This window comes from Streptomyces sp. ActVer, from assembly GCF_027270795.1.
GTDB classification, from domain to species: Bacteria; Actinomycetota; Actinomycetes; order Streptomycetales; family Streptomycetaceae; genus Streptomyces; species Streptomyces umbrinus_A.
Window position 1 is genome coordinate 1 of record NZ_JAPWHT010000006.1, and the last position, 56896, is coordinate 56896.

General features: G+C 69.9%; 51 protein-coding genes, 1 tRNA gene, 2 pseudogenes and 1 riboswitch (1 of these 55 cut by a window edge). Of the genes and pseudogenes, 29 read left to right on the forward strand and 25 right to left on the reverse strand.

Annotated elements, in window-relative coordinates; translation table 11 throughout:
- The 3 genes from O3Q52_RS01975 to O3Q52_RS01985 all read right to left on the reverse strand — a co-directional run.
- Positions 1-345, reverse strand: a 345-nt coding sequence (locus O3Q52_RS01975; protein WP_269647028.1) for a triphosphoribosyl-dephospho-CoA synthase, incomplete at its 3' end; no start/stop codon positions are given.
- A 33-nt stretch (positions 346-378) separates the two neighbouring features.
- On the reverse strand, positions 379-1335 hold the full coding sequence (locus tag O3Q52_RS01980) for an intradiol ring-cleavage dioxygenase (RefSeq protein WP_269647029.1): 957 nt from the start codon (positions 1333-1335) through the stop codon (positions 379-381).
- Positions 1336-1449: 114 nt separating this feature from the next.
- Positions 1450-1905 carry an ATP-binding protein gene (locus O3Q52_RS01985; protein ID WP_269647030.1) on the reverse strand — a complete coding sequence of 152 codons (456 nt, stop codon included), beginning with the start codon at positions 1903-1905 and terminating at the stop codon, positions 1450-1452.
- Between the two features lie 224 nt (positions 1906-2129).
- Between O3Q52_RS01985 and O3Q52_RS01990 the strand changes: the two genes are divergently transcribed.
- The 9 genes from O3Q52_RS01990 to O3Q52_RS02030 all read left to right on the forward strand — a co-directional run bounded on the left by O3Q52_RS01990 (position 2130) and on the right by O3Q52_RS02030 (position 11960).
- Positions 2130-2960, forward strand: coding sequence for a hypothetical protein (locus tag O3Q52_RS01990; protein ID WP_269647031.1), 831 nt, complete (start codon positions 2130-2132; stop codon positions 2958-2960).
- A 35-nt stretch (positions 2961-2995) separates the two neighbouring features.
- Complete coding sequence (locus tag O3Q52_RS01995; protein ID WP_269647077.1) at positions 2996-3244, forward strand: hypothetical protein; 249 nt, start codon at positions 2996-2998, stop codon at positions 3242-3244.
- Between the two features lie 127 nt (positions 3245-3371).
- A complete protein-coding gene (locus O3Q52_RS02000; protein ID WP_269647032.1) occupies positions 3372-4043 on the forward strand; it encodes an SCO family protein in 672 nt (223 codons plus the stop codon).
- Positions 4044-4066: 23 nt separating this feature from the next.
- Positions 4067-4558 carry a copper chaperone PCu(A)C gene (locus O3Q52_RS02005; RefSeq protein ID WP_269647074.1) on the forward strand — a complete coding sequence of 164 codons (492 nt, stop codon included), beginning with the start codon at positions 4067-4069 and terminating at the stop codon, positions 4556-4558.
- Positions 4559-4571: 13 nt separating this feature from the next.
- Entirely contained in the window at positions 4572-6590 is a 2019-nt protein-coding gene (locus O3Q52_RS02010; RefSeq protein WP_269647033.1) for a copper resistance CopC/CopD family protein, read from the forward strand.
- A gap of 8 nt (positions 6591-6598) precedes the next feature.
- Complete coding sequence (gene efeB / locus O3Q52_RS02015; RefSeq protein WP_269647034.1) at positions 6599-7987, forward strand: iron uptake transporter deferrochelatase/peroxidase subunit; 1389 nt, start codon at positions 6599-6601, stop codon at positions 7985-7987.
- 106 nt (positions 7988-8093) lie between these two features.
- A complete protein-coding gene (gene pheA / locus O3Q52_RS02020) occupies positions 8094-9026 on the forward strand; it encodes a prephenate dehydratase (protein ID WP_269647035.1) in 933 nt (310 codons plus the stop codon).
- An 802-nt stretch (positions 9027-9828) separates the two neighbouring features.
- Positions 9829-11106 carry a serine--tRNA ligase gene (gene serS / locus O3Q52_RS02025; protein ID WP_269647036.1) on the forward strand — a complete coding sequence of 426 codons (1278 nt, stop codon included), beginning with the start codon at positions 9829-9831 and terminating at the stop codon, positions 11104-11106.
- Positions 11103-11960: an HAD family hydrolase gene (locus tag O3Q52_RS02030; protein ID WP_269647037.1), complete on the forward strand. Its 858-nt coding sequence runs from the start codon at positions 11103-11105 to the stop codon at positions 11958-11960. The genes serS and O3Q52_RS02030 overlap by 4 nt, the downstream gene beginning before the upstream one ends.
- A 144-nt stretch (positions 11961-12104) precedes the next feature.
- On the opposite strand, the gene O3Q52_RS02035 is transcribed toward O3Q52_RS02030, so the two are convergent.
- The 6 genes from O3Q52_RS02035 to O3Q52_RS02060 all read right to left on the reverse strand — a co-directional run bounded on the left by O3Q52_RS02035 (position 12105) and on the right by O3Q52_RS02060 (position 16456).
- A tRNA-Ser gene (locus tag O3Q52_RS02035) sits at positions 12105-12191 on the reverse strand.
- Between the two features lie 305 nt (positions 12192-12496).
- Positions 12497-12760 carry a hypothetical protein gene (locus tag O3Q52_RS02040; protein ID WP_200397004.1) on the reverse strand — a complete coding sequence of 88 codons (264 nt, stop codon included), beginning with the start codon at positions 12758-12760 and terminating at the stop codon, positions 12497-12499.
- A 147-nt stretch (positions 12761-12907) separates the two neighbouring features.
- Entirely contained in the window at positions 12908-13627 is a 720-nt protein-coding gene (locus O3Q52_RS02045) for an ABC transporter permease subunit (RefSeq protein ID WP_269647039.1), read from the reverse strand.
- Between the two features lie 9 nt (positions 13628-13636).
- A complete protein-coding gene (locus O3Q52_RS02050; RefSeq protein WP_269647040.1) occupies positions 13637-14548 on the reverse strand; it encodes an ABC transporter ATP-binding protein in 912 nt (303 codons plus the stop codon).
- The gene (locus tag O3Q52_RS02055; protein ID WP_266761383.1) at positions 14545-15480 is read right to left on the reverse strand and encodes an ABC transporter permease; all 936 of its coding nucleotides are present in this window, start codon (positions 15478-15480) and stop codon (positions 14545-14547) included. Before O3Q52_RS02055 ends, O3Q52_RS02050 begins: the two co-directional genes overlap by 4 nt.
- Positions 15470-16456, reverse strand: a complete 987-nt coding sequence (locus tag O3Q52_RS02060) for an ABC transporter ATP-binding protein (protein ID WP_269647075.1) — start codon at positions 16454-16456, stop codon at positions 15470-15472. The genes O3Q52_RS02055 and O3Q52_RS02060 overlap by 11 nt, the downstream gene beginning before the upstream one ends.
- A gap of 329 nt (positions 16457-16785) precedes the next feature.
- Between O3Q52_RS02060 and O3Q52_RS02065 the strand changes: the two genes are divergently transcribed.
- From O3Q52_RS02065 to O3Q52_RS02095, 7 genes are all read left to right on the forward strand, one after another.
- The gene (locus O3Q52_RS02065; RefSeq protein WP_269647041.1) at positions 16786-17667 is read left to right on the forward strand and encodes a M24 family metallopeptidase; all 882 of its coding nucleotides are present in this window, start codon (positions 16786-16788) and stop codon (positions 17665-17667) included.
- A complete protein-coding gene (locus O3Q52_RS02070; protein WP_269647042.1) occupies positions 17664-19418 on the forward strand; it encodes an SDR family oxidoreductase in 1755 nt (584 codons plus the stop codon). The genes O3Q52_RS02065 and O3Q52_RS02070 overlap by 4 nt, the downstream gene beginning before the upstream one ends.
- Positions 19415-20317: a metal-dependent hydrolase gene (locus O3Q52_RS02075; RefSeq protein ID WP_269647043.1), complete on the forward strand. Its 903-nt coding sequence runs from the start codon at positions 19415-19417 to the stop codon at positions 20315-20317. Before O3Q52_RS02070 ends, O3Q52_RS02075 begins: the two co-directional genes overlap by 4 nt.
- A 53-nt stretch (positions 20318-20370) precedes the next feature.
- The gene (locus O3Q52_RS02080) at positions 20371-21315 is read left to right on the forward strand and encodes a MerR family transcriptional regulator (RefSeq protein WP_269647044.1); all 945 of its coding nucleotides are present in this window, start codon (positions 20371-20373) and stop codon (positions 21313-21315) included.
- 122 nt (positions 21316-21437) lie between these two features.
- Positions 21438-21986, forward strand: a complete 549-nt coding sequence (locus tag O3Q52_RS02085; protein WP_269647045.1) for an RNA 2'-phosphotransferase — start codon at positions 21438-21440, stop codon at positions 21984-21986.
- Between the two features lie 119 nt (positions 21987-22105).
- Positions 22106-23020, forward strand: coding sequence for an LLM class flavin-dependent oxidoreductase (locus O3Q52_RS02090; RefSeq protein WP_269647046.1), 915 nt, complete (start codon positions 22106-22108; stop codon positions 23018-23020).
- Between the two features lie 330 nt (positions 23021-23350).
- Complete coding sequence (locus tag O3Q52_RS02095; protein ID WP_269647047.1) at positions 23351-24238, forward strand: Cof-type HAD-IIB family hydrolase; 888 nt, start codon at positions 23351-23353, stop codon at positions 24236-24238.
- 93 nt (positions 24239-24331) lie between these two features.
- On the opposite strand, the gene O3Q52_RS02100 is transcribed toward O3Q52_RS02095, so the two are convergent.
- The 6 genes from O3Q52_RS02100 to hisC all read right to left on the reverse strand — a co-directional run bounded on the left by O3Q52_RS02100 (position 24332) and on the right by hisC (position 34876).
- Positions 24332-25378 (reverse strand): M23 family metallopeptidase, encoded by a 1047-nt coding sequence (locus O3Q52_RS02100; RefSeq protein ID WP_269647048.1) that lies wholly within the window; start codon positions 25376-25378, stop codon positions 24332-24334.
- A gap of 173 nt (positions 25379-25551) precedes the next feature.
- Positions 25552-27213, reverse strand: a complete 1662-nt coding sequence (locus O3Q52_RS02105; protein WP_269647049.1) for a GAF domain-containing sensor histidine kinase — start codon at positions 27211-27213, stop codon at positions 25552-25554.
- Between the two features lie 187 nt (positions 27214-27400).
- Positions 27401-30901, reverse strand: coding sequence for a thiol reductant ABC exporter subunit CydD (gene cydD, locus O3Q52_RS02110; RefSeq protein WP_269647050.1), 3501 nt, complete (start codon positions 30899-30901; stop codon positions 27401-27403).
- Positions 30902-31002: 101 nt separating this feature from the next.
- Positions 31003-32007, reverse strand: coding sequence for a cytochrome d ubiquinol oxidase subunit II (cydB, locus tag O3Q52_RS02115; protein WP_266761404.1), 1005 nt, complete (start codon positions 32005-32007; stop codon positions 31003-31005).
- Between the two features lie 20 nt (positions 32008-32027).
- The gene (locus O3Q52_RS02120; RefSeq protein WP_269647051.1) at positions 32028-33536 is read right to left on the reverse strand and encodes a cytochrome ubiquinol oxidase subunit I; all 1509 of its coding nucleotides are present in this window, start codon (positions 33534-33536) and stop codon (positions 32028-32030) included.
- A 257-nt stretch (positions 33537-33793) separates the two neighbouring features.
- Positions 33794-34876: a histidinol-phosphate transaminase gene (gene hisC, locus O3Q52_RS02125; protein ID WP_269647052.1), complete on the reverse strand. Its 1083-nt coding sequence runs from the start codon at positions 34874-34876 to the stop codon at positions 33794-33796.
- A 432-nt stretch (positions 34877-35308) separates the two neighbouring features.
- On the opposite strand from hisC, the gene O3Q52_RS02130 reads away from it, so the two are divergent.
- From O3Q52_RS02130 to O3Q52_RS02140, 3 genes are all read left to right on the forward strand, one after another.
- On the forward strand, positions 35309-36421 hold the full coding sequence (locus tag O3Q52_RS02130) for a LacI family DNA-binding transcriptional regulator (protein ID WP_079052719.1): 1113 nt from the start codon (positions 35309-35311) through the stop codon (positions 36419-36421).
- A 212-nt stretch (positions 36422-36633) separates the two neighbouring features.
- Complete coding sequence (locus tag O3Q52_RS02135; protein ID WP_269647053.1) at positions 36634-37821, forward strand: metallophosphoesterase; 1188 nt, start codon at positions 36634-36636, stop codon at positions 37819-37821.
- Positions 37822-38004: 183 nt separating this feature from the next.
- Positions 38005-38877 carry a hypothetical protein gene (locus O3Q52_RS02140; RefSeq protein ID WP_269647054.1) on the forward strand — a complete coding sequence of 291 codons (873 nt, stop codon included), beginning with the start codon at positions 38005-38007 and terminating at the stop codon, positions 38875-38877.
- Positions 38878-39029: 152 nt separating this feature from the next.
- Here the strand turns inward: O3Q52_RS02140 and O3Q52_RS02145 are convergent, their stop codons facing one another.
- Both O3Q52_RS02145 and thiC read right to left on the reverse strand, forming a co-directional pair.
- On the reverse strand, positions 39030-40133 hold the full coding sequence (locus O3Q52_RS02145) for a hypothetical protein (RefSeq protein ID WP_269647055.1): 1104 nt from the start codon (positions 40131-40133) through the stop codon (positions 39030-39032).
- A gap of 142 nt (positions 40134-40275) precedes the next feature.
- The gene (thiC, locus tag O3Q52_RS02150; protein ID WP_269647056.1) at positions 40276-42123 is read right to left on the reverse strand and encodes a phosphomethylpyrimidine synthase ThiC; all 1848 of its coding nucleotides are present in this window, start codon (positions 42121-42123) and stop codon (positions 40276-40278) included.
- A riboswitch (TPP riboswitch) is annotated at positions 42116-42273 on the reverse strand. It overlaps the preceding gene by 8 nt.
- A gap of 71 nt (positions 42274-42344) precedes the next feature.
- Between thiC and O3Q52_RS02155 the strand changes: the two genes are divergently transcribed.
- On the forward strand, positions 42345-43838 hold the full coding sequence (locus tag O3Q52_RS02155) for a YibE/F family protein (RefSeq protein WP_269647057.1): 1494 nt from the start codon (positions 42345-42347) through the stop codon (positions 43836-43838).
- Positions 43839-44014: 176 nt separating this feature from the next.
- Here the strand turns inward: O3Q52_RS02155 and O3Q52_RS02160 are convergent, their stop codons facing one another.
- From O3Q52_RS02160 to O3Q52_RS02175, 4 genes are all read right to left on the reverse strand, one after another.
- Entirely contained in the window at positions 44015-44455 is a 441-nt protein-coding gene (locus tag O3Q52_RS02160) for an SsgA family sporulation/cell division regulator (RefSeq protein ID WP_055610301.1), read from the reverse strand.
- 99 nt (positions 44456-44554) lie between these two features.
- Complete coding sequence (locus tag O3Q52_RS02165) at positions 44555-45358, reverse strand: IclR family transcriptional regulator (RefSeq protein WP_269647058.1); 804 nt, start codon at positions 45356-45358, stop codon at positions 44555-44557.
- Positions 45359-45570: 212 nt separating this feature from the next.
- Positions 45571-45783 carry a DUF5326 family protein gene (locus O3Q52_RS02170; protein ID WP_055610300.1) on the reverse strand — a complete coding sequence of 71 codons (213 nt, stop codon included), beginning with the start codon at positions 45781-45783 and terminating at the stop codon, positions 45571-45573.
- A 174-nt stretch (positions 45784-45957) separates the two neighbouring features.
- The gene (locus O3Q52_RS02175) at positions 45958-46275 is read right to left on the reverse strand and encodes a cupin domain-containing protein (RefSeq protein WP_269647059.1); all 318 of its coding nucleotides are present in this window, start codon (positions 46273-46275) and stop codon (positions 45958-45960) included.
- Positions 46276-46335: 60 nt separating this feature from the next.
- Here O3Q52_RS02175 and O3Q52_RS02180 point away from each other — a divergent pair, with 60 nt between their 5' ends.
- From O3Q52_RS02180 to O3Q52_RS02200, 5 genes are all read left to right on the forward strand, one after another.
- Entirely contained in the window at positions 46336-46713 is a 378-nt protein-coding gene (locus O3Q52_RS02180) for a phage holin family protein (RefSeq protein WP_200397025.1), read from the forward strand.
- An 8-nt stretch (positions 46714-46721) separates the two neighbouring features.
- Entirely contained in the window at positions 46722-47225 is a 504-nt protein-coding gene (locus O3Q52_RS02185) for a low molecular weight protein-tyrosine-phosphatase (RefSeq protein WP_269647060.1), read from the forward strand.
- Entirely contained in the window at positions 47222-48376 is a 1155-nt protein-coding gene (locus tag O3Q52_RS02190; RefSeq protein WP_269647061.1) for a cystathionine gamma-lyase, read from the forward strand. The genes O3Q52_RS02185 and O3Q52_RS02190 overlap by 4 nt, the downstream gene beginning before the upstream one ends.
- A 197-nt stretch (positions 48377-48573) precedes the next feature.
- On the forward strand, positions 48574-49479 hold the full coding sequence (locus O3Q52_RS02195) for a LysR family transcriptional regulator (protein WP_269647062.1): 906 nt from the start codon (positions 48574-48576) through the stop codon (positions 49477-49479).
- 66 nt (positions 49480-49545) lie between these two features.
- Positions 49546-50028 carry an NUDIX domain-containing protein gene (locus O3Q52_RS02200; RefSeq protein WP_189841553.1) on the forward strand — a complete coding sequence of 161 codons (483 nt, stop codon included), beginning with the start codon at positions 49546-49548 and terminating at the stop codon, positions 50026-50028.
- Positions 50029-50130: 102 nt separating this feature from the next.
- On the opposite strand, the gene O3Q52_RS02205 is transcribed toward O3Q52_RS02200, so the two are convergent.
- Positions 50131-51855 (reverse strand): globin domain-containing protein, encoded by a 1725-nt coding sequence (locus O3Q52_RS02205; protein WP_269647063.1) that lies wholly within the window; start codon positions 51853-51855, stop codon positions 50131-50133.
- A gap of 422 nt (positions 51856-52277) precedes the next feature.
- A complete protein-coding gene (locus O3Q52_RS02210; RefSeq protein ID WP_269647064.1) occupies positions 52278-52910 on the reverse strand; it encodes an HAD family phosphatase in 633 nt (210 codons plus the stop codon).
- A 76-nt stretch (positions 52911-52986) separates the two neighbouring features.
- Between O3Q52_RS02210 and O3Q52_RS02215 the strand changes: the two are divergent.
- Both O3Q52_RS02215 and O3Q52_RS02220 read left to right on the forward strand, forming a co-directional pair.
- A pseudogene (locus O3Q52_RS02215) lies at positions 52987-53085 on the forward strand (DUF2269 domain-containing protein); the annotation flags it as partial.
- Positions 53086-53228: 143 nt separating this feature from the next.
- Positions 53229-54095: a GNAT family N-acetyltransferase gene (locus O3Q52_RS02220; RefSeq protein WP_269647065.1), complete on the forward strand. Its 867-nt coding sequence runs from the start codon at positions 53229-53231 to the stop codon at positions 54093-54095.
- A gap of 172 nt (positions 54096-54267) precedes the next feature.
- Here the strand turns inward: O3Q52_RS02220 and O3Q52_RS02225 are convergent.
- Positions 54268-54686, reverse strand: a pseudogene (locus tag O3Q52_RS02225) (heme-binding protein).
- Positions 54687-54869: 183 nt separating this feature from the next.
- Positions 54870-56099 carry an MFS transporter gene (locus O3Q52_RS02230; RefSeq protein ID WP_269647066.1) on the reverse strand — a complete coding sequence of 410 codons (1230 nt, stop codon included), beginning with the start codon at positions 56097-56099 and terminating at the stop codon, positions 54870-54872.
- A 140-nt stretch (positions 56100-56239) separates the two neighbouring features.
- Here O3Q52_RS02230 and O3Q52_RS02235 point away from each other — a divergent pair, with 140 nt between their 5' ends.
- Complete coding sequence (locus tag O3Q52_RS02235; protein ID WP_269647067.1) at positions 56240-56704, forward strand: MarR family winged helix-turn-helix transcriptional regulator; 465 nt, start codon at positions 56240-56242, stop codon at positions 56702-56704.
- A gap of 99 nt (positions 56705-56803) precedes the next feature.
- Positions 56804-56896: the 5' end (the start) of a GNAT family N-acetyltransferase gene (locus O3Q52_RS02240; RefSeq protein ID WP_269647068.1), read on the forward strand. Its footprint extends 360 nt past the window's final position; 93 of the gene's 453 nt are visible here — the first part of the coding sequence; its start codon is at positions 56804-56806; its stop codon lies beyond the right edge, outside the window.

Here is a 56896-nt window from a genome sequence, read left to right on the forward strand (position 1 = left end):
GGGTTCCAGGGCCGCCGCGGCGACCAGCAGGCCGAGCACCCACAGGGCTCCGCGGTGGCCGCCGCCCGCCAGGGCCACCGAGTGCTCGGTGGAGCGCCCTATCGCGCCGAGCTCCGCCCTCAGTTCCGGTGTCGCCGAGCCGGTGCGGCGGGCGGCCGCCGCCATGGCCGCGAGGCCCGGGGCCAGAGCCTTGGCCGACCAGCGAAGGGAGCAGTGGTCCTCGCCGGTCGCGCGGGCGGCGAGGTCACGCGGGTCGGGCAGTCCGGGCTTGGGGGCCAGCGCCAGGTGCCCGGTCAGGGCGGTCACGGCGGCGTGGGCCAGCGTCTCGTCCTCACGGCAGCTCATCGAAACTTCACGGCCTCTCATCGACGTAAACGCTTACGAGGAGGATTCGGTGGAGGAGGCCGACGCGCTTGGGGCGTCGCTCGGCGCATCGCCGGGCGCGCCGCTCGGGGGCGTTCCGCCACCACCGCCGCTGCCCGCGCCGCTGCCCGCGCCGGTGTTCTCGGTGTCCGGGTCGATGCCGAGGGTGATGGATCCCTTGTAGCCCTTGGAGGGGTCCTTCTTGTGGACGGGCTTCAGGGTGAGCAGGCCGCTGGAGGCGCCTCCGCCGTCGTAGACCATGTCGTCGTCGAGCTTGGTCCAGGTGCCGGTGTGCTGCGAGTACGGCTCCAGCTCGAAGATCTGCTCGGCGACGGCGTCGTCGAAGAAGAGCTGGCCGGTGAAGTTGACCTTGCCGCCCTCGTAGGTGCCGTCCTCCTTCTCGCCGCCGGTGTGCACCTTCACGTGGATGTGGCAGGTCCGCGGCGTGTACCAGCCGGGGACGATCGTCTCGAACTTGACGACCCCGTTGGCGTTGGCGACCTGGTAGCCGCGCAGGTACGTCTTGTCGTCGGCGGTCGAGCCGTCCTCGCTCTCGGCGGGCGCCGAGCCACCGGGGTTGGCGGTCGTGTAGCCGGAGTAGTAGCCCCAGGCGTCGCAGTGCCAGATCTCCACGGCCGCGCCGGCCACCGGGGCGCACGACTCGGTGGTGTCCTGCACGGTGATGCGCAGCGTCAGCGGGACACCGCTCTTGCCCTCGGTGATGTCCTTCCGCACGAGAGCGCCGTCCAGGTAGTACGGGCCCTCCGTGACACTGGACATGAGGACACAGGTGCCGCTGCTCGAACCGGCGGACGCGCTCGCGGCGGCGGTCTCCGTGGCAGTGGCGGTCGTCTCGTCGGCGAAGGCGGACTGGTATCCCGCGATCGCGAGCCCACCGGCCGCGACCGTGCCACCGGTGACCGCGATCGCGCGGCGCCGGGTGATCGTCGTGTCTTTGTGCTTTCCCGTCATGCCGGGAAAGCTAGGGACGCCGTCCGTCAGGAACATGGGGAGCGGCTGTGAGGACCCTGAGAATGCCGGGAAGGCCGAAGTCGGCGGGAAAACACCCCTCCCAGAGGGCCCCCCTTACGTGGCCATCAGCGGCGTGTCCTCGCGCCACTTGAGCATCTTGTCGAAGCTGACCACCGCGCCGCCCCGGCCGGGCTTGTTGCCGATGTGGACGTGGTCGGCGAGCTCCTGGATCAGACAGAGGCCCCGGCCGTTCTCGGCGTCGCTGTGGGCGGGGCGGACCGGGGCGCGTCCCCGTCCCGACGGGAACCCGGGCCCGGAGTCGGCCACTTCGATGCGGCACGTCTCGCCGTCCAGATAGGCCGTGACCCGGTAGGCCTCGCCGGACTCCCCGTGGACGGACTCGCCCCCGTGCTCGACGGCGTTGGCGCAGGCCTCGCTCAGCGCGACGGAGAGGTCGTAGGAGATGTCGGGATCCACCCCTGCCGACTCCATCGTGCCGAGCAGCAGGCGCCGGGCGAGCGGCACGCTCGCCGCTTCACGCCGGAGATGGAGGGACCACCAGATGCTCATGCTCCAGCCTCCTGGCCGCGGCTCGACATACCGATACGTATTGCCGCACAGGGCCGGGTGTAAGCGTGCCGTTGACGTGATGCCGCCCATTCGGGGGATGTGCCGGCGCCATCCGCCGGTGTATGTGCGTACTACCGATGTCAGAACGTGACCTTCCGGAACGTACGTCACCTTGTGGACCTGCCGTGTGGCGCGGGTGAGCCCAGTGCGATGATGAGCCCGCCATGACTGCCCCCCACCAGCGCGCGCGCACCGGAGGTGATCTCCGGGTCCTGAGGGCCGCGGTGTTCACCGCGGTCTGTGTCGCGCTGGCCGCGGCCGGTCATGCGATCGTCTCCTGCGCCGCGGTTCCCCTGTGGTCGCTGGGCGCCGGATTCCTCGCCGTCTTCGCCGTCGCGGCACCGCTCGCCGGGCGTGAGCGCTCCCTGCCGGGCATCGCCGTGCTGCTGGCGGTCGGCCAGGCCGTACTGCACACGCTCTTCGGGCTCGGGCAGCACGGCACGGCGGCGACGGCGTCAGCGGGTGTGGACGCCACGCTCGTGGCCCGGGCCGCACGGCTGGTGTGCGGGGCGTCCGTCGCGACGCTCAGCCCCGCCCAGGCGCAGCGGATCCTCGCCGACGCCCGGCTGGACACAATCGGTACGGGCCGGGCGGGCGGCACGGGCACGGCCCACGCGGCCCACGAACAGGCGGGCACCATGGCGTCGGCCGCCGCCGGGACCCCGACGTCGGCGCTGCCGTCGCTGCCCATGTTCCTCGGCCACGTTCTCGCGGCCTCCGCCACCGGATGGCTGCTGCGCCGCGGGGACATCGCGCTGCGGCGCCTCCTGCGCCTCTCGGCGCACGGAGTGGCCGAAGGGGCGCTCGTCTCCCTGCACGGGGCCCTGGCGCTCGTACGGGCCCTGCTGGCGGGTCTCCCGGGCACGTCCCTCGAGGCGCCGCGCGTACCGCGGGCCACGGAGTACGTGCCACCGGCCGTGCCCGCGACCGCTCTTCAGCACTCGGTCGTCCGGCGCGGTCCGCCGGCCCACGGGGTTCTCACCCTCGCCGCCTGACGCGACGCACCACTTCTGGACGTATCACTCCCGGGGTGCCGTCGTGCGGCACGCGCGCGTGCCCGCTCTCTCGCACGCGCAACCCCGTTCTGCCACCGAACCAGTGCGACGACTCCGCGGAGGCCGACGACGCGAAGGCCGCCGCCAACACCTCGACCACCGAGGCCGCCTCCTCCGACAGCAGCGACACCACGGCCCGTGTACTGGGCGTCGTGGGCATCGTCGTCGGCGTGGCGGGCGTGGCGTTCGGCGTGCTCGCCGGTCGTCGGCGTACCACCGCGTAAGCCAAGTCCCACCCATCGAAACCACGGAACGCCCCACCGGGATCCCCGGCCGAATCCGTTTTCCGGCCGGGGGTCCGGCCCGCCGCACAGCGGCAATCGGCGGTGGCGTCCCCCTGGAGAATGCACTATGCGCAAGAAGACGTACGCCGCGGCCGCACTGTTCGCCGCGGCCGCCCTGACCCTTTCCGCCTGCGGCAGCGGTGACGACACCGACAACGCGGTCGCCGAGGTCTCCGAGGAGGCCGGCTCCGACAAGGCCGCGACGGTCCTCGACAAACCGTTCGAGAAGCCGGACCTCGTCCTCACCGACACAAACGGCAAGCAGTACGACCTCCGCAAGGAGACCAAGGGCAAGCCGACGCTGATCTACTTCGGCTACACCAACTGCCCCGACGTCTGCCCGCTGACGATGAACAACATCGCCGTCGCCGAGAAGCAGCTCGCCCAGAACAAGCAGGTGACGCAGGCCGAGAAGGACTCGCTGCGCATCGTGTTCGTCACCACCGACCCGGAGCGGGACACCTCCGCCGCGCTCGGCAAGTGGCTCAAGGGCATCGACCCCGACGTCGTCGGCCTGACCGGCTCCTTCGCCACGATCCAGGGCGGTGCCCGGACGCTCGGTATCTCCATCGAGGCGCCGAAGAAGGACAAGAACGGCAAGGTCGTCTCCATGCACGGCACCCAGGTCATCGCCTTCTCCCCGAAGACCGACGGCGGTTACGTGCTGTACGGCGAGGACGCCACCGTCGACGACTACGCCAAGGACCTCCCCAAGCTGATCAAGGGCGAGAAGCCGTGACGCGTCGTACGGCGTCCACGAAGATGTCGACGGGAGCCTCGGCGGGCGCCCTCGTCCTGACGGCGGCCCTGACCCTGGTGGGCTGCGGCGACTCGGGCTCGTCGGGACCCGAACTGTCCGTCGGCTCGGCCTACATGCCGCAGCCGGTTTCGGACTCCATGGCGGCCGGTTTCCTGGTCATCACCAACGAAAGCGGAGCAGCCGACAGACTGTCCTCCGTCACCAGCGACATCGCCGACGAGATCACCCTCCACACGTCCTCCGCGCAGTCGATGACCGAGGTCAAGGATCTCGGCATCCCCGCCAACGGCAAGCTCGTCCTGGAGAGCGGCGGCAACCACCTCATGTTCGAGAAGTTGAAGCGCAAACCGAAGGAGGGCGACAAGGTGTCCCTGGAGTTGCACTTCACCAAGTCCGGGCCGATGAAGGTCGAGATGCCGGTGAAGTCCCCCACCTACCGGCCGACGGCGGTCACCACGTCGTCCATGCAGTCGTCCTCGACGTCGCACCGCTGAGGGAGGGACCACCATGAGTCAGACCATCGCTCCCCGCGTCCGGACGCTGCTGTTGCTGCTCCTCGCCGTCACCGGCGCGCTCCTCGCCGGGTCCGCGCCCGTCTCCGCGCACGCCGCCCTGACCGCGAGCGACCCCCAGCAGGGAGCGGTGGTCGACAAGGCGCCCGCCCAGGTGTCGCTCACCTTCTCCGAGGGGGTCGCGATGTCCGACGGCTCGCTGCGCGTGCTCGACCCCAAGGGCAAGCGCGTCGACACCGGCAAGACCACCGAGCAGGGCACGAACACGTACGCCGTCAAGCTGCACGCGGGACTGCCGGACGGTACGTTCACCGTCACCTACCAAGCCGTGTCGGACGACAGCCACCCCATTTCGGGCGCCATCGCGTTCTCCGTGGGCGCACCCTCGAACACCTCCGTCGCGCTGTCCGACCAGGCGGCGGGCGGCGGAGTGGTGGGCGGGCTCTACGGCTTCGCGCGCTATCTCTCGTACGCGGGATTCATCCTCCTCGTCGGCGGCTCGGCCTTCGTGCTGGCCTGCTGGCAGCGGGGCGCCGGGGTGCGGTCGGTGCAGCGGCTCGTGGTCTCGGGGTGGCTCACGCTGACCGTAGCCACACTGGCCATGCTGCTGCTGCGCGGCTCGTACACCGGCTCGGGGAAGGTCGGTGACATCTTCGATCTGACCCTGCTCAGCCAGGTGCTGCAGACCAAGACGGGCGCGGCACTGGTCTCGCGGCTGCTGCTGCTCTCGGCGGGCGCGCTGTTCATCGCCGTGCTCTTCGGAGCCTACGAAAAGCGCGAGGACGACGAGGAGAAGGGCGATCTGGCCTTCGGGCTCGCCATCGGCGGGTTCGTGGTGGCGGCGGGTCTGGCCGCGACCTGGGCCATGGCCGAGCACGCCTCGACCGGTATCCAGACCGGAATCTCGATGCCCGTCGACGTGCTGCACCTGCTCGCCGTCGCCGTCTGGCTGGGCGGCCTGTCCACACTGCTCGTGGCGCTCTACCGCGCGCCGTCCATCGAGCCTTCCGCCGTACACCGCTTCTCCCGCATCGCGTTCAGCAGCGTGGCCGTGCTGGCCGCGACGGGCATCTACCAGTCGTGGCGACAGCTCGGCTCCTGGTCCGCGCTCACCGGGACGTCGTACGGGCAGTTGCTGCTCGTCAAGATCGGCCTGGTGGTCGTCCTCGTCGGCATCGCGTGGATCTCGCGGCGCTGGACGGCGCAACTGTCGCAGGCGCCGGCCGCGAAGGCCGTGAAGACCTCTGTGGCCGCGTCTGTGAAGGCCACCGCGAAGACCCCTGCCAAGGCCTCGGCCAAGACCTCGGCGAAGGCTTCAGCGAAGGCATCGGCGAAGGCATCGGCGAAGACCTCCGCGGCGACCTCGGAGAAGTCGGAGGACGAGGACCGCGAGACCGAGGACGAGAAGGAGCCGGCCGCCGCGCCCGCGGGCAGCGGTGACGGCAAGCGGGCCACCCAACTGGCCCGGCAGCGGGCGGCGGTGGCCACCGCGCGAGAGAAGCGCCGGCGTGACTCCGATCCGCTCCGCTCGGGCCTGCGCCGCTCGGTGCTCGCCGAGGCGGGCGTCGCGGTGGTCGTGCTGGCCGTCACCACGATGCTGACGTCCACCGAACCCGGGCGCACCGTGGAGGCGGCCGAGGCCGCCACCGCCGCCACCTCGAAGGGGGCCACCGGGGCACTGGCCGTGGACATCCCGTTCGACACCGGCGGCAAGGACGGCAAGGGCCTCGTGCGCGTAGAGATCGATCCGGCCCGCGTCGGCGGCAACGACATGCACGTCTACGTACAGCGGCCGAACGGCAAGGCCTTCGACATCCCCGAGGTCAAGATCGCCTTCACCCTGAAGGCGAAGGACATCGGACCGCTGCCCGTGGTCCCCGACCGGATCGCCACCGGACACTGGACGGCGAGCGGGGTGCAGATCCCGATGGCGGGCAACTGGGCGATCGCGGTGACGGTGCGGACCTCCGACATCGACCAGGTGACCGTGGACAAGAACGCGCAGATCGGCTGAACGACACCATGGCTGAACAGTCCACTCCGGAGACGTCTCCCCCGGATGCCCCCGCCGAAGGAGCACCTCCTCAGGGAGGCGTCTCCCAGAAAGCCACCGCCGCGGAGGCCGCTCCCAAGGGGGCCCCTTCCGAAAATGCCCCTCCTAGGGAGGCCGTTTCCCAAAAGCCCCCCTCCAAGGGCGTCATTTCGCGGCGCCGCCTGCTCGGTACCGCCGGTGCCACCGGGCTCGCGCTCGGCGCCGCGGGCGGGGCCGCCGGGTACGCCGCGGCGCCCTCCGCCGACCAGACCGCGCTCCTCAGCTCGCTCGGCGCGGACGAGGTGATGTTTCACGGGAAACATCAGCCCGGCATCACGACCGCCCTGCAGGCCCGCGGCCACCTCGTCGCGTTCGATCTCGCGTCGGGCGCGGGCCGCAAGGAGGCGGCCGCCCTGCTGCGGCGCTGGTCGACGCCGGCCCAGCGGCTGATGGCGGGCGAGGCGTCCGCGAGCGCCGACACGGACGTGGCGCGCGACGCCGGACCCTCGTCCCTCACGGTCACCTTCGGCTTCGGCCACAGCTTCTTCGCCCGTACGGGACTGGAGAAGCAGCGGCCGATCGCCCTCGACCCGCTGCCCGACTTCTCCTCGGACCACCTGGACAAGGCGCGCAGCAACGGCGACCTGTGGGTGCAGATCGGCGCGAACGACGCCCTCGTCGCCTTCCATGCCCTGCGCGCGATCCAGAAGGACGCGGGGCAGGCGGCGAAGGTGCGCTGGCAGATGAACGGCTTCAACCGCTCGCCGGGAGCCACCTCCCAGCCCATGACGGCCCGCAACCTGATGGGGCAGATCGACGGCACGCGCAATCCCAAGCCGTCGGAGTCCGACTTCGACCGGCGGATCTTCGTGCCCGACGCGGGCGACCCGTCGTGGATGGCAGGCGGCTCGTACGCCGTCGTACGCCGTATCCGCATGCTCCTCGACGACTGGGAGCAGCTCTCGGTCAAGGCGCAGGAGGACGTGATCGGGCGGCGGAAGACCAGTGGGGCGCCGCTCTCCGGCGGCACCGAGACGACCGAGATGGACCTGGAGAAGACCGACGCCGACGGCGGGCTCGTCGTCCCCATCAACGCCCATTCCCGCATCACCCGGCCCGACGAGAACGGCGGTGCCGCGATGCTCCGCAGGCCGTTCTCCTTCCACGACGGCATCGGCGCGGACGGCGTCCCGGACGCGGGCCTGCTCTTCGTCTGCTGGCAGGCCGACCCGCTGCGCGGCTTCGTACCGGTGCAGCGCAAGCTCGACCGCGGTGACGCGCTGTCCACGTACATCCGGCACGAGTCGAGCGGCCTGTTCGCGGTACCGGGCGGGGCGGCGGAGGGGGAGTACGTGGGGCAGAAGCTGCTGGAGGGGTGAGATCCGCTCGCTGAGGCGGCTGGGACGGCTGGGATGACTGAGGCGGCTTGGGCGGCAGGGGCCGGAAGCGGGGGCCCGGCCGCGCAAGGCCCATTAGGGTGAGGCCATGCCAGCCAGCTACGCGTATCTCGGCCCCGAGGGCACCTTCACCGAAGTCGCTCTGCGGACTCTTCCGGAGTCGGCCACCCGGCAGCTCATCCCGATGGTGTCCGTGCCCGCCGCGCTCGACGCGGTCCGGGCCGGCGAGGCCGAGGCCGCGTTCGTACCGATCGAGAACTCCGTCGAGGGCGGCATCACCACCACGGTCGACGAACTGGCCGTCGGCGAACCGCTGATGATCTACCGCGAGGTCCTGCTCTCGATCACCTTCGCGCTGTTGGTCCGCCCGGGCACGAAGCTCTCGGAGATCAAGACGGTCAGCGCGCACCCGGCCGCGCAGCCGCAGGTCCGCAACTGGATGAAGAACAACCTCCCGGACGTCATCTGGGAGTCGGCGGCCTCCAACGCGGATGGCGCCCGTCTGGTGCAGGAGGGGCGCTACGACGCGGCCTTCGCGGGCGAGTTCGCGGCGGAACGGTACGGCCTGGAGGCCCTGGAGACCGGGATCCACGACGCCGAGAACGCGCAGACCCGGTTCGTCCTGGTGGGCAAGCCCGCCCGGCCCGCGGCGCCGACCGGCGCGGACAAGACCTCCGTGGTCATCTGGCAGCGCGACGACCACCCGGGTGCCCTGCTCGAACTCCTCCAGGAGTTCGCCGTCCGCGGGGTCAACCTGATGCTCCTGCAGTCCCGGCCGACCGGCGAGGGCATCGGCAACTACTGCTTCGCCATCGACGCCGAGGGCCACATCGCGGACCGCCGCGTCGGCGAGGCGCTGATGGGCCTCAAGCGGATCTGTCCCCAGGTGCGGTTCCTCGGTTCCTATCCGCAGGCCGACGTCGACCCCAAGGACGTACGCCCGCCGCGGGCCGGTACGTCGGAGAGCGAGTTCGCGGCGGCTTCGGACTGGCTGGCGCGCTGCCAGGACGGCCGGTTCTGAGCGGGCTTTGCAGGGCGGGTTACTGAACGGGGTTCGCGGGGCGCGGCTTGTCGAGCGGGGATTTGCTGAGCGGGTTACTGAGCGGGCGTCGCCGAGCTCGGCTTGCTGAGTGTTCGCCGACCTCGGCCAGCGGAGCGGGGTTCGCCGATCCTGTCTTGCCGGGCGGGCCTTTCTCACTGCTGCCGAGCGGCCACCCGCCCGCAACCCCGCAGTCACCGGGTGTCCTCCGGGCGGTTTCCCGGGCGGAGCCGACGGCTCCGCCGGGCCGTTTCGGCCAGTCCTACCTGCAGATTGTCTCTGTCCACAGAAGTTATCCACAGGCGCGCTTCTCGACCTGGGGACAAGTCGACAACGAAGCGCGACTCAGTCGACAAATCGGCCTACAGCCCACAAGTCCGTCCACAGCCCCATCGGTCACCCTTCGTCCACCCGTTTCTGTTGACCAATCCCATAGAGCGAACCATTTCCACTCGAAAGTGCGTATAGGGAGGGTTTGGTCCGGGAATTCCTGGCCCTGCACGCAGCTTTGGGAACGATCGCTTCCGATGTCCACAGATCTTTCGCACAGCCTGTGGATAACTTTTCCGGGGTGTGGATTTCTGTGGACAACCCAGCTCTCAAGTCCCTTTCCCCACAAGGGAATCGAGTCAACCGACCGAATCCCACCTGCCCCGTTCCAGGGAGCGGCGCCCTTTCATTGACGTCCATTGAAGCGCCTCACCAATTCCCGCAAAACGTGACAGAAGCGACAGAACGGAATACCGGGTCGTGAGTCGGAACCCCGCACCGGTAGCCTTGTGGGGTGATTGACCTTCGCCTGCTTCGTGAGGACCCCGACCGTGTTCGCGCCTCCCAGCGCGCCCGTGGAGAGGACGTCGCCCTTGTCGACGCCCTCCTCTCCGCCGACGAGCGGCGCAGGTCGTCCGGCGTCCGCTTCGACGAGCTGCGTTCCGAGCAGAAGAGCATCGGCAAGCTCATCTCCAAGGCCTCCGCCGACGAGAAGGCCGAGCTGCTCAAGAAGACGGGCCTGCTCGCCGCCGACGTCAAGGCGGCCGACGCCGAGCAGCACGAGGCCGACGAGGAGACCAAGCGCCTCCTCCTCCAGCTCGGCAACCTCGTGCACCCCGACGTCCCGGTCGGCGGCGAGGAGGACTTCGTCGTCCTGGAGACGCACGGGACCATCCGCGACTTCGGCGCCGAGGGCTTCGAGCCCAAGGACCACCTGGAACTCGGCGAGGCGCTGGGGGCCATCGACGTCGAGCGCGGCGCCAAGGTGTCCGGCTCGCGCTTCTACTACCTGACGGGTGTCGGCGCGCTCCTCGAGCTCGCCCTCGTCAACGCGGCGATCGCGCAGGCCACCGAGGCCGGCTTCATCCCCATGCTGACCCCGGCGCTGGTCCGCCCGCGCGCCATGGAGGGCACCGGCTTCCTCGGCCAGGCCGCGGAGAACGTGTACCACCTGGAGAAGGACGACTACTACCTGGTCGGCACCTCCGAGGTCCCGCTCGCGGCGTACCACATGGACGAGATCCTCGACGCCGACAAGCTGCCCCTGCGCTACGCCGGCTTCTCGCCGTGCTTCCGCCGCGAGGCCGGCACGTACGGCAAGGACACGCGCGGCATCTTCCGAGTGCACCAGTTCGACAAGGTCGAGATGTTCTCGTACGTCAACCCCGAGGATGCCGAGAACGAGCACCAGCGGCTCCTGGAGTGGGAGAAGCAGTGGCTGACCGGGCTTGAGCTGCCCTTCCAGGTCATCGACGTGGCGTCGGCCGACCTGGGCTCGTCCGCCTCGCGCAAGTTCGACTGCGAGGCGTGGATCCCGACCCAGGGCAAGTACCGCGAGCTGACGTCGGCCTCGAACTGCGACGGTTTCCAGGCCCGCCGGCTGTCGGTGCGCATGCGTGACGGCAAGAAGGTGCAGCCGCTCGCGACGCTGAACGGCACGCTCTGCGCCGTCCCGCGCACGATCGTGGCGATCCTGGAGAACCACCAGCTGGCCGACGGTTCCGTACGGGTGCCCGAGGTGCTGCGTCCGTATCTGGGCGGCCGTGAGGTGCTGGAGCCGATCTCCAAGTGACCGGCACCACTGGGTCTACGGCCTCGACCCGCTCGACCGCGTCGACCGGGGAGACCGGGGCGTTCCCCTACAAGCTCGTCGCGACCGATCTCGACGGAACGTTGCTGCGCTCCGACGACACGGTCTCGGAGCGCACGCGTGAGGCGCTCGCCGCGGCCACCGTGGCGGGCGCCGCGCACCTCGTCGTCACCGGCCGCGCGGTGCCCTGGACACGCCACATCCTCGACGAACTCGGATACGAGGGACTCGCGGTGTGCGGTCAGGGCGCGCAGCTGTACGACGCGGGAGCGCACCGCCTGCTCACGTCGGTCACCCTCGACCGGCAGGTGGCCGGTCTCGCGCTGGCCAAGATCGAGGCGGAGGTCGGCCCGCTGGCCCTCGCCGCGAGCCGCGACGGCGTCGACGGGGACGTCCTGATCGGCCCCGGCTACCGGGTGCTTGGCCAGCTGAAGGCCGTCCCGTTCACCGATGTCGCGGAGCTCTGGGCCGCGCCCCTCACCAAGATGTACATCCAGCACCCCGGACTCACCGACGACGAGCTGGCGGCCGCGGCACGAGCGGCGGCCGGCGGTCTGGTGAGCGTCGTGATGGCGGGCGAGGGCATCGTCGAGATCCTCCCCCTGGGCCTGTCCAAGGCCACGGGCCTCTCCCTGGCTGCCCGCCGCCTGGGCGTGAAGGCCGCGGAGACGATCGCCTTCGGCGACATGCCGAACGACATCCCGATGTTCGCGTGGTCGGCCCACGGCGTGGCAATGGACAACGCCCACGAGGAACTCAAGGCCGCGGCAGACGAGCTGACCCTGTCCAACGAGGAGGACGGGATCGCTGTGGTGCTGGAGAGGTTGCTGGGCTAGCGCCACCGCCCCCGGCGCTGCCGGAGAAACCGCCTGCAGCAGCGATCAGCCCCCCAACAAAGTAAAAAAAAGGGGGCGGGCGGCGGGGAATCTCGCCGCGAAGCGGCGTCTCGAACGCCGCCGAGTCACAGCGACAGCGTCTCGCGGAGGATGCGTGGATCGAACACGCGCGGGGGGTCAACCCCGACCACGGCTTAGCAAGCCGGTGCCTTACCGCTCGGCCAATCCTCCGGGTGGGCGGCCCGCGCCAATGTGCGCGCTCGAAGCGGCCGCCCCGGGCAGCTCCCCGTGTGGGACGGACTCGACGGAGGGGTAACTACTCCGGAGCCCGTCGGCTGCCCTGCTGGGAGCTCGACGAACTGCTACTGACGGGCATCGTCGTGCTCCTCTCCCAGATCGTGGCGCCGGAGGAACCCGGCGACTTGGACATAACCACTGTGCCCGTACGCCGAGTTGGACGCCACCGAATAAATCACCGGCCGAGCACTGCGCCCGGCGAAAGGGCGGCCGGGGCGGGGCTACTCGGAGGAGGCGCGCTACCGGCGACGCCACCTGCGGCGCCGTGCCTTGCTGAAGAACCAGCCCGCGGGCGGCTCGTCGGAGCGCCAGGGCTGCGGGTCGGGTCCGCCGTCGCGCCAGCGGGCCGCGAGCATCCGGGCGCGCGCGGACGGCTCCGCCGTGTCGGCGGACCGTATGAAGTCGTCGTCCAGGACCAGTTCGTCCCAGACGTCCTCGGACGCCCCCTGGCCCTGACCGTCGCCCGGGCCCTGTCCTTCGCTCCGCGGTGCCTGCGCTGCCATCCCCGTTCCTCCTCGCTGTGCATCCCCTTGAGCAAGTGTGCCGTTCTGCGTGTAAAGCCGATCTCAAGATCAAAAGAGGCTCCACGCGCGCGTGCCCCCGGAAAGCCGGTCACGCGCGCGTGGAGCCGCCCCGACTCCCCGGAGCGGTTACTCCTCGCCGGCCAGCGTCAGCGTGCGCAGCTTCTGTCCGGCGAACCAGGTGGCGGCGACGGTCACCACGACCAGCAGCACCGTCCCCGTGGTCAGCCCGACGTCCGACGTGACGAGGTCTCCGCCGGACACCTTCTGGGCGACGGCGAGGGACCACTGCTGGACGCTGAGCGTGCGTGCCCCGGAGACCAGCGACCCGAAGAGGGTCTCCCACACGAGGGCGTAGACGAGTCCGAAGACGACCGCGTGCCGCGTGATGGTGCCCAGGAGCAGGAACATCGCGGCGTACGCGATGGAGGCGACCAGCGCGGCCACCGTGTAGGCGACGGCGATCTGCTGGCCGTTGCCGTTGAGGATCATTCCCGCGAGGAACGTCGGGATCGCCGAGAACGCCATGGTGACCGCGATGGCGACGATCAGTTTGGTGAAGATGATCGTGGGGCGTTTGACCGGCTTGGCGAGCAGGTAGACGACCGAGCCGTCGTCGATCTCGGGGCCGATCGCCCCGGTGCCCGCGATGACGCCGATGATGGGCACCATCGTGGCGAGCGCGAACCCGCCGAGGACGTCTGAGGCCACCTGGTCGTCCGCGCCCGTGAAGCCGCGTACGGCCACGGAGATGACGATCAGCAGGAGGGGCAGGGCGCCCAGGATGAGGGCCCGGCGGCGGCCGAGCAGGCCGCGGTAGGTGAGCCGGGCGACTGTGGGGTCGTACATCTTGGCCTCCTACGCCGCGACGAGATACGAGAAGACGGACTCGAGGGACTCGTCGGAAGGCGAGACCGTGAGCAGCCGGATGCCGTGGTCACGGGCCACCCGCGGCAGCAGTGCCGTGAAGCGTGGGAAGTCGACCGCCTGGATGCGCAACGCGCCCTCCTGGAGGTCCACTTCGATGCCGGACGTCGACGGGTCGGCGATGAGCGCGGCCGCGAGGGCTCGGTCGTCGCTGGAACGCACCAGGTAGCGGTGCGGGCGGTCCGTCATCAGGCGGCGGATCCGGCGGAAGTCGCCGCTAGCCGCGTGCCGTCCGGCGACGATCACCTCGATGTGCGAGGCGAGTTGCTCGACCTCTTCGAGGATGTGGGACGAGAAGAGGACTGTACGGCCCTCGTCGCCCATGTGCCGCAGCAGGTCCATGAGCTGCATGCGCTGGCGCGGGTCCATGCCGTTGAAGGGCTCGTCGAGGAGCAGCAGGGACGGGTTGTGGACGAGCGCCGAGGCCATCTTCACGCGCTGGCGCATGCCCTTGGAGTACGTGGAGATCTTGCGGTCCTGCGCGTACTCCATCTGGACCGTGGCGAGGGCCCGCTGGGCGGCCTTGTCGCCGAGGCCGTGCAACTCGGCGTTGGCGACGACGAATTCGCGGCCCGTGAGGAAGTCGTACATCGCCTCGCGCTCGGGGACGATGCCGATCTGCTTGTAGATCTGTTCGTTGCGCCAGGTCGCCTGGCCGTCGAGCGTGACGCTGCCCGTGGAGGGGGCCAGGAAGCCGCCCATCATGTTGATGAGGGTGGACTTTCCCGCGCCGTTCGGACCGAGCAGGCCGGTGACGCCGGGGCCGATCGTCATGGTGACGTCGTTGACGGCCACCACGTTGCCGAACCAGCGCGACACGTGGTCGATGGTGAGCGTGGTCACAGTCCGACCTTTCGGTAGCGGCGCATCAGCAGGCCGTAGCAACCGGCGATGAGTCCCAGGGTGACGAGGAGGAAGACGACGCCCTGTCCGGACGAGGGCCCCACCTCGCCGGGGTACGAGGACGACGCGCCGAGGAAGGCGGTCTGCACGCCGTCGATGAGCGTGATGGGTGAGAACAGGCCGAGCCACGGGATCGCCGAGGTGCTGTCCTGCGAGTGGGCGATGGCCTGGACGGTGGAGACGGCTCCGTAGGAGATGGTCAGTACGGCGATGACGGCGGCGATGCCGAAGCCGCGCCGGGGCGTGACCGCCGAGATGACCAGGCCGATGCCGGCGAAGAGGAGAGAGAGCAGTGCCACGGAGACGAGCCCTTGTGCGAGACCCTTGGTCTGGTCGGAGAAGTCGAGCTTGGCCAGCAGCGCACCCACGTACAGCACGAGCAGCGGTGCGGCCGTGAGCATGAACAGCGCCGAGGCCAGCGCCGCGTACTTGGCGCGGACGTAGTCGGCGGTCTCGATGGGGCGGGAGAAGTACAGCGGAACGGTCTTGAAGCGCAGGTCCCGGGAGACGGACTGCGGTCCCTGGGAGGCGACGTACAGGCCGATGACCGCCTGCATGATGACCGCGTAACTCGTGTAGTCGACGGGCAGGTCCTTCGCCTTCGTGGCGACGGCGACCGCGACCATGATCAGCGCGGGGACGCACATCACCACGAAGAGCAGCATCGGCAGCACCTTGGACTTCACCGAGCGGCCGAGGCCGTAGGCGCCGCGCAGGGACTGCGAGTAAAGCGACCGGCGGGCATACGCGCGGCCCAGGCGCGGGCCGTCGTAGTTGCGGTAGCCGATGTTGTGGATCCGGGTCTGCTCGCCCGGGCGGGCCGGGGCCGTGGCCTGGGCCGAGGTCTGTGCCGGGGGCTGCTCAACCGCCATGGCCGACCGCCTCCTTCCGCTGTTCGTCGCCGCCTTGGAGAGCCTGCTCGTCGCTGTCCTTGAAGACCTCCGAGATGTGGTGCCTGCGCTGCTCCATGCGCACCAGACCGAGGCCCAGGTCGGCGACGACGTCCCGTACGACGTCGTACGTCTCCTCGCCCTCCGCCGTGAGCAGGAGGATGTGGCCCGCGCCGGGCAGTCCGCTGCCGTCGTGGGTGTCGATCCCGCGCCCGTGGAGCACGTCGCGCACCGCGCGGGTGCCGTCCGGGTGCTCGTCGGTGTCGGTGACCTCGATCGCGAGGATCGCCGTGCTCTGCGTGAAGTCCGTGGTGGAGCTGGACCGCAGGAGCTTGCCGCCGTCGACGACCACGACGTGGTCGCAGGTGCGCTCCAGCTCGCCCAGCAGGTGCGAGGTGACCAGGACGGAGATGCCGAAGTCGGTGTGGATACGCCGGATCAGGCCGAGCATCTCGTCACGGCCGACCGGGTCCAGGCCGTTCGTCGGCTCGTCCAGGAAGACCAGCTGCGGGTCGTGGACCAGCGCCTGGGCGAGCTTCACGCGCTGCTTCATGCCCGTCGAGTAACCGCCGATGGGGCGGTAGCGCTCCTCGTAGAGGCCGACGTGGCGCAGCGTGTCCGCGGTGCGCTCGCGGGCCGCCGTCGGGGGGAGGCCGGACATGCGCGCCATGTGGACGACGAACTCGGTGGCCGAGACGTCGGGCGGCAGACAGTCGTGCTCCGGCATGTAGCCGACGCGCTCACGGATGTCACCGCCCTTGGTGGCGACATCGAGTCCGAGCACTTCGGCACGGCCCTCGGTGGCGGGGGACAGACCCAGCAGGATCTTGATCAGTGTGGACTTGCCGGCTCCGTTGGCTCCGACGAGTCCGGTCACACCGGGTCCGACGTCCACGGAGAGCCGGTCAAGAGCGGTCACCCTCGGGAACCGCTTGCTCAGGCTTTCGGTCGCGATCACAGTCACATTTCGAAGGTAGTGGCGCAGACCACAGTGGTCGTCAACCCTGGGAGCTGTATCGGCGTCCCTCTCGGGTATTACGGGCCCGTAGGGGTCCCCCTGAGGTCGAACAACCGGCGGCGGACGGACGGCATCGCGCGGGGCCCGTCTCGGCCCGATTGTCCGCATAGGGCCCGGTCATCAGGTTGGCCTTCCGGGCCGGTTGTCCACATCGGCCCGGTTGTCCACAGGTCGCGTGCACGCCTATTGACGCAGCCTCCAACAATTGTCACATTCATCAGTGTCAAGTTGCGGGCGTGTACGGCAGTCGGCTTGGGACGGACGGTGGCATGACCTCGGCAGTGGCAGCGGCAGCGGCTTCACCAGGTACTTCTTCGGGAAAGGGCGGCGGACTCACCGCGGAACTGCGGGGGTTCAGAGAGGTGCAGCGGCTCGCGTACGAGTGCGCGGAGGCGGTCGCGGCGCAGCTGAAGCCGGGCGTGACCGAGCGCGAGGCGGCACGGATGCAGCGCGAGTGGCTGCGCGAGCGCGGCGTATGGGACTGGTTCCATCTGCCCTTCGCCTGGTTCGGGGACCGGACGGCGTTCGTGGACTTCCGGATTCCGCTGCAGTTCTTCCCCACCAACCGGCGCCTGGAGGCGGGGATGCCGTTCATCCTCGACCTTGCGCCCGTCCACAAGGGCTTCACCGCGGACATCGGGTACTCCGGTTCGCTGGGGCCCAACCCGCTGCAGGACAAGCTCCTCGCCGACCTGGAGGCCCACCGCGAGCTGATCCTGCGCGAGGTGCGCGAGCGGCGCCCGCTGCGCGAGATCTACCAGGACGTGGACCGGCTCATGGTCCGCCAGGGCTACGCGAACCGGCACCGGGCGTATCCCTTCGGGGTGATCGCGCACAAGGTCGACCGGGTCAGGGAGCGGCGCTGGTCACCGAAGCTGTTCGGGTTCGGCACTCAGTCGCTCAAGGGTCTGGCGAGCGACACGATCCACGGCCACCGTGACGGCTGGTCCCCGCTGTGGTCGCCGTACAGGTTCTCCGACCACCCTCCCCGGCCCGGCCTGTGGGCGGTCGAGCCGCACCTCGGATTCCGGGGCACGGGCGCGAAGTTCGAGGAGATCCTGGTGGTCACCGACTCCGAGGACCCCGAGCAGAGCGCCTTCTGGCTGGACGACGATCTGCCGCACGTGCGGCGCTGGGCGGAGGACAAGTGACGCTTGAGGGTGCGCGCGAGCGCTGGGTGCGTACGGGCGGGGTCGAGCTGTGTGTCGCCGAGCTGGGCGACCCGGCACAGCCCACGGTGGTGCTCGTACACGGTTATCCGGACTCCAAGGAGGTGTGGTCCGAGGTCGCCGCGCGCCTGGCAGGGCGCTTCCATGTCGTGCTGTACGACGTGCGCGGCCACGGCCGGTCGACGGCGCCGCAGCCACTGCGCGGCGGGTTCACGCTGGAGAAGCTGACGGACGACTTCCTGGCCGTCGCGGACGCGGTCAGCCCGGACCGTCCGGTGCACCTGGTGGGCCACGACTGGGGCTCGGTCCAGGCCTGGGAGTTCACCACGGTCAAGCGCACCGAGGGACGGATCGCCTCCTTCACGTCGATGTCGGGGCCGTCCCTCGACCACTTCGGACACTGGATCAAGAAGCGCGTGTCCCGCCCGACGCCCCGCAGGGTCGGCCAACTCCTCGGCCAGGGCGCCAAGTCCTGGTACGTGTACCTGCTGCACACCCCGGTGCTGCCCGAACTCGCCTGGCGCGGCCCCCTCGGCAAGCGGTGGCCCAAGATCCTGCGGCGGCTGGAGAGGGTCCCCGGGGGCGACTATCCGACCCCGTCGCTGCCCACGGACGCGGCGCACGGCGCCTGGCTGTACCGGGACAACGTACGGGCCCGGCTGCGCAGGCCGCGCGCCGACGCGTACGCGCACGCGCCCGTGCAGCTCATCACGCCGCTCGGGGATGTGTTCCTCTCGGAGAAGCTCTACGACGAGCTGGAGCTGTGGGCCCCGCAGTTGACGCGCCGCGCGCTCCCGGCCAAGCACTGGATCCCGCGCACCCGGCCGGACCAACTGGCTGCCTGGATCACCGAGTTCGTGACGACCACCGAGGGAGGGAGGACCGCATCCGCGGCGACCGGCCCGTACGCCGACCGCTTCGGCGGGCAGTTGGTGCTGGTCACCGGTGCGGGCAGCGGTATCGGGCGGGCCACCGCCTTCGCGTTCGCCGAGTCCGGCGCGCGCGTGGTGGCCGTCGACCGGGACGCGGAGAGCGCGGCCCGCACCGCGGAACTGTCCCGGCTCATCGGCGCCCCTCAGGCGTGGGCCGAGACGGTCGACGTCTCCGACGAGCAGGCGATGGAGAAGCTCGCCGAGAAGGTCGCCGCCGAGTACGGGGTGGTGGACGTCCTGGTGAACAACGCCGGGATCGGGCTGTCCGGCTCGTTCCTCGACACCACCGCGGAGGACTGGCGCAACGTCCTCGACGTCAACCTGTGGGGCGTGATCCACGGCTGCCGGCTCTTCGGGAAGCAGATGGCCGAGCGCGGACAGGGCGGCCACATCGTCAACACCGCGTCGGCGGCCGCGTACCTGCCCTCCAGGACGCTGCCCGCCTACAGCACCTCGAAGGCGGCGGTGCTGATGCTCAGCGAGTGCCTGCGCGCCGAGCTGGCCGGACAGGGCATCGGGGTCTCCGCGATCTGCCCGGGCTTCATCAACACGAACATCACGTCGACCGCGCGTTTCACGGGAGTCGACGCCGACGAGGAGAAGCGGCGCCAGAAGAAGTCCGCGCGGCTGTACGGGCTGCGCAACTACCCGCCGGAGAAGGTCGCCGAGGCCGTGCTGCGCGCGGTCGTCCGCAACCAGGCCGTGGTCCCCGTGACCGCGGAGGCGCGCGGCGGCCGCCTGATGTCCCGCTTCGCGCCCAGGGCGCTTCGCGCGATCGCACGGATGGAGCCACCGCTGTGAGCGACCACTACCCGATCACACCGCGGCGGGTGTCCTTCGACTGGGAGGAGACCCCGCTCCACTGGATACCGGACGAGCCGACCGCGACCCACGTCATCAACGTGCTGCACCTGCTGCTGCCGGCGGGGGAACGGTGGTTCGTGAAGGTCTTCAAGGAGGGCCTCCCGCTGGTCCACGACCCCGAACTCCTCAAGGACGTCAAGGGGTTCATGGGCCAGGAGGCGACGCACAGCGTCCAGCACTCGTACGTGCTGGACCACCTCGCCGCACAGGACCTCGACACGGCCGCGTACACGAAGCACGTCGACTACCTCTTCCAGAAGATCCTCGGTGAGACCCCGCCGCTCGGCGCACCGATACCGGAGCCGGAGTGGCTGCGCTTCCGGCTCTCGGTGATCGCGGCGATCGAGCAGTTCACGGCCGTCCTGGGCGACTGGGTGCTGGCCGCCGAGGAACTCGACCGCGCCGGGGCCGACGAGGTCATGCTCGACCTGCTGCGCTGGCACGGCGCGGAGGAGGTGGAGCACCGCGCGGTCGCCTTCGACATGTACCAGCACTGCGGCGGCGAGGGCCTTCCCCGGTACGCGCGCAGGGTCGCCGGCATGGCGGTCACGGCTCCCGTGATGCTGTACATGTGGGCGTGGGGCGCCGCCTACCTCATACGTCACGACCCGCGGCTGGCCGGGCGGCTGCGCTACTCGCTCGGGGAGCACAACCGGGCGGTGCGCAAGGGGCTGTTGCCCACGTGGAAGGAGCTCGGCTCCGCCGTGCCGCGCTATCTGCGGCGCTCGTACCATCCCTCGCAGGAGGGCTCGATGCGCAGGGCGGTCGAGTATCTGGCGCGGTCACCCGCGGCCCGGACGGCGGCGGGGGCGATCGGCAGAGCCGCGATCGGGTAGTGGCCCCGAGTAGCGGCATCGGGCAGCGACGAGGACTCGGGAAGGCAGGGACCGTGGACAACGAGCCGGCCGGCGTCGCGTACCGGATCGAGGACCTGGCGCACCGCAGCGGTGCCACGGTGCGGACGATCCGTGCCTACCAGGACCGCGGGCTGCTCCCCCGGCCCGAGAGGCGCGGCCGCGCCAACGTGTACTCCGACGCCCATCTGGCCCGGCTGCGGCAGATCGCCGACCTCCTGGACCGCGGATACACGCTGGCCTCGATCAAGGAACTCCTGGAGGCCTGGGACGCGGGCCGGGGTCTCGGCGGCGTGCTCGGGCTGGTCGCGGAGGTGGACGGGCCGTGGACGGACGAGGAGGCGGTCCGTATCTCCCGGGCCGAGCTGGACGAGCGGTTCGGCGGCCACCCGGACGACACGGCGGTGGCCGACGCCGTCGAGCTCGGGGTGCTCGAACGCGTTCCGGGGGACGAGGACACGTTCCTCGTGCCGAGCCCCCAAGAGCTGGCCGTGGCGGCCGAGTTGTACGAGGCGGGCGTTCCACTGTCCGCGATCTCGGGCCATCTGCGGGAGTTGAGGGGCCAGGTGGAGCACATCGCCTCGCGCTTCCTGGAGTTCACGAGCGAGCACGTCTTCGCGCGCTATCTCGGCGAGCACCCGCCGACCGACGCGGACGCCGCCGAAGCGGCCGCGCTCGTACGACGGCTGCGGCCGCTCGCACGCCAGACGGTGGACGCCGAACTCGCCCGGGCCATGCGGCTGTTCGCCAACCGGCATCTGCGCCGGCACCTCGGTGCCGAGCAGCCCCCGGTGGCTGCGGACGAGACGCGATCCGTGGCCGTCCCCGCGGAGACAATGGCCGCTGTGGAGCGGCTCGTCGGCGCGGAGAAGGCGGCCGAGTTCATCGCCGTGGCGGCCGAACGGGAGGTCAGGGCCCGTGCTTTGGACGCGCTCGCCGCAAATCATGCCGAGCCTGGGAAAGTTGACGAACCGCCGTAAAGTGTCGGCGAGTTGTCCACAGATTCCCCAACTGGTCCTGTGGATAACGCACTTGGCTGTGGATCAAACCTCCGGGTCAAAATCAAATGCGTGACGAGCGTCTCGCCAGGCACTCTGGCGGGATGGACGAAAGACGCACCGTGAAGGTGTCGAAGTACCTCTCGAAGCATCTGCGGCATCAGCCCGAGCGGATCGGGCTGACGCTCGACGAGGGCGGCTGGGTCGAGATCGAGACGCTGATGGCCGCGGCCGAGGCGCACGGCTTCCGGTTCACCCGGGACGAACTCGACCACGTGGTGGAGAACAACGACAAGCGGCGCTTCGCGATCGAGGGCTCGCGGATCCGCGCCAGCCAGGGCCACTCCGTCGAGGTCGACCTGGGCCTGGCGGCGGCGACCCCGCCCGCGTACCTCTACCACGGGACCGTCGGCCGCAGCCTGGACGCAATCCGCGCCGAGGGGCTGCGGCCGATGAACCGGCACGACGTGCACCTCTCGCCCGACCGCGAGACCGCGACCCGTGTCGGCGCCCGCCGCGGCCGGCCCGTCGTGCTCTCCGTGGGCGCCGCCGCCATGCACCGCGACGGCCACGAGTTCCGGGTGAGCGCCAACGGGGTCTGGCTCACGGCCGCCGTGCCCCCGCGCTACCTGCGGTTTCCCGCCCCGCACTGACCGGCCGGGCCCGTCCCGCGCGGGCTTGCCGGGGCCCATACCCCACGCCCGCCCGGGCCCGTCCCCGCCCCGACCGGCCGTTTGGGGTGTGCCGCGCGGCTGCGCTTAGGCTCTGAGGCATGAGTCTGCGCCTGAGCACCGTGATCCTGCCGTACCTCCGCTGGCACGAGGGAGGGCGTTCGGCATGGCAGCGCGCCGAGCAGCTCGGGTTCCACACCGCTTTCACGTACGACCATCTGTCGTGGCGGACGTTCCGCGAGGGGCCCTGGTACGGGGCCGTACCGACGCTCACCGCCGCCGCGGGAGCGACCGACCGGCTGCGCCTGGGCACGCTGGTGACCTCCCCGAACTTCCGGCACCCGGTGACCCTCGCCAAGGAACTGATCGCGCTCGACGACATCTCCGGTGGCCGGATCACGCTGGGCATCGGCGCGGGCGGCTCCGGCTTCGACTCCACGACGCTGCTGAAGAGCGGCGAGGAGCCGTGGACTCCGCGCGAGCGGGCCGACCGCTTCGGCGAGTTCGTACCTCTGCTCGACCGGCTGCTCACCGAGGACTCCGTTTCGTACGACGGCACGTTCTACTCGGCGCGCGAGGCGTACAACATCCCCGGGTGCGTCCAGCGCCCCCGGCTGCCCTTCGCGGTGGCCGCCACCGGGCCGCGCGGGCTGGAGCTCGCCGCCGGGTACGGGCAGGCGTGGGTGACGACGGGCGACCCGAAGCTGTTCGAGACGGGCACGCCCGAGCAGTCGGTTCAGGCCATTCGCGGGCAGGTCGAGAAGCTGGCCACCGCCTGCGAGACGGTCGGCCGCGACGTGAACGAGCTCGACAAAGTCCTGCTCACCGGCTTCACCCCGGACCGCGCACGTCCGCTGGAGTCCCTCGACGCGTTCGTCGATTTCGCGGGCCGGCACATGGAGCTGGGCTTCACGGACATCGTGATCCACTGGCCCGTCCCCGACTACCCGGACTTCGCCGCGGACGAGAAGGCCTTCGAGCACATCGCGATGGAGGCGGTGGGGCAGCTCGGCTGAGGCGCTGTCCGGCGCTTGGCTGCAGCTCCTGGATCGGGCACCTGTTCGCTCCGGTGGCGGGCTTCGGCCGCTGGCTCCGGCGGACGTACGCCGATGGGCGGGCCCCGGCGGAGGGACGCTGGTGGGTCTGCTCCGGCGAGCGGACGCTGGTGGGTCGGCGTCGCCGGTCAGGTTCTGGAGGCCCGCTCCGGTGACTGATCCGGCGGCTACTTCGACGGTCCTCCGCAGGTCTCTCTCAAGGAGGCACCGCCTCAGCCCCGGGTTGACATAACCGCAGGTGAGGGCACTCCTCACTCACATGTGCGGACCGCCGCACGCCCGTGCACGCATATGCGGGAGAATGAGGAAGTGACCTCAGCGACCCGACGGCCCGGGAACCCGGCCTCCACTCTCCCGCCCCGGCTGATCGCCACAGATCTCGACGGCACCCTGTTGCGCGACGACAAGTCCGTCTCGCCCCGCACGATCGCCGCCCTGGCCGCCGCCGAGGAGGCCGGCATCGAGGTCTTCTTCGTGACCGGACGCCCCGCCCGCTGGATGGACGTCGTCAGCGACCATGTCCACGGTCACGGCCTCGCCATCTGCGGGAACGGCGCCGCCGTGGTCGACCTGCACGGCGGCCCCGGCGCCCACCGCTTCGTCAAGGTCCGGGAGCTGGCGCGGGAGAACGCGCTCGACGCGGTACGGCTGCTCCGTGACGCCGCGCCCGGGGCCGTGTTCGCCATCGAACAGACGTACGGCTTCTACCAGGAGCCGGCGTATCCGAAGCTGCACATGGAGACCCCCGACACCCTCGCGCCCGCCGAGAAGCTCCTGGCGCCGGACGCACCCGGTGCCGATGAGCCCGTGCTCAAGATCCTCGCCTTCCACCACAAGATTGCCCCGGACGACTTCCTCATGACGGCCCGCCTGGCCATCGGCGACCGGGCGAACGTCACCCGCTCCAGCCCGAGCGCGCTCCTGGAGATCAGCGGCCCCGGCGTCTCCAAGGCCAGCACGCTCGCGCTGTGCTGCGCCGAGCGTGGCATCTCGCACGAGGAGGTCGTCGCCTTCGGGGACATGCCCAACGACGTGGAGATGCTCACCTGGGCGGGCACGTCGTACGCGATGGGCAACGCCCACCCGGACGTGATCGCGGCAGCCTCCGGCCGTACGGTCGCCAACAACGAGGACGGCGTGGCCGTCGTGATCGAGCGGATACTCGCGGAGCGCCGGTAGTCGAGCGGGCACTCGCCGAGCGCCGGTAAGTGACGGCGTCCTGGCGCCCGCCCCTTACCGGCCCTCTCCACCGGCCCTCTCCCGGACCCCGATCTACAGCCGGACCCCGCGCGTGGCCAGCCACTGCCTCGGATCGACTCCCGATCCCAGTTGCGGTGTGAGGCGCACCTCGAAGTGCAGATGCGGCCCGGTCGAGTTGCCGGTCGTGCCCGACTGTCCGACCCACTGCCCCGCGGCGACCCGCTCTCCCTGTTCCACGGTGACAGCGGCCAGGTGGGCGTACTGCGTGTAGTAGCCCCCCGCGTGTTTCACCACGATCTCGATGCCGAACGCGCCACCGCACGACACCTTCACCACCCGGCCCGCGCCCACCGACCGCACCGGCGTACCGATGTCCACCGCGAAGTCCTGGCCGGTGTGCCGGCGCGCCCAGCGATCACCGCCGCTGCCGAAGCCCGAGGAGAGTTCGTACGTCTCCACCGGCGCGACCCACGGCTGGGCGAAGCGCGTTCGCGGCTGGTCGAGCCGGACGGGGCCCCGGCACGCACCGGCGGCGACCGAGGCGTCCGCCCGCCCCTGGAGCGTCCACTGGGCCTCTTCCAGTTTCTTCTCGATCCCCCGCTTGATCTCGGCGAGTTCACCGTTGCGCCGATCCAGCACCTGCCAGGCCGACGCCGCCTTCTCCTCGTCGGCGGCGAGCCGCGCCTCGGCCCTGCGGCTCTTGGTGACAGCGTTGTTGACCGCCAGATCCGCCTGCCAGACGGCACGCTGACCGCGCATCAGTTCCTCGGGGCTGTCCGCGAGCAGCATCTGCGCGGTGTGCGGGAGTCCGCCGCCGCTGCGGTACTGGGCGCGCGCGATCCGGCCGAGGTCCCCGTGCAGCGCGGCGATGTCCTGCCGCTCACGCACGAGGAGCCGCTCCAGCCGCTGCGCCCGGCTCCGCTGCACCTCGGCCGCCCGGCGGCCCGCCTCGTACTGCTGCGTCGCCAGGGACGCCTCGTCGTACAGCCGCACCACCTCGGCGCTCAGACCGCCCGAGGTGTCGGCGTCTCCCGCAGCGGACGTGGGCCGGGCCACCAGGACGGCCAGCGCGCACAGCAGTACGGGGACGAGCAGGGGATGGCGACGACGTGAGCGCATGACATGGATCGTGTCGCGCTCAGGCGGCTCCGGTCCTGTTCAAGTCGTACACCTGGGGGACCGGTTGTCACGGATGGACCAATCCACTGAGCCGAACAGGGGCCTGGTTCAGGGAACTTCGGCGGGCCGCCCTGCCGCGGCTGCCCGGGCCGGCCGACCGCACCCGGGTTCGTTCAGTGCGGCGCCTCCCACACCACCGACGCGCCATCGCTCTCCTCCCCGCTGCCCGGCCCGTACCAGCTGTCCCCGCCCAGCGACTCCGCCCGTCGCGCCAGGTTCTTGAGCCCGCTGCGCCGTCCGCCCTCGGGGATGCCGACACCGTCGTCCGTGACGGTCAGCCGTACGCCGGGACGCCCGTCCGGCAGTCGTACGGTCGCGTCCACGGTGACGTCGATACGGGACGCCCCCGCGTGCCGGAAGGCGTTGGACAGGGCCTCGCGGAGGGCCGCGATGAGGTTCTTGGCCGTGAGTTCGCCGACCACCAGGTCGACGGGACCGACGAAGTGGTGCGACGGCCTGAAGCCGAGCGGCACGGCAGCCATGTTGATCTCGCGCAGCACGCGTGTCCGCAGCCCCGTCGTCACCTCGGCCGGCTCCTGCTGGAGCGCGAAGATGGCGGTTCGGATCTCCTGGATGGTGACGTCCAGTTCGTCGACCGCCTTGCCGACGCCCTGCCGCACCTCGGGCACGGCGGACCTCCGCTGGGCGCTCTCCAGCATCATCCCGGTGGCGAACAGCCGCTGGATGACGAGGTCGTGCAGGTCACGGGCGATCCGGTCGCGGTCCTCGTAGACCGCGAGCCGCTCCCGATCACGCTGCACCTCCGCCATCATCAGCGCCAGAGCGGCCTGCGAGGCGAACTGCGTCGCCAGGCTGCGCTCGGTCTCCGAGAACGGCCGTGCGCCCTCCGCGCGCGCCATGACGAGGGTTCCCAGGACGCGTCCGCCGCTCTGGAGGGGCAGGAGCATCGTCGGCCCGTAGCCGTGGGAGAGGTCGCTGAGCATGCGCGGGTCGGTTGCCGCGTCCTCGACGAACACGGCCTCTCCCGCGAGTAGTTCGCCCACGACTTCGTTCTCGGCCGGCACGACGAGACCCAGCGCCCTCGACGGCCGCTCGGACGCCACGGCGACGATCTCCAGACCGCCCTCGGCCGCGGGCAGCAGTACGAGTCCGGCGGCCGAGTCGGACAGCCGGCGGGCCTGTTCGGCGACCACCTGCAGCGCCTCGTCGGCATCCCCTCCGGACAGGAGCGCGGTCGTGACGGCCACGGATCCGTCGATCCAGCGCTCGCGCTGCTTGGCGGCCTCGTACAGGCGCGCGTTCCCGATGGCGATGCCCGCCTCCCCGGCCAGCACGCGGACCATGTCGAGGTCGTGGTCGTCGAACGGCTCTCCGCCGCGCTTCTCGGCCAGGTAGAGGTTGCCGAAGACCTCCCCCTGCACACGGATCGGGACCCCCAGGAAGCCGCGCATCCGGGGATGGTGCTCCGGGAACCCGCACGACCGGGGATCCTCCGTCGGCTCCGCGAGCCGCACGGGTTCGGGCTCGCGGAGGAGCGCCCCCAGAAGCCCCTCGTGCCCGTCCGGCAGCCGCCCGATCAGCCGGGCCGTCTCCCCGTCGACCCCCTGGTACACGAACTCGGCGAGCCCGTTCCCATCCTCCGCGGCCACGCCGATCGCCGCGTACCGCGCGTCCGCCAGCTCAGCCGCGGTCCCACAGATCCGCTCCAACGTGGACCGCAGCTCAAGCCCACTCCCCACCGACCGCATCGCCTCCAGCAACCGCGGCACATCATCAGAATCCGGGGCACCACCGGGGCTCGACACGACTGGCATACACAGAGCCTAATTAGTCCCTTTTGTGAGTGAAAGTCGAGCCCTTCGAGCCGAGGACCACGACCATCCGCTCTGAGGGGCGATCGGGCTCACTTACAACGAGCACAACCGCCCGCTTTTAGGGGCGCGGGGAACTGCGCGACCAGCCCCCACCCACCCGCGGCCGACCCAACACCGCAACCGAACCTCACCGCACACCAACCAACCGCTCCGTCCGACTCTCCCGCTCGAACATCCCCCGCAACGCCCCCTCTCCCCGCACCAACTCCCCGTACGCCCCCCGCTGCACCACACACCCACCATCCAGCACGATCACCTCGTCGACCGCTTCCAGCCCCGCCAGCCGATGCGTGATCAACAACGTCGTACGCCCCTCGGTCGCGGCCAGCAGATCGGCGGTGAGCGCATCGGCGGTCGCCAGATCAAGATGCTCCGCGGGCTCGTCGAGAACGAGTACGGGAAAGTCCGCGAGCAACGCCCGCGCCAGAGCGAGCCGCTGCCGCTGCCCCCCGGACATCCGCGCCCCGTGCTCCCCGATCAACGTGTCCAGCCCGTCGGGCAGCCCGTCGACCCAGTCGAGCAACCGCACCCGCCCCAGCACGTCCCGCAGCGCGGATTCCGTGGCGTCCTTCCGAGCGAGCAGCAGGTTCTCCCGTACCGAACTGTCGAAGAGATGGGCGTCCTGCGCGCACAGCCCGACCAGCCGCCGTACGTCGTCACCGTCCATGCCGTACGCGTCGACGCCGCCCAGCGTGTACGTCCCCGCATTCGCGTCCAGGAACCGCAGCAACACCTGGGCGAGGGTCGTCTTGCCCGCCCCGGACGTCCCCACGACGGCGGTCCGGCGTCCGCGTTCGAGCGTCAGGACCACCCCGGCGAGGGCATCCCGCTGCTGTCCGGCGTGCCGGGCGGCCAGGCCCTTCACCACGACGGGGAACGGCGACCCGGGCGCCTCGAGCGGCCGCTCCGGTTCGCGTACGGGCTCGGGCGCGTCCAGCACCTCGTACACGCGCTCCGCGCTCTTGCGCACCCGCTGGCGGTACTGGACCGCGAGGGGCAGCCCCAGGACGGCCTCGAAGGCGGCGAGCGGGGTGAGGACGACGACGGCCATCGCCACGCCGCTGAGCCGCCCGTCGAGGACCGCCTGGGCGCCGACGAGGGAGGTGGCCGCGACGGTGAGTCCGGAGACCAGCGCGATGAGCCCGTCCCCGAGCGCGGTGGCGGTGGCGGCACGCGAGGCGATACGGGTCAGCTCGCCGTCGGCCCGCCGTACCTCGGCGGTGCGCGCCGGCAGCGCACCCGCGACCGTCAACTCGGCCGTGCCCGTGAGGAGATCGGCCACCCGGGTCGCCAGCACCCCGCGTGCCGGGGCCAGCCGGCGCTCCGCACGGCGTGCGACGGCACCGGTCACCAGCGGAACGCCCACGCCTGCGGCCAGCAGCCCGAGCGCGAGGGCGGCCCCGGCCTCCGGCAGCAGCCACGCCGTGAACCCGACGGAGCCGACGGACACGACGGCCGCGGCCGCGGCGGGCAGCAGCCAGCGGAGCCAGTAGTCCTGCAACGCGTCGACGTCGGCGACGAGTCGCGAGAGCAGATCACCGCGGCGAGCGGTACGCAGCCCGGCGGGCGCGAGCCGTTCGAGCCGCCGGTACACGGCGACCCGGGTGTCGGCGAGCATCCGCAGCACCGCGTCGTGCGACACGAGCCGCTCGGCGTACCGGAAGACGGCCCGCCCGATTCCGAACGCCCGCGTGGCCGTCACGGCGACCATCAGATAGAGCACGGGCGGCTGCTGGGAGGCCCTGGAGATCAGCCAGCCGGAGGTGGCCATGAGGCCGACGGCACTGCCGAGCGCGAGACTGCCGAGCAGGAGGGCAAGCACCAGCCGCCCGCGCCGAGGCCCGGCCATGGCACGCACACGCGCCAGTACGCCTTCCCGCCCCTCCGGGAGCAGAATTGCCTCTTCCTCACCGCCCGCAGGCACCGCGGCCACCACGTCGGCCCGAAGCTCCTTGTCGCCGCCGGAGCCCACGGAACCGTCCACCGCGACGGGCGCCTCCGGCTCCAGTCGAACCACCCGGTCCGCCACATCCAGCAGCGCCGGCCGGTGGACGACGAGCAGCACGGTCCGGCCCACCGCCAGGCGCCTGACCGCCTCCACGACCTCGGCCTCGGTCGCCCCGTCCAGCGAGGCCGTCGGCTCGTCGAGCAGCAGCACCGGCCGGTCCGCGAGGAACGCCCTTGCGAGAGCGAGCCGTTGACGCTGCCCGGCCGAGAGCCCGGCACCTTCCTCACCCAGTACCGTCCGCACGCCCCCGGGCAGCGCGTCCACGAATTCGAGAGCCCCGGCATCGGACAGGGCCCGCCGCACCGCGGAGTCGTCGGCGTCCGGCCGCGCCAGCCGTACGTTCTCGGCGACGGACCCGGCATACAGATGGGGCCGCTGCGGCACCCACGCGACCTGTGAACGCCACTCCTCCAGGGAGGTCTCGGTGAGATCGGCTCCCCCGACACGCACCCGCCCCGACGTGGGTCCCACGAATCCCAACAGCACGTTCAGAAGAGTCGACTTCCCCACTCCGCTGGGCCCGACGAGTGCCACCGTCTCCCCGGGCTCGACCGCGAACGACACGTCCGACACCGCGTCGGAGGACCGCCCGGGGTACCGGACCGTCACCCCTTCGAAGCGCACTCCTCCCGAGGAGGGCACCGCACCGGTCCCGGACGTCGGCTCCGGTGTCTCCAGGACCTCGAAGATCTCCTCGGCGGCGGACAGCCCTTCCGCCGCCGCGTGATACTGCGCCCCCACCTGCCGCAGCGGCAGATAGGCCTCGGGCGCGAGAACGAGGACGACCAGACCGTCGTACAACGCCATCTCGCCGTGTACGAGCCGCATTCCGATGGTCACCGCGACCAGGGCGACCGAGATCGTGGCGAGCAGTTCCAGCGCGAAGGACGAGATGAAGGCGATCCGCAGCGTCCGCATGGTCGCCTGCCGATAGTCCCCGGTGATCCGGCGGATCGAGTCGGCCTGTGCCTTGGCCCGCCCGAACACCTTCAGTGTGGGCAGTCCCGCGACCACGTCCAGAAAGTGGCCCGAGAGTCGTGACAGCAGCCGCCACTGACGGTCCATCTGGGACTGGGTGACCCAGCCGATGAGCATCATGAAGATCGGGATGAGCGGCAGGGTGCCGACGATGATTGCCGCCGACACCCAGTCCTCGGTGACGATCCGCGCGAGCACCGCCACCGGCACCACCACCGCGAGCCCCAACTGCGGCAGATAGCGCGAGAAGTAGTCGTCCAGTGCGTCGACCCCGCGGGTGGCGAGCGCGACCAGCGAACCGGTCCGTTGCCCGCTCAGCCAACCAGGGCCGAGCGCGCCGGCACGCTCCAGCAACCGCCTCCGCAGCTCCGACTTGACCGCCGCGCTCGCCCGGTGTGCGGCGAGTTCGGTGAGCCAGGAGACACACGCCCTTCCGACAGCGACCGCCGCCAACAGCAGGAGTGGCGTGCGCAGTTCGGCAACCGACAGTTCGTGCTGGAAGGCGCCGACCACCACTTCGGCGATCAGCATCGCCTGGGCGATGACCAGACCGGCACCCACAACTCCCAGACCGACAACCGCGATCAGGAACAGACGGGTGGCGCGGGCGTATCGCAGCAGTCGCGGGTCGATCGGTTTCACGTGAAACACACCCTTGGGTCAAGCAGGTGTGTTTCACGTGAAACACACCCTCTTCTCATTGGGCCTGTTTCACGTGAAACAGGCCCATGGATTCATCGGTGCTAGTGCGCGGCCTCGGCGATGTGCTGCGTACCGATCCGCTTGCGGAACACCCAGTACGTCCAACCCTGGTAGAGCATCACCACCGGCGTCGCGATGACCGCACACCAGGTCATGATCTTCAGCGTGTACGGGCTCGACGAGGCGTTGGTGACCGTCAGGCTCCACTCGTCATTGAGCGAGGACGGCATGACGTTCGGAAAGAGCGACAGGAAGAGCATCGCGACGGCGGCGACGATGGTGAGGCCCGACAGCGCGAACGCCCAGCCTTCGCGCCCCAGCTGGTTCGCCCCGATCGCCGCGACCAGGGCGACGACGGCCACAACCAGCGCGACCAGGCTCTTGCCATCGCCGTTGTCGGCCTGGGTCCAGAGCAGGAAGGCCAGCGCGAGCACAGCCGTCACCAGACCGAGCCCGAGCGCCAGCTTCCTGGCCCGCTCCCGGATGTCACCCAGGGTCTTGAGCGCCGCGAACACCGCCCCGTGGAAGGTGAACAGCGACAGCGTCACCAGGCCGCCCAGGATGGCGTACGGGTTGAGCAGGTCCCAGAGGTTGCCCACGTACTCGAAATCCTGGTCGATCTTCACGCCCCGGACGATGTTGCCGAAAGCCACGCCCCACAGGAACGCCGGGAGCAGCGAGGTCCAGAAGATCGCGTTCTCCCAGTTGCGCTGCCACTGCTCCTCGGGCCGCTTCGCCCGGTACTCGAAGGCGACGCCGCGCACGATCAGGCAGACCAGGATGAGCAGCAGCGGCAGGTAGAAGCCGGAGAAGAGCGTGGCGTACCACTCGGGGAAGGCGGCGAAGGTCGCGCCGCCCGCCGAGAGCAGCCACACCTCGTTGCCGTCCCAGACCGGCCCGATGGTGTTGATCAGCACCCGCTTCTCGGTCCGGTTCCGGGCGAGCAGCTTGGTGAGGACGCCGATCCCGAAGTCGAAGCCCTCCAGGAAGAAGTAGCCGGTCCACAGGACGGCGATGAGGACGAACCAGACGTCGTGAAGTTCCATGACTCAGCAGCTCCCTGGGCCTAGTACGAGAAGGCCATCGGCTTGTCGGCGTCCTTGGGGTCGCCGCCGATCTTCGTGGGCGGATTGAGGTCGGCCTCCGTGAGCTCGGGCGGACCGGCCTTGACGTACTTCACGAGCAGCTTGACCTCGATCACGGCGAGGATCGCGTAGAGCGTGGTGAAGACGATCATCGAGGTGAGGATCTCGCCCTGCGAGACGCCGGGGGAGACCGCGTCGCGGGTCTGGAGCACGCCGTAGACGACCCACGGCTGACGGCCCATCTCGGTGAAGATCCAACCCCATGAGTTGGCGATCAGCGGGAATCCCAGGGTCAGGATCGCGATGCGCCAGTACCACTTGGTGAGCGTCGGGCCGAGAGCCTTGTTCTTGAAGAGCACCACGTGCGGCACTTCGTCGTCACCGACCCGCAGGTGCCGCCCCAGCATGAACTTCTTCCTGGTCAGCCAGAGTCCGGCCAGACCGATGGCGAAGGACGTCATGCCGAAGCCGATCATCCAGCGGAATCCCCAGTAGGCGACGGGGATATTGGGCCGGTAGTCGCCGGGCCCGAACCGCTCCTGCTCGGACTTGTTGACGTCGTTGATGCCGGGGACGTACGAGGTGAAGTCGTCCTTGGCCAGGAAGGACAGCAGTCCCGGGATCTCTATGGCGACCTTGTTGTGGCCGGCCTCGACGTCCCCGTAGGCGAAGACGGAGAAGGGCGCGGGGGCCTCGCCGTCCCACAGCGCCTCGGCCGCGGCCATCTTCATCGGCTGCTGCTCGTACATGATCTTGCCGAGGGTGTCACCGCTGAGCGCGGTGAGCATGCCGCCGGCGACGACGGTGACCAGGCCGAGGCGCAGCGAGGTCTTCATCACGGGGATGTGCTTCTTGCGGACCAGGTGGAAGGCGGCGATGCCGACCATGAAGGCGCCACCCGTGAGGAAGGCCGCGGAGAGGGTGTGGAAGGCCTGCGCGAGCGCGGTGTTCTGGGTCAGGACCAGCCAGAAGTCGGTGAGTTCGGCACGGCCCTTCTGCTCGTTGATCCGGTAGCCGACGGGGTGCTGCATCCACGAGTTGGCCGCGAGGATGAAGTACGCCGACAGGATCGTGCCGATCGAGACCATCCAGATGCAGGCGAGGTGGATCTTCTTGGGCAGCTTGTCCCAGCCGAAGATCCACAGGCCGATGAAGGTGGACTCGAAGAAGAAGGCGATCAGCGCCTCGAAGGCGAGGGGGGCACCGAAGACGTCACCGACGAAGCGCGAGTAGTCGGACCAGTTCATGCCGAACTGGAACTCCTGCACGATGCCCGTGACGACGCCCATCGCGATGTTGATCAGGAAGAGCTTGCCCCAGAACTTGGTGGCCTTGAGGTACTTCTCGTTCTCCGTCCGCACCCAGGCGGTCTGCAGGCCGGCGGTGAGCGCGGCGAGCGAGATCGTGAGCGGCACGAAGAGGAAGTGGTAGACGGTGGTGATGCCGAACTGCCATCGCGCCAGCGTCTCCGGCGCCAAAGCCAATTCCACGTCGTCATCTCCTAACATCGCCGAGGTATCGGCGTCAGTTTGTCCCGCTTGTCGCAGACATCACGGGATCAACTGGGACACGCTTGTGAACGCGTTCACATTCACAAGCAATTATGACGCATGGCAGTTCGAGGGTTGACACGAGGGGGGTGCCGGATCGGTCACACCGGTCTTCGGACCGACAGGACCGACGCGACCGACAGGCTCGACCGCCGACCGACACCCCCACCGACCGGCTCCGGCACCCCACCACACGGCTAGAGCTCCTTGCGGAACGCCTCGGTCGTCTTCAGGAAGATGTCGTTCGCCTCGGTCTCGCCCACCGTGACCCGGACCCCTTCGCCGGCGAACGGCCGCACGACGACCCCCGCCTGCTCGCAGGCCGAGGCGAAGTCGAGCGTGCGCTCACCGAGCCGCAGCCACACGAAGTTCGCCTGGGTCTCCGGCACCGTCCAGCCCTGCCCGCGCAGCGTCTCGACCACCCGGGCGCGCTCGGACACCAGCGAACCCACCCGGCCGAGCAGCTCGTCCTCGGCCCGCAGCGAGGCGACCGCCGCGTCCTGCGCGAGCTGGCTCACGCCGAAGGGCACGGCCGTCTTGCGCAGCGCCGCCGCCACCGGCTCATGGGCGATCGCGAAGCCGACCCGCAGCCCGGCCAGCCCGTACGCCTTGGAGAACGTCCGCAGCACGCACACGTTCGGGCGCTCGCGGTAGAGCTCGACGCCGTCCGGCACCTCGGGATCGCGGATGAACTCCCGGTACGCCTCGTCGAGGACCACCAGGACATCGCTCGGCACCCGGTCGAGGAACCGTTCCAGCTCGGCCCGGCGCACCACCGTGCCCGTGGGGTTGTTGGGGTTGCAGACGAAAATCAGCCGCGTCCGCTCGGTGATCGCGTCCGCCATCGCGTCGAGGTCGTGCACGTCCCCCGGCGTCAGCGGCACCTTCACCGACGTCGCCCCGCTGATCTGGGTGATGATCGGGTACGCCTCGAAGGACCGCCAGGCGTAGATCACCTCGTCGCCCGGACCCGAGGTCGCCTGCAGCAGCTGCTGGGCGACACCGACCGAGCCGGTACCCGTGGCCAGATGCGTGAGCGGCACACCGAAGCGGTCCGACAGCTCGTTCATCAGCCCCGTGCACGCCATGTCGGGGTAGCGGTTGAAGGCACCGGCCGCCGAGGCCACGCTCTCCAGAACGCCCGGCAGCGGCGGGTAGGGGTTCTCGTTGGAGGACAGCTTGTAGGCCACCGGGCCGTCCGCGGCCGCGGCAGCCTTCCCCGGCTTGTAGGTGGGGATACCCTCCAGCTCGGCACGCAGCTTCGGGCTCGTCTCGCTCACCGCACTCCTCCTCGTGACCGTCTCCGGCTCATGACCACCACCGGCTACCAATACTCCTCACCTTAAGAGGATTCGGCTCCGCTGCGTATGGCCCGGGCCCTACTGCCTCGGCGGCCCGCGGCAGCCGCGTACGCACTCCCGGGCATCACCGCCCGAAGGCGTACGAAAGAGGGGGCGCGCCGCCCACCGGAGCACGCGCCGGTGGCTCGCGCCGTGGCGCGCATCCCTCGTGAAGGTGAGTTGAGACCTCTTCGAAACATGGCCCATTTGGCAGGCCCATGCGCGCAGACAAGTGACGTCCTGCCATTGAAACGGTCAACTCCCTTCCCTTCCAAGGGACTTGCCTGCTGATGACCATGCAGAAACGTGCCTGTCAACGCGTGCATATGCGTCCGCACTACCCCACCTCATGAGCCCTACTATCGGCTCGCCATGACAGCAGCAGGGAAGCACCAGGTGAGCCGGTCGGATACCTCCCGCCGAGGAAGCCGGCCGGGCCGGGCGGGCATCAGAGACGTGGCCGCGGCCGCGGGAGTGTCCATCACGACCGTGTCCGACGCGCTCAACGGCAAGGGGCGGCTCCCGGACGCCACCCGACGCCATGTCCGCGAGGTCGCCGACCGGCTGGGCTATCGCCCCTCCGCCGCGGCCCGAACCCTCCGTACCGGAAAGTCCGGCCTCATCGGCCTGACTGTGACGACCTACGGGGATGAACCTTTCACCTTCACGGAGTTCGCGTACTTCGCGGAGATGGCCAGAGCCGCCACCTCGGCCGCGCTCGCCCGGGGCTACGCCCTGGTCATCCTCCCCGCGACCTCGCGCCACGACGTGTGGTCGAACGTGGCCCTGGACGGGACGGTCGTCATCGACCCCTCCGACCAGGACCCGGTCGTCAGCGAACTGGTCCGCCAGGGCTTACCGGTGGTCTCCGACGGCCGCCCGGCCGGCTCGCTGCCGGTGACCGCCTGGGTGGACAACGACCACGAGGCCGCGGTCCTGGGCATCCTCGACCACCTGGCCGACGCCGGCGCCCGCCGGATCGGCCTCCTCACGGGGACGACCACGGACACGTACACCCATCTGTCCACGACCGCGTACCTGCGTTGGTGCGAGCGTGTGGGACAGGATCCGGTGTACGAGGCCTATCCCGCGCACGATCCGTGCGCGGGGGCCGTCGCCGCCGACCGACTCCTCGCCCGGCCCGACCGGCCGGACGCCGTCTACGGGCTGTTCGACCCGAACGGCACCGACCTCCTCGCGGCGGCCCGCCGCTACGGACTGCGCGTACCGGAGGACCTGCTGCTCGTGTGCTGCAGCGAGTCCACCGTGTACGCCAACACCGAGCCGCCCGTCACGACACTCTCGCTCAAACCGCGTCGAATCGGCACGGCCGTGGTCCAGCTCCTCATCGACGCGATCGAGGGGGTCGAATCGGACCAACCGGTCGAGCAGGTGATACCGACCGAGCTGATCGTGCGGACGTCCTCCCAGCGACGGCCTCCCCGGACGACCGTCAGCCCGCCCCGATCACCGGAGGAGGGATGACCTCCGGATGACCTACGGGTAAAACCGGCGCGGAGAGCCCCTCCCAATTCGGGAGAAAACCACGGTGAACTGGGGTTCTGCTCCGATTCACCACCCCTGGGTCATCACATGGCGCGATCCGCATTCCTATGATGGGCGGACGACACCGCGGGCCGCTGCGACCAGGCAGTCCGACGCGGTGCAGATGCGGCGCGATGGTGGTGGAGGGGTCGATGACTCAGGGGGCCGGTCAGGGACCCGAGATGCGTACGCCGACGGTGCGCGACTTCCGCGTGCCGGCGTATGTCCACGAGGCCGGTCCGTACACACAGTCCCCCGGCCCGTACCCGCAGTCCGGCGAGGTGTACGACCAGGCACGGGACCAGCCCGCCGGTCCCTACGGCGGGGCCTCCGGCCAGTACGAGCAGCCCGGCCCCTATGCGCAGCAGACGCCTCCCGGCGAGGGCGCCGGACCGGCCGGCGAGCCGGAGGGCTACACACCGACGCAGCGCGATCTGCCCGTCATCAACCGCGGTGACACCCTTCAGGTGCCGGTCGAGCCCGAGGCCGGACCGGTCGTCCAGCCCGCCGAGGGGCCGGGACCGGGACCGCTGTACGTCGTCGGTGACGTCCACGGCTATCTCGACGAGCTCGTCGCCGCGCTGCGCGAGAAGGGCCTCATCGACATCGACGGCAGCTGGGCGGCGGGGACCTCGCGGCTGTGGTTCCTCGGTGACTTCACCGACCGCGGGCCGGACGGCATCGGCGTCATCGATCTCGTGATGCGGCTGTCCGCGGAGGCTGCCGCGGCCGGGGGCTACTGCAAGGCACTGATGGGCAACCACGAGCTGCTGCTGCTCGGCGCCAAGCGGTTCGGGGACACCCCCGTCAACTCCGGGGCGGGAACGGCCACCTTCCAGGCCGCCTGGCTGCTGAACGGCGGCCAGAAGACCGACATGGAGCGCCTCCAGGACCACCATCTGCAGTGGATGGCCCGCCTCGACGCCATGGAGATGGCGGACGGGCACCTTCTGGTGCACTCCGACACCACCGCCTATCTCGACTACGGCGACTCCATCGAAGCGGTCAACGACACCGTCCGCGAAACACTCACCCGCAATGACGCGGACGAGTGCTGGGACGTCTTCCGCAAGTTCACCAAGCGCTTCGCGTTCCGCGACGACGGTGGTGCGCAGGCGGTGCGTTCCTTGCTGGACATGTACGGCGGTTCACGCATCGTCCATGGTCACAGCCCCATTCCGTATCTCCTGGGAGAGGTCGGCCCGGAGGAGGGGGAGGACTCCCCGAACCCAGTCGTCGAGAAGCCGCATGTGTACGCCGACGGGCTCGCAATCGCGATGGACGGCGGCGTGACCATGGCCGGGAAGCTGCTGGTCCAGCAACTTCCCCTGGATAGCTGAGCGTTCATCGGGCAGGCGTCCCCCGACGGAGGACAAGCGCAACACAGGGGCAAATTCTGGAAACCCCCTGTCACCGTGTGCCGTCACCGCTCTACCATCGGCTTATCCGTAGCAGGCTCCCCTCCGTTTCTGCCCGACGGCTCGTCAGCATGCCGAGCCCCAAGCCCTACGGAGCATCGGGGGATGCACATGAACAGCGTTCCGCAGCACCTGCTGAGCGAGGACCGCCAAGAGTACGAGCGGATCCTCGATGAGGCGCTGCGCTCCGCACCACACCGTCCGGAACTCGCTGCTGTCGGTCAGCGGCTCAACCCCGAACAACTGCGCACGATGGCGCTCAACGCCACCGCCCTCATCACGGCGGCCGCGGCGGCCGAGTACCAGCACTATGTGAAGGTCCGCGAGGAACTGCGCCAGCCGGCGCCGTCCACCCCTCCGGTCCGCGAAGGGTCCAGCAGCACCACGGATCCGGCCACGGGCGCGGTCGGGCTCGCCACGACCATGGGGGAGGTCGCCGAGACCGCCGGGGCAGGAGCCGCGGCGGTCGTCGCCGTGCTCGCCCCCGTCCTCGCCGGCACCGCCGCGGCGATCTTCCTGCTCGTCGGCTACATCCTGAAGATGCTCGACCCCCAGCCGGGCATCGCCCAGACCCTCCTCACCACCGGGTGGGTCTTCGGAGCCATCACGGCCGTCACGATCCTGGTGGCCGCGGTCGGTCTCCTGCTCGCCGCCCTGCGCAACGGCGCCAGTTCACTCCAGGCAGACGCGCACGGCGAACGGAGCGAAGAGGTGAACCGGGCCAGGGAAGCTTGGCACGACGCCCTTCTGGAGCGCGGCATGATGCCGTTCCTCAGGGAGGCCCTCGCCGACCCGGGCACGGCCGCCCTCGGCCGTACGAAGCCGTCGGCGCCGATCAGCCGGATGCCCCAGCTCGGCTACAACCGGCCGGGCTTCAGCAGCCCGGACGGCGGCCCGACAGCGGGTCCCCGCCCCAGCTTCTCCAGCCCGGACTTCAGCAGCCCCGACTTCGGGGGGCCGGAGCACCAGCCGGAGTAGCCCCGCCCTCGCCCGGGCCCGGCCCTGTATGGGGCGGGCAACCGGGCGCGGCCAGGCGGATGGGCCCGACCGGCCGCAGCGTCGCGGGCACTGCACCCGCGACGGCCGCGTTCCGGCGGGCGTGGCCCCCGTGCCGTGCCTGCATTCCGTTTCTACATGCGTCGAACAATCTGCGCGGTCGCTCGTTCGACCGGTGTGCGGTTGTAGACATGCACCAGGGCGAGGTGGAAGAGCGCCGGTGCGAGTGGAGCCCACCGGTGGACGCGGTCGGCACGCAGCATGTACTTGACCACGGTCGCAGGGCGGAAGGGCACGTAGTCGATGGTCTGGTGCTCCCACCGGTCCGCGACTCCCCTGCTCATACGCGTTTGCAGGCCCTCGCGGGTCAGGTCCTTCAGCCTTGCGTAGAAGTGGGCGCTCCAGTGGCGCTTGTCGGTGTCGAGGACGAAGGCGAGCAGTTCCAGTGAGTACTCGTGAGGTTCCAGGGACAGTTCCTCGCGCATGCCCCGCCGGGCCACCGCGTACAGGTCGGGTGCGCTCCTTCCGGACGAGTCGATGTGCCGTGACATGCCCTCGTTGACGGAGGAGTTCCAGACACCGGGCGCCATACGGACCCGGTCGCTTCGCTGGCTCACGACCACCATGTCGTCGGCGGTCACCACCGCGACGTTCACGGCGAAGCTGCACTGCAGGAATGCGGGTGCCGACAGCGGATCGTCCGGGTCGAGATAGCGGGACCGCGGGCTTGTTCCGTCGGGCAGACGCCGGTCGAGCTGTTGAGCCGCCAGGAAGGTGAAGTAGTCCGTCGGACGCAGGCGCAGATGGACTTCGGGGTGCTCGTCGAGCGCGGTTCGGGACACGTCGAGCGATTCGACCGCGTAGCGAGGACCGTTCCACAACGGTGCCCGGCCCTCCGTCCGCGCACGCGTGTTCTCCTCCTCGAGTTCGGCCCGCCAGCCGGCCATGTCCGAAGGCAGCTCGATCTCCTCGTCGAGCACTTGGACATAGACGGATTCAGGGGATATGAAGAACTCACCGTCCCCTTCGACGATCAGGGCCGAGGTGTGAAGTGGCCCCAGGGAGAAGGTTCTCCACGCCGGGCTGGACTCTTCCCGCTGCCGCAGGGTGCGTACGGCACGGGTCGAGCGGGTTCGCAGCCTGTACCAGCCGTTCTGCAGGGGTTGCTGGAACAGCACTGCGAACAGCATCCCCAGCACAGCGCCGACAACCCCGTTGGCCACATCGATCCCGCCCATGCCAGGCAGGGTAGGGAAGTTGATCACGTCATGCGCGATCTTCTCTCTACCGTTACGACTTGGAGCAAGGCGTCGTGTTTCTCCGCAGGGCCCCGGCCTGGCCGGCCGGGGCCTCGGAGAAGGGTCGGACAGCGCACCGGAGTCAGTCGGCCATGGGCAGGTACACCCTGTTCCCGCTCGCCGCGAACTCCTTCGACTTCTGGAGCATTCCCTCGGCGACCTCTTCGGCCGTCGCTCCCGCAGCCGCCGTGCCGCCGAACTGCTCGGTGATGCTGTGGCTGATCTTCATCGAGCAGAACTTCGGCCCGCACATGGAGCAGAAGTGCGCTGTCTTGGCGGGCTCGGCCGGGAGGGTCTCGTCGTGGAACTCCCGGGCCGTGTCGGGGTCGAGGGCCAGGTTGAACTGGTCCTCCCAGCGGAACTCGAAGCGGGCGTCCGACAACGCGTCGTCCCACTCCTGTGCGCCCGGATGTCCCTTGGCGAGGTCCGCCGCATGGGCCGCGATCTTGTAGGTGATGACGCCCGTCTTGACGTCGTCACGGTTGGGCAGGCCCAAGTGCTCCTTGGGCGTGACGTAGCAGAGCATGGCCGTGCCCCACCAGGCGATCATCGCGGCACCGATGCCGGAGGTGATGTGGTCGTACGCCGGCGCGACGTCCGTCGTCAGCGGGCCGAGCGTATAGAACGGAGCTTCATCACAGATCTCCTGCTGAAGGTCGATGTTCTCCTTGATCTTGTGCATCGGGACATGCCCCGGGCCCTCGATCATGGTCTGTACGTTGAAACGCTTCGCGACCCTGTTGAGTTCCCCGAGCGTCCTCAACTCCGCGAACTGTGCTGCGTCGTTGGCGTCCGCGATCGACCCGGGCCGCAGCCCGTCGCCCAGCGAGTACGTGACGTCGTACGCCGCGAGGATCTCGCAGAGTTCCTCGAAGTTCTCGTACAGGAACGACTCCTTGTGGTGCGCCAGGCACCAGGCCGCCATGATCGAGCCGCCGCGCGAGACGATGCCGGTCTTGCGGTTCGCCGTAAGCGGGACGAACGGCAGCCGCACGCCCGCGTGGACAGTCATGTAGTCCACGCCCTGCTCGGCCTGCTCGACGACCGTGTCCTTGTAGATCTCCCAGGTGAGCTCCTCGGCCCGCCCGTCGACCTTCTCCAGCGCCTGGTAGAGCGGGACCGTGCCGATGGGGACGGGGGAGTTTCGCAGCACCCACTCGCGGGTGGTGTGGATGTTGCGGCCGGTGGACAGGTCCATGACCGTGTCGGCGCCCCAGCGGGTCGCCCAGGTCATCTTCTCGACCTCCTCCTCGATGGAGGAGGTGACCGCAGAGTTGCCGATGTTGGCGTTGACCTTCACCAGGAACCGCTTGCCGATGATCATCGGCTCGATCTCCGGGTGGTTGACGTTGGCCGGCAGCACGGCCCGGCCCGCCGCGATCTCCTCGCGGACGACCTCGGGAGAAACGTTCTCCCGGATGGCCACGTACTCCATCTCCGGCGTGACCTCACCCCGCCTGGCGTACGCGAGTTGCGTCACCGCCTGTCCGTCACGGCTGCGCCGGGGCTGGCGCGGACGCCCCGGGAAGACCGCGTCGAGGTTGCGCAGTCCGCCGCGCGGCGAGGTGTGCTTGATCCCGTCGTCCTCGGGGCGGACGGGTCGGCCCGCGTACTCCTCGGTGTCACCGCGGGCGATGATCCAGTTGGCCCGGAGGGCTCCGAGACCCCTGCGTACGTCGGTGTCGACGGTCGGATCGGTGTACGGGCCTGAGGTGTCGTACAGAGTGACCGACTGCCCGTTGGTGAGGTGCACCTGACGGACCGGCACCCGCAGGTCGGGGCGCGAACCCTCGACATACGCCTTGTGCCAGCCGATGGACTTCCCGGCCTCGCCGTTCTCGGGCGAAGCAGTCACTCCACCGCTCTCGGCCGAGACAAACGCCCCGTCCGTCAGGCTGGAGGCAGGCGTGCGTGCATCCTTGTTGGTCATGAGACCTACTCCCTACGCCGGCATTACCCGGTAACAGGTTCGGCGGTCGACGCAGCGATTTCCGTTCCGGCGATGTTCCACGTGAAACATCGCGTCTACGGAGGCCAGCGCCCTCTCAGCCCGGTGCTCCGAGCTCCCGCGTGTGCAAAGGTGCCCCCACGCTAGCGTCAGATGTGGCGCGGTGAACAGTGGGCCCGGGCCGCTCTTGCGATGATCGGTCGGTGACCACGACGCAACAGCCCCCACTCCGGCCGTCCGAACCGCCCCACGGACACGGTCACGACGGCCATGGGCACGGCGGCGGCCCAGGGCACGGACCCCACGGCCCCGGGTCGGGCGGCGGCGGAGACCGGCCCGGCGGTGGTGACGGCGGTGGACCGGGTGGCGGCGGGCACGGCCACTCGCACAGTCACGGACCCGCGGCACCCGTCTCGACGCATCTGCGCAAGGTCATCGCGGCCGTGCTGATCCCCTTCGCGGCGGCGGTCGTCGTCGGCCTCGTGGTGCTCTGGCCCGGCGGCGCCCCGGGGCACGAACGCACCGGTGTCGGCTTCGACCGGCAGACCCAGCAGGCCACGGTGACCAAGGTCGACAAGGTCGACTGCAAGTCGGTGAACGCTTCGGGGGAGACGCCGACCGGGGACACGTCGACCGCCGAGGGCTCGTCGGCGCAGCAACAGGCGTCCGGCAGCTGCAAGAAGGCGACGGTCCGGGTCGACACCGGCAAGGACAAGGGCCGTACGTTCACGGAGATCGTCCAGCCGGACTCCTCGCGGCAGCTGGAGCAGGGCCAGAAGGTGATCGTCGCGTATGCGCCGGACGCCCCCAAGGAGCTCCAGTACTCGGTCACCGACGTGAACCGCAAGCTCCCGATGACGGTGCTCGCCGGCATCTTCGCCGTCGCCGTGGTCCTGGTGGGCCGGATGCGCGGTGTCATGGCACTGGTCGCACTGGCCGCCAGCTTCCTCATCCTGACGTTCTTCATCCTCCCCGCAATCCTGCAGGGCTCGAACCCCCTGGCCGTGGCGGTGGTCGGGGCGAGCGCCATCATGCTGATCGCGCTCTATCTGTGCCATGGGCTGTCGGCCCGTACGTCGGTGGCGGTGCTCGGCACCCTGCTCTCCCTGTTGCTGATCGGGCTGCTCGGCTCGCTGTTCATCGACTGGGCCTCGCTGACCGGCAACACGGACGACAACACCGGTCTGATCCACGGGCTGTACCCGTCCATCGACATGAGCGGCCTGCTGCTCGCGGGCATCATCATCGGTTCGCTGGGTGTGCTCGACGACGTGACGGTGACGCAGACGTCTGCGGTCTGGGAGCTGCACGAGGCCAATCCGACGATGGGCCGGCGCGGGCTGTACCGCGCGGGCATCCGTATCGGCCGCGACCACATCGCGTCGGTCGTCAACACGCTCGTCCTCGCGTACGCGGGCGCCGCGCTACCGCTGCTGCTGCTGTTCTCCATCGCGCAGAGCAGCGTGGGGACGGTGGCCAACAGCGAGTTGGTCGCCGAGGAGATCGTGCGCACGCTCGTCGGCTCGATCGGACTGGTCGCCTCCGTGCCGGTGACCACGGTCCTCGCCGCCCTGGTGGTCTCGGCGGACCGCCCGGGCCCCGCCGCCCCGGCACAACAGGAACAGCCGCAGCCCCAGCCCCAGTCGGACGCCAGGGCTCCTCTGCGTGGCGGGAGCGGCCGCCGCCGCAAGCACTGAACCCGGTCCCTGCCGGATCCCGTTGCCGAGACTTGAGAAGAAGCGTTACAGCAGCCCGCACAGCAGCGAAGCAACAAGCGGTATGACGTACGGGCGACGCCGGGTGGGATGAGCTCGCGTCACACCCGTACGGGACGACGTACAGCGAGGCGGCGTCACGCCTGCCCCGTATCGCTTCATCCGGCGCTCTGTTCCTCCGCCAGGATGCGGTTCAGCGCCTCGTCGAGGTGTGTGTCGAAGTCCGCGAGGGAACGCTCCTGGCCCAGCGGCACCAGCCGGTCCGTACGGTCGAGGAACGCCAACAGCGGCGCCGTCCCGCAGCGGAACAACGCGTGGTCGCCGCCCACCTGAAGCCGGATCAGCACATCGCCGAACCCCTCGGTGTCGGCGGGAGCGATGTGCACATCACCGTCCCCACAGGCCCGGCCCACCCCGTCGATCAGCAGCTCCCGGCCGAAGGCCCAGGTCACCGGGGCATCACCGGGCAGGTGGAAGGTCAGCCGCACGGCATAGGGATCACAGGTCTCGTAGCGCAACTCCACCGGGATGCGAAAGGAGAGCTCCTCCGAGACGACGAAGCTCATCATGACCTCTGCCTGTACTACCGACTCGCGCATCGCCTACCCCGTCGTTCGCCTTCGACTGGCCGGGAATCATCCACCTGACACTGCTGGCATCTTGCTGAACGTACACACCAGATCACAAGGAGTGAGTTTTCAGATGCTGATAGAGAGCGAGAGCGTGCCCAGCAGCCTGCCGATCTCGCTCTGCAATCGGCGTGCCGCCGGCAGCAGTCGGTCGGCCTGGTGGGCCGGCAGGGAAATGGCGATCGTGGCCGCAGTACTGCCCACAGTGATGGGAATCGCGGCGCAGACCGTGCCCAGCGCGTACTCCTGACGCTCGATCACGGGCTGCATGCGTCGCGCCGATTCGAGGCGTCGCAACAGGGTTCGATCGTCACGCACCGTATATGGCGTGATGGACCGGACGGAGTAACGGTCGACGTGGTCCCGACGGGCATCGTCGTCGAGCTGGGACAGCAGACACTGGCCGATCGCGTGCGCGTGACCCGTCTCGCGGAAGTCGGCCCACTCCTCGACGGCGGGATTGGCCGGGGTGTCGGCGACGCACTGGACCTCGATCTCACCGTCACGGTAGAGCGCGTAGTACACGGGCGCGCCGATCGAGTCACGGCACTGCGCGAGTGCGTCGGCGACCATGCTGCGACGTTTCTGCTGGGCACCGCTGTTGGTCAACCGCTCGACCGCCTCACCGAGGAAGAAAAGGCCCTTCTCCCGGCGCAGATACCCCTCGTGGGCCAGGGTGCGCAGCAGGTGGTACGCCGTGGGCAGGGCGAGCCCGGCCTCACGGGCGAGCTGTTTCGCGGGCGCCCCGTGTTCATGGCGGGCGACGGACTCCAAGAGGCGCATCGCACGCTGCACGGATCCGATGAGGGTCGTGGGATGCGGTTCGGAGGAAGGGACGTGCGGTCCTGCGGGTGCGGTGTCAACCGTGGCCAAGGGTTACTCCCGAAGCGCGAGGGGGGCCGCCCGTGCGGGGGTAACACGGGAGGGATCAGAGCGCCGCTCGCGGGAATCAACCCCGCGTCGAATTCCGGACTTTAACCGTCTGCCACCGCTCACAGACGGCCTGTGCCGAAACTTCCCTCGCCCGAGGGAACTGGCGGTTCCTGTTACCGCCGGCCGGTTGCCGACCGGCGGGTCTCCCTTGCCTACCAGTCGCTCCTCGACGAGGAGCTCGACATGAACTTCCGTACGACGTAGATCAGTCCGCCGACCAGCGCCACGAAGACCAGCAGCTTGAAGAGCAGGCCGATCACGAAACCGACGACGCTCGCTATCAGGCCGCCGAACACGACCAGGGCGATGACCGGCACCGCGACCCACTTAATCCACCACGGCATACCCGCGAAGATCTCTCGCATCGCCCTTGTTCCTTGTCTCTCTGCCCGTTTCCGAGTGCTGTCCGAGCCCGCTCCCGAAGGATGACGGGTCTTGAATGTCCTGCCCTCGATGCTAGGCGCGGCAGGGGTGCCGACGGGGGCCTCGCACCCCTTGTCCTCCCCTGAACGTTCCCCTAGGGAACCCTGAGGCGGAGGTCAGCTCTCGGGCGGAGAGAAGACCACCACAACCCGCAGATCCTCGCTGATGTGGTGGAACTTGTGGGCCACCCCCGCAGGCACGTAGACGACGCTGCCGCGTGCCACCTGGGTCGTCTCCATGCCGACCGTGATCGCCGCGCGGCCGCTGACGACGAAGTACACCTCGTCCTGGCGGTGGGGCTGCTGAGGGTCCTGGGTGCCCGCGTCCAGCGCGTACAGGCCGACCGACATGTTCTTCTCCCGCAGGAACTGGAGGTACGCGCCGTCGTTGGCGGCGCGCTCCGCCTCCAGTTCGTCAAGCCGGAATACCTTCATCGCCCTTGTCCGCCCTTGCCCCGCTGCTCGTAGTCGATCTCGTCTGTCACGATCAGACACATGAAGAATTTCGTAGTCAAGACGATCGCCAACGCCGGCGCCCTGGCCGTCGCCGTGTGGCTGCTCGACAAGATCACCCTGTCCGGTGACAGCACGGGCAAGGAGATAGGCACGCTGCTGCTGGTCGCCCTTGTCTTCGGCCTGGTCAACTTCCTGGTCAAGCCGATCGTGCAGGTGCTCACGTTCCCGCTGTTCATTCTGACGCTCGGCCTGATCACGCTGGTGATCAACGCCCTGATGCTGCTGCTCACCTCGTGGCTGGCGGACAAGCTCGACCTGAGCTTCCATGTCGAGGGCTTCTGGACCGCCGTTCTGGGCGGCCTGATCATCTCCATCGTCTCCTGGGCGCTGAACGTCGTCCTCCCCGACAAGGACTGAGCGATCTGATGCCCTATCGCGTGTGCTTCGTCTGCACCGGCAACATCTGCCGCTCCCCGATGGCCGAGTCCGTCTTCCGCGCGCGGGTGGCGGAGGCAGGGCTGGACGGCCTGGTCGAGGTGGACAGCGCCGGCACCGGCGGCTGGCACGAGGGTGACGGCGCCGACCCGCGCACCGTCTCCGTCCTCGAAGCCGCCGGCTACGAAGGCGGCCATGCGGCCCGCCAGTTCCACGCCGACTGGTTCACCCGGCTCGACCTGGTCATAGCCCTCGACGCCGGCCACCTGCGGGCCCTGCGCCGCCTCGCCCCCACTGAGGCGGACGACCAGAAGGTGCGGCTGCTGCGCTCGTACGACCCTGCCGTCGCGTCGGCCTCGGGGGCCGACCTCGACGTGCCGGACCCCTACTACGGGGGCCTGGACGGCTTCGAGGAGTGTCTTGAGATGGTGGAGGCGGCGAGCCCCGGCCTGCTCGCCGCGGTACGGGAGCAAGTGGAGGGACAGGCGGCATGACAGATTCCGTTACAGGAGCCGGTGACGGCACACGCGCGGTGCGGGCGGGGCTGCCCGAGCCCGTCAAGCACGAGCCGACCCTCCCGGGGCCGGTCTTCGCCGCCCACTTCCATCTGCCGGGCGACCCCACGGGCCCGTACACCTACGGCCGCGACGAGAACCCGACCTGGACCCACCTGGAGCGCGCCATCGGCGAACTGGAGGCGCCGGGGCGGGACGACGTCGAAACGCTCGTCTTCGCCTCCGGCATGGCCGCCATCTCGGCCGTCCTCTTCTCCCAGCTGAGCGCCGGCGACACGGTCGTGCTGCCCGACGACGGCTACCAGGTGCTGCCGCTCGTGCGCGCGCAGTTGGGGGCGTACGGGATCGAGGTGCGCACCGCCCCGACCGGCGGCGACGCCCAGCTCGATGTCCTCGACGGCGCGAAGCTGCTGTGGATCGAGACCCCGTCGAACCCGGGGCTCGACGTGTGCGACGTACGGCGGCTCGTCGAGGCGGCGCACGCGCGCGGCTGCCTGGTCGCCGTCGACAACACCCTGGCGACCCCGCTCGGGCAGCGCCCGCTGGAGCTGGGCGCCGACTTCTCCGTGGCCAGCGGCACCAAGCAGCTCACCGGGCACGGCGACATCCTCCTGGGGTACGTCACCGGTGGCGACGCCGCGGCGATGGCCTCCGTACGGCGCTGGCGCAAGATCGTCGGGGCGATTCCGGGGCCCATGGAGGCGTGGCTCGCGCACCGCTCCATCGCGACGCTCCAACTGCGCGTGGACCGGCAGAACGCCAATGCGCTGGTGATCGCCGAGGCTCTGCGCGACCGTCACGAGGACCTCGGGGTCCGCTATCCGGGGCTGCCCGGCGACCCGTCGCACAAGATCGCCTCGCAGCAGATGCGGCGCTTCGGGTGCGTGGTGTCGTTCACGCTGCCCACGCGCGCGCGTGCCGACCGTTTTCTCGACGCGCTGCGGCTGGTGGACGACGCGACCAGCTTCGGCGGTGTGCGGTCGACGGCCGAGCGGCGCGGCCGCTGGGGCGGTGACGCGGTGCCGGAGGGCTTCGTCCGTTTCTCGGCCGGTGCCGAGGATCCTCAGGACCTCGTGGCCGATGTACTGCGCGCGCTCGACGAGTCCTCGCGGCCAGCGTCTTCTGAGTGATCCGTCAGTAGCGGGCCCGTACGGCGGACGGTCCGAGCCTCCCCCCTCGTGGCTCGGACCGTCCCGGTTCTGCGCGCGAAGAACCGCGCGAACAAGGCTAGTTGACTCTGTGTCAGTGTCCAATCACAGTAGCGACAGAGACCTATCGACATATTTATAGTTGGGGGCTTCCGGGGAGCTGAGGGAGAAGGGACGCCATGGATCTGGCCTTGCTGCGGACCTTCGTGACCGTGCACCGGGCCGGCTCCTTCACCCGCGCGGCCGCCCTGCTGGGCCTCTCGCAGCCTGCCGTCACCTCCCAGATCCGGACCCTCGAACGGCAGCTGGGACGCCCTCTCTTCCTGCGTCAGGCCCGTGGAGTGACCCCTACGACCATGGGCGACGAACTCGCCCACAAGGCGGCGCCCCATCTCGACGCCCTGGTGGAGATCACCGAGACCGGCCTCGACGAGGACTCCTCCGTACGCACGCTCCATCTCGCCGGCCCTCCGGAGTTCACCGCCGAACGCGCGCTGCCCGCGCTCACCGAGCTGACCGGGGACGACGGCCAGGGCTTCGCGCTGCGCGCCTCCTTCGGAAATGCGGAGGAGACCCTGGAAGGGCTTGCCGCCGGGCATCACGATCTGGCCATCAGTACGGCCCGCCCACGCGGCTCCCTGCTCACCGCGACTCCGCTCTGCGACGAGGAGCACGTCCTGGTCGCCGCCCCGCGCTGGGCCGACCGCCTCGACTCCGGCTCGTTACGTCACCAGGGCGAGCCCTCCCTGGAGAACTTCCCCGTGGTGGAGGTGCACGAGTCACTGCCGTTCGTCGCCCGCTACTGGGCCTCCGTCTTCGACTCCCGCCCGGCCGCCTCGGGCACCGTCATCGTCCCCGACCTGCGCGCTGTCCTCGCCTGCGCAACCACCGGCGCCGGGCTCGCGGTGTTGCCGCGCTATCTGTGCGCACCGGCTCTGGAGCGGGGAGACGTGGTCGCGCTGACCGAACCCGCAGTGCCTCCGCTTCGTACGTACTTCCTGGTGGTGCGCACCGGCACACTGGCCATGCCGCATATCGCGCGGGCTCACGAGTGGCTCATGCGCGCCGCCATAGACTGGTCATGACCAAGATGCATCACCTCGTCAAGAGTGCGATGTTTCACGTGGAACCAACTGGGCCACATTTCTCCCATGACCGTCCGACCCGTGGTCAAGCGCACCGCCCGGGCCGTCCTACTGGACGGCAATGACCTGGTCCTCATCAAGCGGACCAAGCCCGGCGTCGATCCCTACTGGCTGACACCCGGCGGCGGGGTCGAGCCGGAGGACACGACCGTCGTCGACGCACTTCATCGTGAGGTGCACGAGGAACTCGGCGCCAAGATCACCGATGTGGTGCCCTGCTTCGTCGACACCGTCGAGCACATCGGCGACAACGCCAGAACGACCGGCGTGAAGGTCCAGCACTTCTTCGTCTGCCGCCTGGAATCCATGGACCCGTCGCTGCGCCATGGCCCCGAGATCGACGAGCCCTGCGGGGAGTACGAGATCGTGCGGATCCCCTTCACCCGCGTGGGCATCGCTTCCGTCCATCTCGTACCGCTGTCGCTGCGGCACTATCTCGACGGGAACATCGAGGGCGTACTGGCGATGCACGCACCCGATCTGGGCTGACGGCCCGCGCCTCGGATCCGGGCCGGGCCCCGGTTCGGGCCTGGGTCGCCCCTGCCCGTGCCAGGGATCGGGTCCACTGCCTGCGTAGCTCTTGGCTCGGAGTCAGTGTCCGGTCACGACGAGTTCTTCCACCGCGTCGTGACGGATCCTCTCCGACGGGATGCCGATGTCCCTGAGCGCGTCGACGCCGCTGCGGATCATGCCGGGCGGGCCCGACAGATACGCGTCGTACTCGTTCCACGGCCCGTACTCGCGTACGGCGTCGGGGAGGTGCAGATGCCCGTGCTGGTCGACTATCGGGCGCACCGCGAGCCAGGGGTGGCTCTGCTGGAGCCGGAGCATCGTGTCGATGTCGTACAGGTCGTGATCGGTGCGGGCTCCGTAGAACACCTCGACCGGGCGCCGCTCGCCGTGTTCTGCGACGTCCTCGACCAGGGCCTTTATCGGCGCTATGCCGGTACCGCCGCCCAGGCAGAGCAGGCCGCTGTCGGTGGTGTGGTCGACGGTCATCGAGCCGGCCGGGGGGCCGAGCCGGATGACGTCGCCGGGGCGGGCGCGGTGCACGAGTGCGTTGGAGACCCAGCCCGCCGGGATCGCCTTCACATGGAACGACAGCAGTCCGTCGGAGCGGGGCGCCGAGGCGAACGAGTAGTGCCGCCAGATCCGCGGCCACCAAGGGGTCTCCACGCTCGCGTACTGCCCGGCGAGGAAGGGGTACGGCTGGTCGGGGCGGACCGTGATGACGGCGACGTCCGCGGTCCTCAGGTCGTGCGAGATCACTTCGGCGTGCCACCAGGCCGGGGCCCGCAGTTCGTCGGCGGCCGCGGCGTCGATCATGACCTGCGAGATCGTCGTGTACGCCCGGACCCAGGCGGCCTCGGTCTCCCCGTCCCAGACCGACGAGGCGAACCGGCTGAGCGAGCCGATCAGGCACTCGCCGACAGCCGGGTAGTGCTCGGGGCGGGTGCCGTACTTGCGGTGGCCCCGACCGAGGTTCTGCAGATACGCGACCAGGACCTCGGTGTTGTCTATGTGCTCGGCCGCGGTCAGCAGTGCCCGCAGGAGCCGGTCCCGCTGAGTGTCCATCGCGGCGGGGAAGAGCTGGCGCAGCTCCGGGTGCCGCACGAAGAGCAGCGCGTAGAAGTACGAGGTGACCTTGTCGGCGACGGGGCCCACCTCGGCCATGGTCCGACGGATGAGGACGGCGTCCGGGGAGGCGGCCTGGGCGGGGGCAGGAACGGCTGCGGCGGCGGGGGCAGGGGTGGAGCGCTGGTCGGGAACGCGGGGCGCCACATGGTCGGGCCCCGGTGGGGTGGGAGGAGCGGCGTGGGCCTGCGGGGAGGCGAGACCTGTGTAGGCCTGTGGGGAGGGTGTCGCCTCGTGCGTCATGGCCGGCGTCGCGGTCTGGCCGGCAGGAGCAGCTCCGGCATGAGCGGCCCAGGCTTGAGGGGCGTCGGCACGGGAGGTGTCGGCATGGGGAGCCTCGGCAGGCTCGGGCCTGGCGCCGGTGGGGTCGCCGTGGGCATGGCCGCCGTCAGGGGAGCCCGCGTGGCGGCCGTGCACGGCCGTGGCTCCGGTGTCGGCCCGTTCGGTGTCGGAGACGGTCTCGTCGGCAGGGGGTATTCGTTGCCGCGTCGTGGCGTCGGCGCCCGGCGCGGGCCTCCCGACGGGGCGCAACGCGGCCAGGCGGTGGCCCTCGGGTCCCTCGGGCGCCTCCTGCTCGCCGCCCGCGGGCGGCTCCGGCGGCTTGTGCGGCGTGAACCAGCCGCTCCCGCCGCTACCCCCTGAAGTGCCGTTGTCGGCCGACGTGGTGGTCGGAGCGTCCATGTTGTGCCTCGCCTCGAACATCTTTCGGTCGGTCTGCGCACTTCCTCGATCGGAAGATGCCTGCTTTCCCCCGCAGACTGCTTGCTTCCCCGTTCCGCTCCGCCCCGTCGCCCCATGGCGGCCACATTGAACCTCGGAATCCCGCACCCTACGGACAAGTAAGCCGAGAGTGTGACATTGGCCGCACTACCGCCATCGCAGCATCTCACCCTGTGCCAACACCCCGGCCATGTAACCGGAAATGCGGGTCTTCGATCTCTCTGTCCCGTTAGGCTGCATTGCCCTTTGTTCGCCCTGGCGGGATGCGCGGACATCACACCGGACACGAACCGGAGTCGACCATACCGGCCGCTGTCCGGCACACAAGTCCCCACTTCCCCACGTCGGGAATTGAGAGGGGACCGGACCGCCGAATCCTTCAATTACCGGGCAGGGCGCACCAATTCGTAGGCATCCCGCAGATCCCGCCCTACGTAGGAGTGGGTGGCGAGACCTTTCAGATGCAGATCCGCATTGACGGCGACGGATACCGGAACCACCCCGAACAGGTCCCTGTCCGACATCGAGTCGCCGTATGCGACGCAGTCGGCCCTCGCCACCCCGAACTCCGCGCAGAGCCGGTCCGCTATCCGCACCTTGGCCGCCGCGCTCAGGATCCCGGCAGGGTTCACCGGCTCGGTGAACGGCACCGCGGGGAAGCGTGATCCGTACGCCGCGTGGGCGCCCCAGCCCGTCAACCGCTCGACGAAGAAGGAGGGTGAGAGCGAGACGACGGCGCAGTAGTCGCCGCTCCCCCTGATCTCCGCCCAGACGTCCTGGATGCCCTCCAGCCACGGCGCACTCGCGAAAGCGGTCGCCACATGCGCCTCGGTGAGGTCCCTCCAGAGAGCGTGTACCTGCGCCGCGTACTCCGGCGGGCCTATGAGACCCACGCCGATCGCCTCGTCGAGCGCCACGGTCTCGGCTTCCAGACCGAGCTGTCGGGAGATCTCCACGGGCGCCGAGGTGCCGTGCAGCAAGGTCCCGTCCAGATCGAAGAGATGAAGTCTCGCCATGTACGCCGAGGCTAGTACGTGGGGTTACTCCCGTCGGCAGACGTACTTTCCACTCCCGCCCGGCACGGTGTTTCACGTGAAACTAAGCCGCCCCGCACGCCGGGCCACCCTCGTCGTCCATGTAGCCGCCTCCGCGGGCTGGCTCGGGCTCACGCTCGGGCTGCTCGCTCTGGGGACTGACCCGGCGTGGACGAGGCTGCGTGAGCAGAAGTCGGCAGGGCAGAAGTCAGGCAGGCAGAAGTCGCGTGGGCAAAAGATCAGTGCGACTGCCCGGAAACCGGTGGACGCCGAGCGGGCATCTCAGACAGCCTGACCTGCGTGTCGACTCCTTCCCCCGCCTTCCAGCCCATCCGCCGTCTGACGCCACGCGATCTCTCCGCCTGCGCCGATCTCTCCGAGAACCGCGGCTGGCCCCGCGAGGAACACAAGTGGGGCCTCCTGCTCACGGCCGGCACGGGTTACGGCATCGACGACCCCGACGGGGGCCTCGTCACCGCCTGCGTCGTGACCTCGTACGGGCCCCAGGACCGCCCCGCCCTGGCCGCGATCGGCATGGTGCTGGTCGCCGAGCGGCACGCCCGCCAGGGCATCGGACGCAGGCTGATGCGGCATGTCGTCGGCGACTTGGGCACCACACCGATGACGCTGCACGCGACGCCGTACGGGCGCCCTCTCTACGAGGAACTGGGGTTCAAGACCACCGGACGGGCCGAGATGGTCCGCGGCCACTTCGTCCCGGGCGGCCCTGAGCCCGAAGTCGCCACGCGTGCGGCCACCGCCGAGGACCTCACCGCGATCCTCCGGCTCGACGAAGAGGTCTTCGGTACCGACCGCACGCACATGATCACGCGCCTGCCCGCCTTCGCCGACCAGTTGCGTGTCGCCGAGGAGGACGGCCGGGTCATCGGCTACGCGGCCGCCTGGCCCAACCTGGACAACCATGTCGTGGGCCCGCTGATCGCCCGGGACACGGAGACGGCCAAGGCGCTCATCGCCTCGCTGGCCGCCCACGTCGACGGGCCGTTGCGCACCGACATCGACGTACGGCACGAGGAGTTGCTGGCGTGGGTGAAGGAGCGCGGGCTCGCACCCACGGGCTTCAACGCGGTCATGACGTACGGCATCGCGGAGTTGCCGGGCGACTGGACGCGGCGGTTCGCTCCGCTCACGGTGGCGGCGGGCTGAAGGGCCGAGGGTGAGTTCGGCCGACGTCGGAGAGCTCGGCGGTCGAGAGCTGAGCCTCTGAGAACTCCGCGGTTGAGCTCGGCGGTCGAGAGCTGGCGGCATACCGAAACGCCTGCCCCGGATAGGGCAGGCGTTTCGGTGTTTCCCGGCGCTACGGCGCTTTCGAGCGCTCCTAGGCGAGCGTCTTCAGCGCGGCGGTGGCGAAGGAGTGGTCCTGCTCCGGCGCGCCGCCGCCGACGCCGATCGCGCCGATCAGGCGGCCGTCGCGGTGGACCGGGACACCGCCCGCGATGAAAAGCAGCGGGCGGTCGAGGGCGGTGGGCAGGGTGTGGAAGAGCCCACCCGGCTGCACGGCGTCGACGAGGTCGGCGGTGGGGGTGTCCATCTGCAGTGCCGTGTAGGCCTTGCGGGTGCTGGTCTCACCGGAGATCAGTACGGCCCGGTCGTCGCGCCGGAAGGCGAGAAGGTGGCCGCCCGCGTCGAGGACAGTGACGCTGACCTTCACGTCGGCGGCTTCCGCGGCGCGACGGGCGGCGTCACGAGAGCCTCGGCGTCCTGGATGGTCAGCGGGGTGACAGTGGTGGTGCTCATGAGCTTGTTTCTCCTTGATGGGTGGTGCTGTGTGGGGGTGGCGGTTTGCCGGGTGGTGGCATGTGGGGGCCGCGGTCCGCTGAGATGCGGGTGAAGGCTTGCTCGGGCTTCGGTCGGCCACCGGGACAGCCCTGGCCCGGCAGCCGACCACACCAGGGCGGATGAGACCGCCCAGGCAGCGGGTCAGTGGTGAACAGCGGCCTGCTGCTGCCCGGACTCCGCCGACGCCGCCCCGGTGACGATCAGGCCGTCGGCGGTGTTGGTGGCGTCGGACCGGCGCTCCAGAGCGGCCGAGAGGACGGCCAGCACGAGGGCGGCGGCGGCGAGGATCGCGCCGACCCAGTTGGGGGCGGTGTAGCCGAGGCCGCCCGCGATGACGAGGCCGCCGAGCCAGGCGGAGAGGGCGTTGCCGAGGTTGAAGGCACCGATATTCACGGCGGAGGCGAGCGTCGGGGCGCCGTGCGCCTGGTCGAGCACCCGCTTCTGGAGCGGCGGCACGGTGGCGAACCCGAGGGCACCGATCAGCGCGATGGTCACGGCCGCCGCGATCTTGTTGTGCGCGGTGAGCGTGAAGAGCGCGAGTACGACCGCGAGGGAGCCCAGGGAGACGTACAGCATCGGCATCAGCGCGCGGTCGGCGAACCTGCCGCCGACGAGGTTGCCGCCGACCATGCCGATGCCGAAGAGGACGAGCAGCCAGGTGACGGAGCCGTCGGCGAAGCCGCCCACGTGCGTCATCATCGGCGCGATGTAGGTGATGGCCGCGAAGACTCCGCCGAAGCCGAGGACGGTCATCGCCATCGCGAGCAACACCTGAACGTTCTTGAACGCGGCCAGCTCGTGACGCAGGCGCACGCCTTCCGGCTTGGCCATGTCGGGGACGAGCTTGGCGATGCCCGCCAGGCCGAGGAGGCCCAGGGCCGCGACGATCGTGAACGTCACGCGCCAGCCGACGGACTGGCCGATGAGGGTGCCCAGCGGTACGCCGACGACGTTGGCGACGGTCAGGCCGGTGAACATCATCGAGATGGCGCCGGCCTTCTTGTCGGGCGCGACGAGGTCCGCGGCGACGACCGAGCCGATGCCGAAGAAGGCACCGTGCGCGAGCGAGGCGACCACGCGGCCGATCAGCATCACGGTGAAGTTGGGAGCGACGGCGGAGAGCAGGTTGCCGACGATGAAGAGCCCCATCAGGAGCATCAGCATCCGCTTGCGGGAGACCTTGGTGCCGAGGACCGTCATGAGCGGCGCGCCGAACATGACGCCGAGCGCGTAGCCGGTCACGAGGAAGCCCGCGGTGGGGATCGAGACACCGAAGTCACCCGCGACCTCGGGCAGCAAACCCATGATCACGAACTCGGTGGTTCCGATTCCGAAGGCCCCGATCGCGAGGGCAAGAAGCGCGAGAGGCATGGGGGAGAACCTTCCCAGACGATTGCAGGAGCGCTTTACGTGCGTTGACAATACTTGCAGACGCCGATTAATTGCAAGCGCGGACTATTGCGCGAGTGCTCTATCCTGGTCTCAGCCGCTCCGGTACGGAGGAGAACGCCATGACAGCGACGGACCCCGCGCTCACCGCCCTCGCCCAGGGCTGGTGCGCCCTCTCCCTGCTGCACGGGAGGATCGAGGCCCACATCGAACGGGCCCTGCAGACCAAGCACGACCTGAGCGTGCGCGAGTACTCACTGCTCGACGTCCTCAGCCGTCAGCACGACGGCGACGGCGGCCATCTCCAGATGAAGCAGGTCGCCGACGCGGTCGTCCTCAGCCAGAGCGCCACCACGCGACTGGTGACCCGCCTGGAGGACCGCGGGCTGCTCTTGCGCTACCTGTGCCCGACCGATCGCCGCGGCATCTACACGAACGTCAGCGAGGCGGGCCTCAAGCTCCTCGACGAAGCCCGGCCCACCAATGACGCCGCCCTGCGCGAGGCACTCGACGCAGCGGCCCTGAATCCCGAGCTGGCCCCGCTGGTCCGCGTCGTCGAGTCGGCGAGCGCGCCGACGCCCGCGTGACGAGCGCGGCCACCCTGCGCGCGCTGTGACACGCCGGCGTCGGGTCACGTCCACGCAGGGGCACGTCGGCGCAGGGGCACGTCTGCGTAGGGTGCTGCCATGGGAGATCTTGAGATACGACCGGCTGTCCCGGACGACGTCCCTGCCATCGTCGCGATGCTCGCCGACGACCCTCTGGGAGCGCAGCGCGAG

Coding starts and splice junctions, on each gene's coding strand:
- O3Q52_RS02175 (WP_269647059.1), bottom strand. CDS start 46,275: ATGAAGGTATTCCGGCTTGACGAACTGGAGGCGGAGCGCGCCGCCAAC.
- O3Q52_RS02065 (WP_269647041.1), top strand. CDS start 16,786: ATGACCTCGGCAGTGGCAGCGGCAGCGGCTTCACCAGGTACTTCTTCG.
- O3Q52_RS02005 (WP_269647074.1), top strand. CDS start 4,067: ATGTCGACGGGAGCCTCGGCGGGCGCCCTCGTCCTGACGGCGGCCCTG.
- O3Q52_RS02190 (WP_269647061.1), top strand. CDS start 47,222: ATGACAGATTCCGTTACAGGAGCCGGTGACGGCACACGCGCGGTGCGG.
- O3Q52_RS02180 (WP_200397025.1), top strand. CDS start 46,336: ATGAAGAATTTCGTAGTCAAGACGATCGCCAACGCCGGCGCCCTGGCC.
- O3Q52_RS02105 (WP_269647049.1), bottom strand. CDS start 27,213: ATGCCAGTCGTGTCGAGCCCCGGTGGTGCCCCGGATTCTGATGATGTG.
- O3Q52_RS02230 (WP_269647066.1), bottom strand. CDS start 56,099: ATGCCTCTCGCGCTTCTTGCCCTCGCGATCGGGGCCTTCGGAATCGGA.
- O3Q52_RS02235 (WP_269647067.1), top strand. CDS start 56,240: ATGACAGCGACGGACCCCGCGCTCACCGCCCTCGCCCAGGGCTGGTGC.
- O3Q52_RS02100 (WP_269647048.1), bottom strand. CDS start 25,378: ATGCGCTCACGTCGTCGCCATCCCCTGCTCGTCCCCGTACTGCTGTGC.
- thiC (WP_269647056.1), bottom strand. CDS start 42,123: ATGACCAACAAGGATGCACGCACGCCTGCCTCCAGCCTGACGGACGGG.
- cydB (WP_266761404.1), bottom strand. CDS start 32,007: ATGGAACTTCACGACGTCTGGTTCGTCCTCATCGCCGTCCTGTGGACC.
- O3Q52_RS02200 (WP_189841553.1), top strand. CDS start 49,546: ATGACCGTCCGACCCGTGGTCAAGCGCACCGCCCGGGCCGTCCTACTG.
- O3Q52_RS02085 (WP_269647045.1), top strand. CDS start 21,438: ATGGACGAAAGACGCACCGTGAAGGTGTCGAAGTACCTCTCGAAGCAT.
- O3Q52_RS02045 (WP_269647039.1), bottom strand. CDS start 13,627: ATGTACGACCCCACAGTCGCCCGGCTCACCTACCGCGGCCTGCTCGGC.
- O3Q52_RS02095 (WP_269647047.1), top strand. CDS start 23,351: ATGCGGGAGAATGAGGAAGTGACCTCAGCGACCCGACGGCCCGGGAAC.
- O3Q52_RS02135 (WP_269647053.1), top strand. CDS start 36,634: ATGACTCAGGGGGCCGGTCAGGGACCCGAGATGCGTACGCCGACGGTG.
- O3Q52_RS02140 (WP_269647054.1), top strand. CDS start 38,005: ATGCACATGAACAGCGTTCCGCAGCACCTGCTGAGCGAGGACCGCCAA.
- efeB (WP_269647034.1), top strand. CDS start 6,599: ATGGCTGAACAGTCCACTCCGGAGACGTCTCCCCCGGATGCCCCCGCC.
- O3Q52_RS02145 (WP_269647055.1), bottom strand. CDS start 40,133: ATGGGCGGGATCGATGTGGCCAACGGGGTTGTCGGCGCTGTGCTGGGG.
- O3Q52_RS01985 (WP_269647030.1), bottom strand. CDS start 1,905: ATGAGCATCTGGTGGTCCCTCCATCTCCGGCGTGAAGCGGCGAGCGTG.
- O3Q52_RS01990 (WP_269647031.1), top strand. CDS start 2,130: ATGACTGCCCCCCACCAGCGCGCGCGCACCGGAGGTGATCTCCGGGTC.
- O3Q52_RS02040 (WP_200397004.1), bottom strand. CDS start 12,760: ATGGCAGCGCAGGCACCGCGGAGCGAAGGACAGGGCCCGGGCGACGGT.
- O3Q52_RS02090 (WP_269647046.1), top strand. CDS start 22,106: ATGAGTCTGCGCCTGAGCACCGTGATCCTGCCGTACCTCCGCTGGCAC.
- O3Q52_RS02055 (WP_266761383.1), bottom strand. CDS start 15,480: ATGGCGGTTGAGCAGCCCCCGGCACAGACCTCGGCCCAGGCCACGGCC.
- O3Q52_RS01980 (WP_269647029.1), bottom strand. CDS start 1,335: ATGACGGGAAAGCACAAAGACACGACGATCACCCGGCGCCGCGCGATC.
- O3Q52_RS02210 (WP_269647064.1), bottom strand. CDS start 52,910: ATGGCGAGACTTCATCTCTTCGATCTGGACGGGACCTTGCTGCACGGC.
- O3Q52_RS02170 (WP_055610300.1), bottom strand. CDS start 45,783: ATGCGAGAGATCTTCGCGGGTATGCCGTGGTGGATTAAGTGGGTCGCG.
- O3Q52_RS02130 (WP_079052719.1), top strand. CDS start 35,309: ATGACAGCAGCAGGGAAGCACCAGGTGAGCCGGTCGGATACCTCCCGC.
- O3Q52_RS02205 (WP_269647063.1), bottom strand. CDS start 51,855: ATGGACGCTCCGACCACCACGTCGGCCGACAACGGCACTTCAGGGGGT.
- O3Q52_RS02160 (WP_055610301.1), bottom strand. CDS start 44,455: ATGCGCGAGTCGGTAGTACAGGCAGAGGTCATGATGAGCTTCGTCGTC.
- O3Q52_RS02185 (WP_269647060.1), top strand. CDS start 46,722: ATGCCCTATCGCGTGTGCTTCGTCTGCACCGGCAACATCTGCCGCTCC.
- O3Q52_RS02010 (WP_269647033.1), top strand. CDS start 4,572: ATGAGTCAGACCATCGCTCCCCGCGTCCGGACGCTGCTGTTGCTGCTC.
- pheA (WP_269647035.1), top strand. CDS start 8,094: ATGCCAGCCAGCTACGCGTATCTCGGCCCCGAGGGCACCTTCACCGAA.
- O3Q52_RS02195 (WP_269647062.1), top strand. CDS start 48,574: ATGGATCTGGCCTTGCTGCGGACCTTCGTGACCGTGCACCGGGCCGGC.
- O3Q52_RS02000 (WP_269647032.1), top strand. CDS start 3,372: ATGCGCAAGAAGACGTACGCCGCGGCCGCACTGTTCGCCGCGGCCGCC.